The sequence below is a fragment of the Ensifer sp. BR816 genome (assembly GCF_000378985.1).
GTDB lineage: Bacteria > Pseudomonadota > Alphaproteobacteria > Rhizobiales > Rhizobiaceae > Sinorhizobium.
This window is the reverse complement of the sequence record NZ_KB905370.1, coordinates 4,162,777-4,214,698: the sequence shown is the minus strand read 5'-3', so window position 1 is coordinate 4,214,698 and position 51,922 is coordinate 4,162,777. Positions and strand designations below refer to the sequence as shown.

Genomic DNA, 51,922 nt, shown 5'->3' with positions numbered 1-51,922 from the left:
AACGTCTCCGCCGATGCCCGAAACAGCAGGTCATAGACAGCCTTCTTGTTCCAGTAGGCGATTTGGGCGATCTCGGCCGGCAGGGTGAAAACCACGTGGAAATACTCGACCGGCAGCAGGTCTTCGGCGCGGGCGGCCATCCAGTCCCGCGCGGCAGGCCCCTGGCACTTGGGGCAGTGTCGGTTTTTGCAGGAATTATAGGCGATGTGGCTGTGGCCGCATTTGGCACAGGCCGCCACATGCCCGCCGAGCGCCTCGGTTCGGCAGGCTTCGATGGCCGCCATGACCTTGAGCTGGGTGAGGCTGACATGCCCGGCATTGGCCCGCCGCCACGCCGGGCCATAGGCACGGAAGATGTCGCCGATCTCCAGTCTCGGCCGGATCACCGCACCGGCGCTACTCCAGTCCGCGTCGGAGCGTTTGGTCCTGCAGCGTCTGCAGGGTCTCGAACGGGCTGACGGTGTCGCGGATCGTCTTGGTGGCGACATGGGTATAGCGGGCGGTGGTCACCAACCTGGCATGGCCGAGAAGGACCTGGATGACCCTGACATCGGTGTTCGCTTCCAAGAGGTGGGTGGCAAAGCTGTGCCGCAGGCTGTGCAGCGTCGCGGGCTTGCCGATACCGGCCATGGTTTTGGCGGCGGTAAAGGCGCGATTGAGCTGCCGCGGCGAGATCGGGTTGATCTTCGGTTTGCCCGGGAACAGCCACCCCTGTGGTCGCGCCTCGCGCCAATAGTCGCGCAACAGCTTGAGCAGCCCGGGCGACAGCATCACCTTGCGGTCCTTCTGCCCCTTGCCCTGTTCGACATGGATCAGCATCCGGTCGCTGTCGATGTCGCTGATCTTCAGGTTGCAGACCTCGGAGGCGCGCAGTCCGGCGCCATAGGAGATGCTGAGTGCCGCCCGATACTTCAGGCCCGGCCCTGGAGCCGCCATCAGCAGGTCGGAGACCTCCTCGATGCTCAAGACCACGGGCAACGTCTGCGGCTGCCGACGGAACTGCATATGCCGCTTCATCTCCTCGCGGCCGCAGGTGGTGGCGAAAAAGAACCGCAGCGCCACGATGCGGGCGTTGAAGGTCGGCGGGGNGATGCCCGCATTGGTCATGTGCAGTTGGTAGGCGCGCAGGTCATCGGCTGTGGCGGTGTCCGGTGATCGCTTCAGAAACCCGGCGAAATCCTTGATGGCTCGGATATGCGCCTGCTGAGCTTTGTCGCCCATCCCACGGATGCGCATGTCTTCGATCATCCGCTCGCGCAGCGGGGTCGTCCTCTCCTCCGTCATGGCAACCTCCTGTCTGAAGATTGAGAACACCTCAATCGTCAGCCAGGACCGCACACCTGCAAATGCACGCCGTTCAGATCATTCCTGCACCCTCACCACGGGCGCCAGTGCCGCGCGAGCGGCTTCGTCCTAGGGCCGAAGAGCGCCGTTCGGGGTGGTTCTGCCGACCGGCTTGGTAGCGACAACAGCAAACATTGCACTTCGGATGCAGCACGGTATGTTGACGCAAGTCAACTAGGTGGGCACCGCGCATGCCGTTCTCGGCAACGAAAACCATGGTAATGGTACTTGCACTTGGGATCACGACGGTTAACGCGAATGATCGTGACTGCCACTCGGCGGTAAGTCGCATCAGGCAAGGAATTGTGGATTTCGAAAAGCTGACGGACGAGGAATCGACACTCAATGCCATCAGTCTTGAACGTCAACTTCGTTTAAACGTGGGAGAAAGCTTCGAGCCTCGATGCATCGAGTTTTTGAATGTGCTGAGCGACACCATAAACATCGAGAAAACGAAGAAGGGAATTCTTCTTTACAATTGGAGAGAAGGTCATCTCCGGTATGGATTTTCAGTATCTTCGTTTGGCCGCATCGAAGGCCTTTATGTCATGCTCAAGTAAATTCCAGCTTTGATTTGTGGAGGAGCGGACTGTCCCGCCTTTGCGTCTTCCAGAAATTCGCTTTTGTCGAATGATTACATAGGACCGAACGGCGCCTTAGCGCGAGCAGGTCGGGATGGCTGCAACAAGGTCGACCGTATCTAGGCTTCGGTGCCAACCGTTCGGTTTTCACCGTTCGCCGAGTATCCCCATCGTCGCGAAACGGCCGCCCTGGTAATCGCTGCCGGCGGCGGGTTCTTCTTCGCGCCGCTCGATCGTCTCGCGATAGGGTTCGCTGGTATCCTGCGGCTGCCAGCCGAGGAAATCGGCATGGGCGTTCGACCACCAGGCGTCGCGGTTCGCCGAGACGCCGTAAAGCACGAGATGGCCGATTGCCGGCGCGGCGATGAGTTTTGTGATAAGCGAGATGAAGTCGCCGGGGCTGAGCCAGGTGGAGAGCATGCGGCGGTCCTTCGGTTCGTCGAAGCAACTGCCGATCCTCAGGCACGCCGTCTCCAGGCCGAACTTGTCGAAATAGAGCCGCGCGAGGTCTTCGCCGAAACATTTGCTGACGCCGTAGAGGCTGTCGGGCCGTCGCGCCGCTGTGTCGTCGAGCCGTTCTTCGACCGGATGGAAGCCGATCACATGGTTGGAGCTCGCGAAGAGGATGCGCCGGACGCCGGCCTTCCGAGCCGCTTCATAAAGATTGTAGGTGCCGAGGAAGTTTGCCTGCAGCAGAGCGTCGAAATTCGCCTCGACCGAGATCGCGCCGAGATGCAGGATCATGTCGCAATCGCGGACCAGTTCGTCGACCGCCGTCCGGTCGGCGAGGTCGCATCGCATCACTTCCTCGCCGGGTCCGGCGGGGGAGAGGTCGGCGACATCCGAGAGGCGCAGGATCTCCGCGGGTCCTTTCAGCCGCTCGCGCACATAGCGTCCGAGGCCGCCGCCGGCGCCCGTTACCAGAAGTCGCTTGATCATCGGAACTACCTCAATGGATCTCGGGTTCGGGAAGCTTGTGGGGCGATTGCAGGAAGGTGAAGTCGCAGCCCTCCGGCGCCTGCTGGATGTGCTCGGCATGCATCTTCAGGTAGCCGCGCGAATAGTCGCGCGCCGGCGGATGCCATTCCGCCAGCCGGCGCTCGATCTCGGCCGCGTCGACCTCCAGCGTGATCGTCCGGTTGGCGACGTCGAGCGCGATCATGTCGCCGTTGCGGACGGCCGCCAGCGGCCCGCCGACATAGGATTCCGGCGCCACGTGCAGGATGCAGGCGCCATAGCTGGTGCCGCTCATCCGCGCGTCGGAAATCCTGACCATATCGCGCACGCCCTGTTTCAGGAGCTTCTTCGGGATCGGCAGCATTCCCCATTCGGGCATGCCCGGTCCGCCGACCGGACCGGCATTGCGCAGAATCATCACCGTCTCGGCGGTGACGTCGAGGTCCTCGTCGTTCACCGCCCGCATCATCTGATCGTAGTCGTCGAAGACGAGGGCGGGGCCGCGGTGCTTGAGCAGCGCCGGATCGGCGGCGGCCGGCTTCATCACGCAGCCGTCGGGCGCGAGGTTGCCCTTGAGGATCGCCGTGCCGCCGCGGCCGGCGACCGGGTTGTCGAGCGGGCGGATGACGTCGGGCAGGTGGACCTCGGCATGCACGATCGCCGCGCCGATCGTGCCGACGACGTTGCGCTCGTCGAGGTGGAGCAGCGGTGCCAGCCGTTTCCAGAGCGCCGGAAGCCCGCCGGCGTAGTAAAAATCCTCCATCAGGAAGGCGCCGGTGGGGCGGATGTTGCAGAGCACCGGCACCCGCTCCGACATGCGGTCGAAATCCTCGAGTGTCAGCTGGACGCCTGAGCGCCGCGCCATGGCGATCAGGTGGATCATCGCATTGGTCGAGCCGGCCATGGCCATGTGCACCGCCAGCGCATTCTCGAAGGCCTTGGCCGTCAGGATGTCGGAGGGTTTCAGGTCCTCGAAGACCATGTCGACGATGCGGGCGCCGGAAAGCGCCGCCATGCGCGAATGGCCGGCGTCGGCGGCGGGAATGGCGGAAGCGCCGGGAAGACACAGGCCGAGCGTATCGGCGAGCGCCGTCATGGTGGAGGCGGTTCCCATCGTCATGCAGGTGCCGTAGGAGCGGGCGATGCCGCGCTCCATCTCGTTCCATTGCAGCTCGGTGATCTGGCCGGCCTCCTTCTCCGCCCAGTATTTCCAGACATCCGAGCCGGAGCCGAGCGCCTGGCCGCGATAATTGCCGCGCAGCATCGGCCCGGCCGGCACGAAGATCGTCGGCAGGTCGACCTGGATCGCCCCCATGATCGTCGCCGGCGGGGTCTTGTCGCAGCCGGCGAGCAGCACGACGCCGTCGACCGGATGCGAGCGGATCAGTTCCTCCACTTCCATCGCCAGGAAGTTGCGGTAGAGCATCGTCGTCGGCTTCACATAGGTCTCGGCGAGCGACATGGCGGGCAGCTCGACCGGGAAGCCGCCGGCCTGCCAGACGCCGCGCTTGACCTCCTCGGCGCGGGTGCGCAGATGCGCGTGGCACGGGTTGATGTCGCTCCAGGTGTTGATAATCGCGATGACAGGCTTGCCGGCAATTTCCTGCTGGTCGTAGCCCATCTGGAAGAGGCGGGAGCGATGGCCGAAGGAGCGCAGGTCCTTGGCGCCGAACCAGCGGAAACTCCTAAGATCTTCTGGGTGCTTGCGTTTGGTCATCCGCGACCTCCTTTGACTTCCCGATCGGCTCGGCTAAATTAGGCCTGTTCAGAAAATTGACAGGCGAGACCAGGCTCTTGAACGACGTATCCTTGAAACTGAAACCGGCGCGGCGCGAGCGCCTTGCCGACGTGCTTTACGGGCAGATCCTCGAGCAGATCACCAGCGGGCAACTCGGCGAAGGCGCGAAACTGCCGTCCGAGGCCCATATCTGCCGTGACTTCCAGGTTTCCCGGCCGGTGGTGCGCGAGGCGCTGATGCGGCTGCAGGCGGATGGGCTGGTGGTCTCGCGCCAGGGGATCGGAACCTTCGTCAAGTCGCGCCCGTCCACCAAGCTCACCGATTTCGCCGCCTCGGCCGAGATTGCCAGCTATCTGAGGGCCTTCGAGCCGCGGCTGGCGCTCGAGACCGAATGCGCCGGGCTGGCCGCGATGCGGCGAACCAAGGCCCAGTTGAACCAGATCGGCGAAGCGCTTCAAGCGCTCGAAAGCGCCTTCCAGCGCGGCGAGAACGGATGGGAGGAGGATTTCGCCTTCCACCTCGCCGTCGCGGCCGCCGCGGGAAACGAACTTTTCCCGCGCCTTCTCCAGGATTTGCGCGACATCATGAGCGGTTCGATGCGCATGGCGTTGAGCCTGACGCAACAGGGTTCCGACGACCGGCGGCGCCGGGTCCTCGAAGAGCATCGCAAGATCTTCATGGCGATCTCCAGCCAGAACGCCGACCTGGCGCGCCTGCACATGCGCTATCACCTGACCGAATCCCGCGCCCGCGTCACCGGATCCTACGGCGACCTCTAGCGGATGTCCTGCGGGGGCCGTCGCGGACGGTCTTACCCCCTCTGGCCTGCCGGCCATCTCCCCCACAAGGGGGGAGAATACATGTGGCTGGCGCCTCGCTTCGCCCGATATGTCGCTGAAAGCGGAATGCTTCGATGGAAGCGCAGAGCGTGCCACACCCATTCTCCCCCCTTGCGGGGGAGATGGCCGGCAGGCCGGAGGGGGTTTTTGGCCGAGCTTCAAGACGGCCTTGGCGATAAGCCGGGACCCAAGGCGCGTCGTATGGGTAGGTTCGAACCCGACGCTCTCTCGCCGCATCGCGTGTCCCACCATGTCAGGCGCTCGCGGCGAGCGGCGTAACCGCCCTTTCGCTCCGGGCTTTCAGCTCGCGTGCCGCCTTGGCTATCGCGTCCAGCCGTTCGGCGCCGTCGAGATTGGTGAGGAAGTCGCCGATCGGCCCGGTCTCGCAAATTCCGGCGAGCCGCACCGCCTCGTGCAGGACGCGGATCGGCGAATGTGCATCGCGCAGATCCTCGAGCGGCAGGAAGCTTTCGCGAATGGCCGCGGCGTCGGCGAAACGGCCTTCGCGGCCGGCCTTCAGGATCGCGGTCGAGAGATGTGGAGCGACGCAGACCGAGCCGGAGGTGAAGGCCGTCAGGCCCATCTGCATGTGGTCGATTGCAGGGCGTTCGCCGATGCCGCTGACGATGCGCTCGCCGGAACCGACGGCGTCGAGGATTTCGGCGAGATAGGGATCGTCTTTCGGATCGGCACGGACGACCGCATATTTCACCGCCGAGATCGCGCCGTCGCGGAACAGGCGGGCGACGTCGGCTGCCTCCATGAAGCCGTCATTCTTGATATAGGCGATCAGCGGCCGGCCGCCGATGTCGGCAAGCTTGGCGAAGCCGGAGGCCAGGCCCGCCGGCGTTGCCGGAAAGGCGAGCGGCAGCACCATGGCGGTCGGGAAGGCGCGCTCCCGCAGAATGGCGGCCTGATCGGCCGCCTTGCCGAAATCGGCGCCGATGGACGGGATCATCCAGCCGTCGGCGGGCGCGATCTCCTCGAGCATGTCGAGCAGCCGGCCGAAGTCCATGACGCCGAAATTGTAGAGATTGGCGTTGCCGCCATAGAGATAGGTCGTCACCCCGCCCGCGTGCAGCCAGTCCACCTGTCGGCGATTTTCCGCCTTGCTCGGCGCCCCCTTGGCGTCGCGCGCCAGCGGCGGGACCGAGAGGACGGAGCCGCTGAGGTCGGCCGCGGTAACGGATGTCGTTTTCATGGAAATCTCCTTGGCAAGTTTCTTGTATTTTTATTTTACAAGTTGAGCCGAGGCAAGAGGGATGTTATGGAAAAACGAAATCGTCAAACCGCGAAGATTCTGCGCATTGTCGCTGAACTGCGAGATACCGCCTGTCAGATCCTGGTGTAAAACATGTCTTTCGACTTGACATTTGAATGCCTGCTCGACCTGCGCTGCGAGGTGGCGGAGAGCCCCGTCTACGACGAGTGCCGCAACTGCCTGTTCTTCGTCGATATCGGCCGCGGCGCGGTGCACCGCGCCGACCTTTCCGGGGCCGATCACGACCAATGGACGCTGGATGGCGGCGCCTGCAGCCTCGGCCTTGCCCAGTCCGGCCGGCTCGTCCTGGCGCAACGCGACCGCGTCGTGCTGTTCGACCCGGAGAGCGGTGCGATCGACCGGGAGATCGCCGCGATCGAGCTGGAGAGGGCGGACACGCGCCTGAACGACGGCAAGGTGGGACCGGACGGCGCCTTCTGGGTGGGCAGCATGCATGAGGTCGCGGCCGACCGGCGGCCGATCGCCTCGCTCTACCGGGTTGCGCCGGAGGGCAGGGTGGCGCGCAAGATCGAGGGCGTGATCTGTTCGAACGGGCTTGCCTGGAGCGCGGACGGCTCGATCATGTTCCACTCCGATTCGCGCGGACCGTGGATCGACCGCTGGCAGTTCGATCCGGCGACCGGCGAACTCGCCGGCCGCAGGCGACTGGTGGACCTCGATGAAGCCACCGGCCGCCCGGATGGCGCGGCGGCCGACGTCGACGGCACCTACTGGAGCGCCGGCGTTTCCGCTGGCGTCATCAATCGCTTTGCCCCTGATGGGCTACTGATCGCCGCGCATCCGTTCCCCGTGCCCGCGCCGACCATGCCCTGCTTTGCCGGGCCGGATCGAAAAACGCTCGTCGTCACGTCCCTGCGCCCGGCCGGTGCCGCCGAGGAGAGCCGGGCCGGCGGCATCTTCGCCGCCCGCAGCCCGGTGGCAGGAGCCGCCGTCCATCGTTTCGATGATCGGCGGCTCTGAGGCGCATTGACTCACGAGCGATCCTTGAGCGTACGCTGCAGGGCCTGCCGCACGAGACCGATCAGTTCGGAATGGATATCGGCGCGGGATCGTCCGTTGCCGTCGTCACAAATGGGATCGACTTCTCCCGACGACTTCAGCAGCTCGGCCCCACCCTCCTTGCATTCGGGCAGGAAGTCGAAATGATCGGCGCCAGCGATAGTGGCGTAGGATCCCTGCGGCGTCAGCGCCGCCAACCCGGAGGCAATCACCGCTGCGGGAATCGTGGCGCCGCTGCCGAGATTGATGAAATGCATCGGGATGGCGATCTCCTTCAGGCTCTGCGCTTGATAGGCTTGCGCGAGACCCGGGTCGATCAGAACGGCGGATCTTATGCGCCGGTCGAGGTTCGACTGTTCGAAGCGCACCCGGTCGATCTTGCGCAGGTCGACCTTGTCGACCTCGACCGCTTCGTCGTCGACATAGCCTTTGCCGCCCGTATACCAGGCGCAATCCCACTTTTTGTAGGCGTCGCAATAGCGGGCATAGGCTTCGAGATCGGCCCGAGCACCGGCGATCTCCATGGCGGCCGCGCCTCCGAGCGAGAAGCCGACGACGCCCACGCGGTCCTTGTCGATGCCGCTGCTCAAGAGCGGATCGGTCGCGAGCCCGTCGATCACCGCGGACAAATCCTGCGTGCGCTCCCATAATTTCGGCGTGTCGGCCGGGGTGGAGTTGCCGCCGGTCGTGCCGGGATGATTGGGGCCGGCAACGACAAATCCGGCCTTGGTCAGTTCCGCGGCGAGCCAGCTCATGCCCTGGATGCGGCCGCCCGAGCCATGCGACATCACCACCAACGGATGGTGCCCGCTCAGAACCGGTGCGTTTGCGAGCGCCGGCGCGCCCTTGAAGACCTGGTTGTCACCCACCAGCACGGGGTCGCCGCCAGGCCCGGCGGGATACCAGACGGTGACTTGAAGGCTTCGGCCGCGTTCCGGCGCGGCGACGCTTATTTCGCGCACACCGACTTCGGCTGCGTGGCAAGGTGCCGCGAATACGACGGCGATGGCAAAGGCGGCACGGACAGGAGAAGGGATCATGGAAATCTCACGAGGTTGAAGGGACCGGCAAATGATGGCGGGTGCCCCTCGTCATCGCGTCCTCGATCATGATTCAGGTCGTCCCGAATCGCGATTTGGGTCAACATCCGGCCGCTGATCGCCACTCAAGGGACAAAGCTTGATCTTCCTACCGCTGCCATTCGTCGTCGCATTGCTGCTCCTCATCCTCCTCGCCGTGGTGCTTCGCAGGGACGAGCCGCACGCGGGCCTTCGGCCGTTCCTTGCCTTGATCTGCCTATGCGCCGTGCAGTCGATCCTCGTCGGCTTGCGGTGGGGTTACGATCTGGCGGCAGTGCGATACGTGATGCCGGTGTTGGCAAGCTGTCTGCCGCCCCTAGTGCTGGCAAGTTTCCGCAGCCTGATCCACCGGGACGAGGTGGTGGCCGGCAATGCCCGTTGGCTTCACGCCACGCCGCCGCTTGGCATCATGGCGCTGTTGCTGCTGTCGCCGGGTTTGATCGACGGCGCCCTGATCGTGCTGTTTATCGGATACGCACTGGCGCTGGTGAACCTCGGCCGGCGGGGCCCCGACGCCCTGGACGAAGCGCGTCTCGACGACGCTCACGCGGCGCACCGCGCTCTCCTGATTGCCGCCGCCGCGCTTTGCGTCTCGGCCCTGTTCGATCTCGCGATCTTTCTCGACTTCCAATGGAGCACGGGGGCCTACGCCGCGCTCATCGCGAGCAACGCAAATCTTCTGGGGCTGCTCTTTCTGGGCCTGGCCGCAAATGTCGCGGCCCGGGCGCGGCCGCTGCCGGCGGGCGCGCCAAATATCGACGAGGCTGCATCGCTGGCGGCGAAAGATCGGGACGTTCTGGATCGCATCGAGCATTTGCTCGTCGAGCAGCAATTGGCGCTGGACGATAACCTGACCCTGTCGCGGCTGGCGCGGCGCGCGGGTTTGCCGGCGCGGCAGATATCCGCAGCGGTCAACCGTTTGGCGCGCAAGAACGTCTCGCAATACATCAACGATTTCCGGATTGCCGAGGCCTGCCGGATGCTGCGGGACACCGACATGTCGGTGACCGCGGCGATGCTGGAATCGGGCTTTCAGACGAAATCGAACTTCAACCGGGAATTCCGGCGGGTCACCTCGCTCAGCCCGGCGTCCTGGCGCGAGCGAAACCGACCGTCGCCGGCCTGACCCGCGCCAAGGCTCTAATGCAGGTGCCTCAGCTTGTCGGGGTTGCGCACCACATAGATCGCCGCGACCTTTCCGTCCTGGATCTCGAGCGCCGTCGTCTGAAGTTCGCCGTCGGCTTCCAGCGTGACGAAACCGGGCAGGCCGTTGACGAAGCCGGCTCGAACAAGCTGCGAGCCGTTCTTCTGGAACAGGTCCGCCAGATATTCGTGCACCTTCATCACGGCATCGAAGCCGAGAATCGGCTTCAGTGCCGCCGAACGCTTGCCGCCGCCGTCGGAATGGATGCTGACATCGGCCGCCAGCATGGCACCGAGCGCCTTCATGTCGCCGCTGCGCGATGCGGTGAAGAAGGCCTTGGCGATTTCGAGGCCGCGCTCCTTCTCGATCCGGAAGCGCGGGCGTGCCTCGCGGACATGGGTGCGCGCCCGGGCGGCGAGCTGGCGGCAGGCGGCCGGATCGCGCTTGATGGTCACGGCGACCTCCTCAAATGCCAGCCCGAAGACGTCATGCAGCAGGAAGGCGGCGCGCTCGAGCGGCGAGAGCCGTTCCAGCGCGAGCATCAGCGGCAGGGTGACGTCTTCCTCTTCCTCCTCCTCGACGACGGGATCGGGAAGCCAGGGGCCGACATAGGTCTCGCGCTGGCGCCGGGCCGATTTCAGCTGGTCGAGGCAGAGCCGCGTCACCGTCCGGCGCAGGAAGGCCTCGGGCACTTTCACTGCGGCGCGGTCGGCCCCCATCCAGCGGATGAAGGCCTCCTGCATGATATCCTCGGCGTCGGCAATGGAACCGAGCATGCGATAGGCGACGCGCATGAGCTTTGGACGCAGCGGATCGAAAATCGCCGCTGCTTCCTCGTGCCCGGCGCCCGCCATCAGGCGACCGCCTTGGCAGCGGCGGCGGCCGCCGCCGGATCCACCCACAGGCCGAAGCCAACGGCGAGGCGGTTCCAGCCGTTGATGACATTGATCATCAGCGTCAGCTTCACCTGCTCCTCCTCCGTGAAATGGGCGTTCAGGTCCTGATGGACACCTTCGTGCGTATGCCCTTCCGACAGCCGGGTCAGGGCCTCCGTCCAGCCGAGAGCGGCGCGTTCGCGATCGGTATAGCACGGTGCCTCGCGCCAGGCCGACAGCAGGTAGATGCGCTGCTCCGTCTCGCCCTTCGCCCGTGCCTCCACCGTATGCATGTTGATGCAGTTGGCGCAGGCATTGATCTGCGACGCGCGGATCTTGACGAGCTCGATGAGGCTCGGCTCGAGGCTCGAAGCGACGGCGATCGATGTGCTCATCCAGTTCTTCATGAGGGAAGGGGCTGCGGCGAAGGGATCAAGTTTGGCGGTCATGGTGGGTTCCTCTGGTTGGTTACGACACCATGACGAGGCAGGATCCTGCCGATGTGACATCCCTGCCAGAATTTTTTGATGCATGCTTCCTCTTCGCGACGCGGATACGGGGTGCCCGCCGCGCCCGGCGGCGGGCAGGGTGGCCTTCAAGCCGGAGGCCGGCTATTGCGACTTTGAAGGATCGTCCGCCGGATTGACATATTTGAGGCCCCACGGGCCATTGGTGGTGATCTGCACGACAGTCTCTTCGTCGAAGTAGGCGTAATGTGCCATCTCCGGCGGCAATGCGAAGAAGCTGCCTGCCGGGAGCGCCTTGGCAGCGCCCCGATCGGCCTTTTCGCCCATCCCCAGATTGATAGTCCCCGATATGACCGTGACCACCTCATCCGCAGGATGCGTGTGCGGTGCGACCACATACCCCGACGGCGCCTTGAGCCGAAGCGCAAACAGACCTTCCTTGCTGGGATCGCCGAACAGGACCGCCACTTCTGCTCCGGCAGGAAGCATTTTCGGGGCCGGGGCCCACTTGACATCATTGGGAACGATCAGCGTGTGCGCATCCCCTGCCAAGGCAACGGAAGCGATCCCGCAAAACCCGATCCAGCCGACTGCACAGATTGATGCAATTCTCATGATGAACCTCCCTCGATTGCCGGGGCCTCACCTCGGCGGCGTGCCGGGGAGCAGGCTCGCGAAAACGTTGAGAATACGTCTGCAGGCCGCATCTGAGCAAGCGCTCCCGGGTCCTATCCTCTGTTGCCGGACGACGCGTCTCTTTTCAGCGACTCCACAAAATGGATCACGTCGCCAACCGTGCCTTCATTCCAGATATCATTATGACCCGAGCCATCGTCGACCAGCATCTGCTTGGGTCCGGGAGCGATGCGGTATAACGCCTCGCCCGACGATAAGGGAATGCTGTCGTCGAGCCGGCCGTGGATGAACAGCTTTGGCTGTCTCACCTTCGCTATCTTGAGATCCGAGCGGAAGGAATCCTTGATTAGAAGGGCAACCGGGTAGAACGGATAACGCGTCTGCGCGACCGACAGAACCGACAGATATGCGGACACCAGGATCATGCCGGCGGCCGGCCGCTGCCCGGCCGTGTTCACGGCGATGCCGGTGCCCAGCGACCGGCCCAAAACGACAATTCCGCCTTTGGAGCGTTGTGAAAGCCAGTCGTAGGCCGCAAGGCCATCCTCCAGCAGCCCGTCTTCGCTTGGCGAGCCGGTCGATCCCGGATAGCCGCGATAGGAGATCGCCAACAATCCAATGCCGCGCACGGCCAACGCCTGTGCGAGAAAACCGTAACTGTCGGCGCGATCACCGTTTCCGAAGAAGAGCAGCACGCACGGCTTGTCGGATTCGCCCCGACTGTAGAGTGCATGAAGCGTCTCCCCGTCGGGCGTGTCGATGTAGACGTTCTCGCCCCATGCTGACGGCTCTGGAGCTGGGGTCGCGCTGGTGCCGGGATAAAGGAGGGTGCGCTGTGAAACGTAAATCAGGCCAACCAGCGACATGTAGCCGAAGGCAGCCGTCAGCGGCAAGGTCAGCAGGAGTCTCGTGGCGCTCATGGCAGCACGTCCCTTCGCAGCGAAAAGCTATTCTGTGGCACCCCTGAAGAAAAAGTCGAGGATTCGATTGCCTAACCGCTCTCAGCCTTAAAGCGCCGTGCGTCTTATCAGACGCACTAAGGACGCTGTAGCACTTTGAATTGCTGCATGTTTTTGTCCTCAAATCGGCTACGATTTAAGGAAACATGCAGTAGTCCGTAGCGTGCACTACCTGCTTCCGGCAGGGTTTCGCCGTCAGTCGCAAATTTCTTGCGGGTGAGAACTCGGTCCGTTCGGGTGAGAGGCTTTATTGCGCCGCGATGTCGTTCCTTGCCGAGAAGCCATCGTCCGCGCCCGCTTTGACAAGCCCTTCGCGGATGTGCTGCCTGTCGGATTCCTGGGCGTAGTGCAACGTGGAAAGGAAGGATTCAAGGCCGAAGTCGGGGGTGAGCGCCCTGACCTTCGTCATATGCGCTGAAGCCGCAATATCGTCGCCGAGCCAACCGTAACAGGCGGCGACGAAGGCGTGCTGGACATAATCCATCGTCGAAAGGTGCATGAACGACTCGATCGCCTCGCCATACTGACGCGCCGCGAAACGCGCCTTTCCGAGATGGCTCCAGAACCGTTCCGGATGATGGGGATTGAGCTGCATTGCCTTGCGGATCCACTCGGCCCCTTCTTCCGGCCGGCCGAGCCACGTCAAGAGCTCGCCCTGCTGGACGACCACCAGGTCGTAGTTGGGATTGAGCGAAAGGGCACGCTCCTGATGATAGCGGGCCGTCGTCAGTTCGTTGTTGTTCACGTTCACGGCGGCGAGGATGCGGTGCACATCGGCGTCATTGTCGTCAAGCGCGAGTGCCCGTTCAAGTTCTGCGACGATTTCGGCCCAGGTCGCGTCCTTGTCCTCGCACCAGCCGTGCACCCAGGCTTGCCCGAGAATGCAGGCCCGCCAGGCATGGGCATGTGCGTAGCCGGGGTCGAGCTCGAGGGCCCTGTCTATCAGGGCCCGGGCCTGCTCATTGTCGGCGACCGTGCCGCGGTGATGCAGCACCTTGGCTGTGAGCACGCATTCGTAGGCGGCCATGTTCGCCGGTTTCGTGCGGGCCAGCTGGTCGCGCTGGGCCGCCTCGAGGCGCCCCGGCAAAGTGGCTGCTATCGCCGCCGTCACCTCGTCCTGGATGGCGAAAATATCGTCCAGTTTTCGGTCGTATTTGTCGGCCCAGACATGGGTATCGTTGATCGCGTCGATGAGCTGGACCGTCACTCGCACCCTGTCGCCGATCTTGCGGACGCTGCCTTCCACCAGATATCGAGCCCCAAGCTTCTCTGCCACATCACGCACGTTCATGGGCTGATTCTTGTAGACGAAGCTGGAATTGCGGGAGATGACGAAGAGCTCGTGGCGGCGCGACAGCTCCGTGATGATGTCCTCGGTCAAGCCGTCGGCAAAGAACTCCTGCTCGGGATCCCCGCTCATGTTGTCGAACGGCAGCACCACGATCGAGGGCTTGGAAACGGCGCGCTTCTCGTCCTTCTCTTCCGAAAGGGAGGGCAGGGCGGAGCCTTCGAGCCCGATCCGAAAAAGCTGCACGGGGCGGCTGATGTTCTTCAGCTTCTTCTCGCCAAGGTCCTCGATCGGGACTTCGAGGCGATCGGCAATCTGCGTGGCCACCGCGGCGGTGACGCAGATGCCGCCCACATCTGCCAGTTGTTCGATCCGGGCGGCGATATTGACGCCGTCACCGAAGATGTCGTCATCGTCGAAGATGATATCGCCGAGATTGATGCCGATCCTGAATTCGATCCGCCGATCCTGGGGCACGTCCGAATTGCGCCGCTTCATGCGCTGCTGGATTTCCACGGCGCATCGCACGGCGTCGGTGACGCTCTGGAATTCCACCAGCATGCCGTCGCCCGTCGTCTTGATGATCCGGCCTTCGTTCTTCGCTATGGCGGGATCGATCAATTCTATACGGTGCGTCCTGAGGCGGGCGATGGTGCCTGCTTCGTCGGCTTCCATCAGCCGACTGTAGCCGACCATATCGGCCGCCAGGATTGCGGCTAGTCTCTGCTTCATCAAGATGCCACCGGACTGACAGATCAGCGGTCGGGGCGATTCTAACGCAGCCCGGCGCAATCGCCTATCTTAAATTAGCGGATTCTTTTGAACAGGGCTGATTGTGATATGTGCCGACTCCATCGCCGGTCGTCCAAACCGACGTGACGGCTGGCGGATGAAATAGAGCGAAGGGGTTGGCGCCGCGCTCCACCTTCTGCCGACGTGCTCGTCGCGATCCGCGTGCGTTCGCACTGTTTGTTGTCAACACAGCGCGTGGTACCGTGATGGTGGCGTAGGAGGGTGAAGCTATGGCCTACTCATATCGCTGCATGGATTATCCCGGAATGGAAGCCTGTCCGGCCTCGTTTACGGCCGAAACCGAAGCGGAGCTCTGGAAACACATCGAACTCCACGGCGTGGCTGCTCATCAGGAGGAGCCTGACAAGTGGTCATCGGAAGATCGGCAGCAGATCAAAAACCTAATTCGCGAGACGTAGTCCGCCAGACGCGCCGTTGCGTCCCTTTGGAAGGGTCGTCCATGGGAATATACAGCGATGTCATCCTGCCGAAGCTGTGCGATCTTTCCATGCGCAACGAGCGCCTGCATCCCTATCGCGAGCGTGTGATCGGCGCGGCGGAGGGTCGGGTCCTGGAGATCGGTAGCGGCTCGGGCCTGAATTTGCCGTTTTACCGTCCGGTCGTTCGGGAGGTTCTGGCGCTGGAGCCCGACCCAGCCCTGCTCACCATGGCCCGTCGCGTCCCGTATTCCGGACCGACGGTCAATTTCATCGAAGCGTCTGCGGAAGCTATTCCGCTTGACGACAAGAGCGTCGACACAGTTGTGACGACCTGGACGTTGTGCACGATCCCCGGAGCCGCGACGGCGCTGGCGGAAATGCGCCGGGTGCTGCGGCCCCAGGGCAAGCTACTGTTCGTCGAGCATGGGCTCTCGCCCGACCGGGGCGTGCGCTGGTGGCAGGACAGCCTCACGCCAGTCTGGCGGCGGATCAGCGGCGGCTGTCACCTCAACCGACCGATCAGGTCCATGATAGAGGGCGGAGGTTTTCGGATCGACCGGATCGAGACGGGCTACATGCGGGGGCCGAAGCCGATGACGTTCATGTACGAAGGCAGCGCAAGACCGATCTAACGCCCGTTTGACCGCGCCTACCGCCGCCTAAGTCGGGCAAGACAGTTTCAGGTGGGGACGGTCGTGGCGTCACGCTGAGGTGGCAAGCTCCAACAGTCGCCGCTGACGGTAGGCCAGCGAGGCAAGTACCAAGGCGGCAACTGCGAGCCACGGCAGCAGCGCCAGATTGAGCATCTGCCAGCCAAGTCTCTGGAGCAATGCGCCTGCCCCGAACGAACAAGCCAGTCCGACCGCGAAGATTGTCATGTCGTTGATCGCCTGGGCGCGCCCCTTCTCGGCGGGCGTATAGGTCGTCGTCAGCAGCGTCGTGCCGCCGATGTAGAGGAAGTTCCATCCGACCCCGAGGAGAACGAGCGCGGCGGCGAAAGACCCGAACCCTGTCCCGGTAAGAGTCATCAGCACATGGCCCGTCAGGATCACGACGCCGAGGAACATGATCGGAAGAACGCCGAAGCGAGCGATCAGCGAACCCGTGAAGAAGGACGGCAGGAACATGCCGAGCACATGAAGCTGGATGACCGTCGCAGCGGTCGAAAGATCGTGATGGTGGTGAACCATGGCGATCGGCGTTGCCGTCATCGCCAGGATCATGACACCGTAGCCCGTTGCCGCGCCGAACAGGGCCACGAGGTAGGCGGGCTGCGCCACGATCGCTTTCCAATGGCGCCCTTCGGCGAGGGAAGTCGCGGCAGTGGCAGCTGGAATCCTGAGGCCGAACAGGATGCCACCGGCGAGCAGTGATACGAGCGAGAGCAGCAGGAACGATCCGAGAAATTCCGGCTGCAGCAGCGGGCCACCAAAGCGCCCGATCATCGGCCCTGCGAACGCCGCGACGATACCGCCCCCGAGCACGAGAGAAATCGCGCGCGGCCGGAACCCTTCGTCCGCTACCTCGCTGGCGGCAAAGCGGTAGAATTGCGCGAAGGCCTGATAGGCTCCGACGAGCATCGTCCCGAGGGACAGCAACAGAAGATCAGCAATCCAGACGCCGAACGCGGCGGTCATTCCCCCGACGACGCCGAGCAGCGCCCCGAGGATGAAGCCGGGACGTCGTCCGACTTTTGCCATCCACATCGAGGCTGGGAACGTCGCAACGGCTGTCCCCAGAAACATGGCGGCGATCGGCATGGTGGCGAGCGCGGGCGACGGCGCGATCTTGCTTCCCGCCAGGCCGCCGACGGTCATCACCATGACGGATACCGTCTGGAACAGCGCCTGGGCGCTGGCGAGCAAAAACACCTGACGATGCAATCCACGACTGGACATCGCACGAACCTCGACTTTACAGAACCAATCATTCAAGATATAAATTGAATGATTAACTATTTTGGATTGCTCTGCGATGTCAAGCCTAAAGGTTCAGATTTACGAGCAGCTAGCCGAACTGGCGAAGATGCTGGGGAGCGCCCATCGTCTCGAACTGATAGAGTATGTGTCGCAGGGCGAGCGGTCGGTGGAACGGTTGGCGGAGCTGACGGGGCTGACGGTCGCCAACACCTCCCAGCATCTGCAACTGCTGCGCCGCGGCGGCTATGTGCGCGCCCGCCGCGACGGCAAGCGCGTCCTGTATCGTCTCGGCGAGGGACCGATCCTCGAGCTCCTCGCTGCGCTGCACTGTTATGCGGAGCGCAACAGCGCCGAGATCCGCGAGATCGTCGGCGACTATTTCGGCAAGCTCGATCACCTGGAACCCGTGACCCGCGAAGAACTGCTCGGTCGCCTGGACGATGGAGATGTGACGATCCTTGATGTCCGTCCCGAGGACGAGTTCAGCCTTGGGCACGTCCCCGGAGCCTTGAACGTTCCACTCGGCGAACTCGAACAGCACCTGTCGGAGCTGCCGAGGAATCACGAGATCGTCGCCTACTGCCGGGGGCCGTACTGCATTCTCTCCTTCGAGGCCGTCGCAGCCCTTCGCGCGAGAGGATATCGCGTTCGTCGGCTGCAGGATGGCTTCCCGGAATGGAAGGCGGCGGGATACGCGATCGAGGCCTCCTGATGACGCACATTCGCGCGAAGTCTCCCCTGCTACCACCTACCGGCGTGTGACTGATGGCCAGGGAGAGTGCAGCGGAGTCTCCATCCAACATCCGACTCGGCCTTCACGAAAACTGGCCCCAGTTCGCGCTGCTCGTTCTGATCAACGCCTTCGTCGGCGGCATGGTCGGGATTGAACGTACCGTCGTCCCGCTGATCGGCTCGGAAGAATTCCACATCACCTCGACGACGCTCGTCGTCTCCTTCGTCGTCAGCTTCGGCGTCGTGAAGGCGTTGGCCAACCTGGTCTCCGGTCAGATGGCGGACCTATGGGGGCGCAAGCGCGTCCTTGTCCTCGGCTGGCTCGTCGGCCTGCCGGTCCCGTTCATGATCATCTGGGCACCGAACTGGGGATGGATCATCGCGGCCAACGCACTGCTCGGCGTGAACCAGGGGCTCGCCTGGTCGATGACGGTCATCATGAAGGTCGATCTCGTCGGACCGAAGTCGCGCGGGCTCGCCGTCGGGGTGAACGAGTTCGCGGGCTATATCTCCGTCGGCCTGACCGCCTTCCTCACTGGTTACCTTGCTTCGGAGCATGGCTTGCGACCGACGCCGATCTATCTGGGCATTGGCTACGGGTTGCTGGGAGCCGCGCTTTCGATCCTGCTCGTGCGCGACACGCGCGATCACGTCCGGCTCGAAGCTTCCGCGCGCGCCGAGCAAACGCCGTCAATCGGCTTCCGCGAAGTCTTCGCCCTGGCGTCCTTCAAGGACCGCAATCTGTTCGCGGCCTCCCAGGCGGGGCTGGTCAACAATCTCAATGACGGCATGTGCTGGGGCATATTTCCACTGTATTTCGCCTCATTCGGCCTCGGGCTCGAACGCATAGGCATCCTTAAGGCTATCTATCCGACGACCTGGGGCATCCTGCAAATCGCGACGGGCCCCTTGAGCGATCGCTGGGGGCGCAAAGGCCTGATCGTCGCAGGCATGTGGGTTCAGGCCGCTGGACTGTTCCTGACTGCAGTGACGAGGCGATTCGAGTGTTGGCTTGTCGCCAGCCTACTGATCGGGATCGGCACGGCCATGGTCTATCCGAGCCTGATCGCCGCAGTTTCGGATGCCGCGCACCCGACCTGGCGGGCTCGCGCCCTTAGCGTCTATCGTTTCTGGCGCGACCTCGGCTACGCGATCGGGGCGCTTTCCGCGGGCCTGATCGCGGATCGGTTCGGCCTTGACTGGGCGATCGCATCGGTCGCCTTCCTCACCTTTGCCTCCGGCGTGGTTGTCGCGGTCACGATGCAGAAGACCTCACCTTCCGCCTGAACAATGTGGGGCCTTGCTGGTTCGTTACATCGCCCTCCCGTCCAGGCCGAAGACGTGACAGCGGCCGGGATCGAAATAGACCGAGAGATTGGAGCCGCGCTCCACCTTCTGCTGGCCCTCGAGCGCGATGGTCAGTTGCTGGCTGTCGGGGGTGATGCCGTAGAGCATCGTCTCGCCGCCGAGATTCTCGACGAGCTCGACATTGACGGCCGCAAGCGCGATGCCGCTGTCGCGGGCGGAAAGGTGCTCGGGGCGAATGCCGAAGGTGACCTCTTGGCCCTGCGCCGCGCCGTTGAGGCGGCGCGGCAGGCGGATCGTGCCGCCGCAGACCTCGATTGTCGTTTCGTTTTCCGTGACGCCGCCGATCCGCGCCTTCAGGAAGTTCATCTTCGGGCTGCCGATGAAGCCGGCGACGAAGCGGTTGACCGGGTTGTTGTAGAGATCGAGCGGCGCGCCGACCTGCTCGATGCGGCCGGAGTTCAGCACGACGATCTTGTCGGCCATGGTCATCGCCTCGACCTGGTCGTGGGTCACATAGATCATCGTGTTGCCGAGGTCGCGGTGAAGCCGCGAGATCTCGACGCGCATCTGGACGCGCAGCTCGGCGTCGAGGTTGGAGAGCGGTTCGTCGAACAGGAAGATGCGCGGCTCCCGGACGATCGCCCGGCCGATCGCGACGCGCTGGCGCTGGCCGCCGGAAAGCGCCTTCGGCTTGCGGTCGAGCAGCTTTTCGATCTGCAGGATCTCGGCGGCGCGGCGCACCTTCGGCTCGATCTCCGCCTTTCGGTAGCCCGCCGTTTCGAGGCCGAAGGCGAGGTTCTTGTAGACCGACATATGCGGGTAGAGCGCATAGGACTGGAACACCATGGCGATGCCGCGTCGGGCGGGCGCCACCTCGTTCATCCGGTCATTGTCGAGCATCAGCGTGCCGCCGGTAATCTCCTCGAGCCCGGCGATCATCCGAAGCAAGGTGGACTTGCCGCAGCCGGACGGACCGACGAAGACGGCGAACTCGCCGGGATCGATGGTGAGGTCGATGCCGTGGATCACGTCGAGCGCGCCATAGCGCTTCTCGACCTTCTGCAGAACGACGCTGGTTGCCATTTTGAATTCCTCCTGCGGCCTTGGCCGACTATCTCGTATTGGCGCGCCAATCGGCGTATTTCGGACTGTCCGGTCCGATCGGCAGCGATATCTCCCGCCCGCTATCCGCCGACTGATAGATCGCCGTCACCAGTTCCAGCGCCCGCCGGGCGTCCTTCGTCGTGACCGGCAACGGCGCTCCCCCGGCCAAATGCGCGTGGAAATGCGCCATCTGGGTGGTGAAGCGCGGCGACACCGGCTGCCAATCGCCGATGACCTCGTCGATCTGAGCCTGCACCGCCTCGTTGGCGGCGATGATCTTCCAGGGATCCTTGCCGGGCGTATAGGGTTCATGGCTGCTTTCGAAGGTGACGTTCTCGAAATGCAGCCTGAGCCGGCTGATCTGCTCCTGCGAGCCGAGCGTGCAGGAGAGCGACACGAAGGCGCCGTTCTTCATCAGCAGGCTTGCCGAGGCGCAATCCTCGACCTCGATGTCGTTGACGCGCGTCGCGACGCGGCCGAACACCTTTGCCACCGGACCAAGGAGATGCAGCAGCATGTCGTGGAGATGCAGCGCATGGGTGACCAGCACGCCGCCGAGTTCGGTCGCCCATTTGCCGCGCCAGGGGACGGAATAGTATTCGGGCTTCCGCAGCCAGAAGGTCTCGACCGAACCGACATAGGGCTTGCCGGCAATGCCTGCCTCGATGATGCGCTTCGCCTTCTCGATGCCGTCGCCATAGCGATACTGGAAGATCGGCATCAGCACGCCCCGGGCGCGCTTTTCCGCTTCGATGATCTTGTCGACGCCGGCGAGCGAGCCGGTCAGCGGCTTCTCGCAGATCACGTGCTTGCCGGCGGCAAGCGCCGCCACCACCTGTTCCAGGTGAATGCCCGGCGGGGTGCAGATGTCGATGATGTCGATCGTCTCGTCGGCGAGCACGTCCTCGAAGGCGGTCGTGCGGCCCTCGATGCCGAACTCGTCGCCGAATTCGTTGAGGCGCTCGACGTTGAGGTCGCAGATGGTCTTGACCCGGAATTTGTCCGGATGCGGCAGGTAGCCCTCGATCATGTGCAACCGTCCGATGCCGCAGCCAATGATGGCGACTGTCTTTACGCTCATGTCAGTTCTTTTCCCGGTTCTGTTCGGCGATCGCCTGGGCGGAAAGTGCAAGCTCCATGGCCTTGAAGCAGCGCTCCTGCGTCATGGCGGTTTCGGTCCTGTCGCGGATGTCGGCTACGAGCTGGTGGCCGAAGGGCAGCTCGATGCCGGAGCAGTCGATGTGCTCGACGCCGTTTCGATCGGCGAGGAAGAGGTGGTTGCCGCCTTCGCGGCCGGCGAGGTCGACGGTCTTGCGGACCTCGATCGTTCCGGTCGTGCCGACGATGAACAGCCTGCCGTCGCCCCAGGTCGACATGCCGTCGGGGGTCAGCCAGTTCACATGGATCATGCCGGTGGCCTTGCCGGTCGAGAGGTGGATATTGCCGGTATCCTGCAGCTCGGGCCTGTCGGGAACGCTGCGGTTGTCGACGCTCGCGGAAAGGATGCTCGCGTCGTTCGTGCCGGTGAAGAACAGGAATTGCTCGCACTGATGCGAGGCGATGTCGGTGAGGATGCCGCCGTATTCCGGCCGGCGGAAGAACCAGTCCGGACGGGTCTCGCGGCGCAGCCGGTGCGGTCCGAGGCCGACGAGATGCACGACATCGCCGATCGCGCCGGCGGCGACGAGCTCGCCGGCCTTGACCGTCGCCGGGCTTTCGAAATGCTCCGAATAGAGGATCGAGTAGATCCGTCCGGTCTCCGCCTGGACCCGCCGCACTTTGGCGAGCTGGTCGAGGCTTGTCATGCCCGGTTTGTCGGTGAGCACGTCCTTGCCGTGCTGCATGGCGCGGATCGCCAGTTCCGCCCGCTCGGCCGAGACCGCCGCCGTGGTGACGAGGCCGATGCTGTCATCCTCGAGGATCTCGTCGAGCGTCGCGAAGCGCGGCACATCCTTGTAGACACCGGCAAATTCTGCCGCCAACTCGTTGTCCGGCTCGTGGAAGCCAACGAGGTGGGCGCCAGCGCGAACCAGGCAATTCACCTGGCCGTAGATATGGTTGTGGTTGAGGCCGACGGCGGCGAAACGCAATTCGGTCATGTTGGTCTTTGAACTCCGTCGGTCAGCGTTTCATGCCGGTGGTGGCAATGCCTTCGATCAGCAGGCGCTGGAAGAACAGGAAGAAGAAGAACACCGGCACGAGCGACAGCGTCGACATGGCGAAGAGGCCGCCCCAGTCGGAGGTGCTGCTCGAGTCGACGAAGGTTCTCAGGCCCAGCTGGATCGTGTAGGTGTTCATGTCATTGAGGTAGATCAGCGGCCCGAAGAAATCGTCCCAGGTCCAGATGAAGGAGAAGATCGCGGCGGTCGCCAGCACGGGCAGCGACAGCGGCAGCATGATCTTCCAGTAGATGCGCCAGGGGCCGCAGCCGTCCATCATCGCCGCCTCGTCGAGCTCGCGCGGAATGCCGCGGAAGAACTGCACCATCAGGAAGATGAAGAAGGCGTCGCTTGCCAAAAACTTCGGCACGACCAGCGGCAGGATGGTGTTGACCCAGCCGAGATCGAGGAAGAGGACATATTGCGGGATCAGCGTCACGTGATAGGGGATCATCATCGTTCCGAGCATCATCGCGAACCAGAAATTGCGGCCCGCAAAGCGAAGCCGCGCGAAGGCATAGGCCGCGAGCGAACAGGCGATGACATTGCCGACGACCGTCAGAACGGCGATCACCACCGAATTCCAGGTGAACCGTCCGAAGCTGACGTCGAGCCCGAACCAGCCGCGCACATAGGAGGCAAAATCCACCGACGAGGGCCAGAGCGTCGTCGATGAGAAGATCTCGTCCTCCGGCCGGACCGATGCCGAGACCATCCAGAGCAGCGGATAGAGCATCGCGAAGGAGGCGGCGATCAGCGCGGCATGGATCAGAACGGAGCCGAGCGGGCTGCGGCGATTGACCGTCGACGGGGGCGGTGCGGTGATCGAGCTCATGGTCGCGTCAGTCATCGTAGTGCACCCAGTAGCGAGAGGTGAGGAACGAGAAGGCCGTGAACAGGCCGATGATCAGCACGAGGATCCAGGCGAGCGCCGAGGCATAGCCCATGCGGAAGTTCCCGAAGGCTTCCTGGTAGAGATAGAGCGTGTAGAACAGCGTCGAGTTGATCGGCCCGCCGGTGCCACCGGAGATGATGAAGGCGGGCGTGAAGGCCTTGAAGGCCTCGATCGTCTGCACCACCGCATTGAAGAAGATGACCGGGGTGAGCAGCGGCAAAGTGATCTTGTAGAACTGCCGGAACTTCGATGCCCCGTCGAGGCTTGCCGCCTCGTACATGTCGGTCGGGATCTGCCGCAGGCCGGCGAGGAAGATGATCATCGGCGAGCCGAACTGCCAGACGCTCAGGACGACAAGCGTCCAGATCGAATAGTCCGGATGCGAAATCCAGCTCGGGCCTTCGATGCCGAACTGTGCGAGCAGGCTGTTGATCAGCCCGTCGCCGGCAAAGAGCTGCCGCCAGAGCACGGCGATCGCCACGCTGCCGCCGAGCAGCGAAGGCAGGTAGAAGATGGCGCGATAGGCGGTGAGGCCCTTGACGCCGCGATCGAGAAGGATGGCGACGAACAGCGCGAAGGCCAGCTTGAACGGGACCGACAGCGCCACATAGAGAAAGGTTACCTTCAGCGAGGCGGCGAACTTCGGGTCGGCCGTGGCGATGCGGACGTAGTTGGCCGTCCCGACCCACTCCGGGGAGCGGATCAGGTCGAAGCTGGTGAAGGAGAGATAGAGCGAGGCAACGGCAGGCCCGAGCGTCAGCCCGAAGAAGCCGACGAGCCACGGCAACAGGAACATGTAGCCGGCGCCATGGTTGGTCCAGAGGGCGGCGAAGCGGCCCTGTGCGGCGGGGCGCGCCTTGGCGCCCCTGCCGACAGCTATGGCGGAATCCTGCACGGCAGCCATACCCCTTACCCTCGCGACAGGATCTGCGTGACCTCGTTCACCAGCGTCTCGCCGCCCTGCTTCACATCGAGCTGGCCGAAGCCCACCTGTTCGGCGACGGTGCGGAGCGCCAGCTCGGCCTCGCCGGCACCCGACGGCGGCGGCGGCGGCAGCGGACCGGCGAGCGGACCAAGACCGGAGACGTAGTCCAGTGCGGCGCGGCCGAGCTCGTCGAGCGTCGGTGCCAGGCCCTCGCGGACTGCCTTCGATTCCGGCACGCCGCGCTCGACGCCGAGGACTTCGGCGGCCTTGGGGTTGGTGACGAAGAAGTTGACATATTTGGCGCCGAGCTCCGGGTCCTTGGTCTGGGCCGAGACGGAGAAGAACATCGACGGCTTGCGGTAGTGGCCGCCCTTGGCGTCCTTGCCGACCAGCGGGTGGTTCCTGAGCGCCAGCTTGTCCTTGTTGATGCCCTGATAGGCGACCAGCTGGTTGGAGTGGGCGTAGGACGTTGCCGACTTTCCGAGTGACAACGGGCTCGTCTCGGGATTGAACTGGTCGAGCGCCTGGATATCCGGCGGCACGCAGGCCTTCGCCTCGCGCATCGCCGCCCACATGGCGAACCAATCGGCGGCGTCGTTCGCGTCATAGCCGATCTTGCCGTCGGCGGTGAACAGCGCCTTGCCGCGCTGGCGAAGCCAATTCTCGAGCAGCGGTTCGACGCCGCTGCCGTCCGATAGGCCGAAAAAGCCCTTGCGCTTGCCGGCCTTGGTGATCTCGGCGCCGATCTTTGCCATATCCTCCCAGGTGGTCGACGGGGTCGGCAGGTCGATGCCGGCTTCCTCGAAGGCGACCGTGTTGACCAGCATCGTTGCCGAATTGGCGCCGAGGCTGATGCCGTAGAGCTTGCCGTCGACGCTGCCGCCCTCGATCTGCACCTTGTCGAAATCCTCGACCTTCAGCACCGAGCCGAGATAATCGTTGAGGGGTGCCAGCGCACCGCGCCGTGCATATTCGACGATATAGCGGTAGTCCATCTGGATGATGTCCGGCGCGTTGCGGCCGGCGACCTGGGTCGCAAGGCGCGGCCAGTAATCGCTCCAGCCGAGGAATTCGCCGTTGATCGCGACCCCGGGGTTTTCCGCTTGAAAGAGCTGGTTGACCTTGTTGGTGCGGTCAGCGCGGGCCTGCGAGCCCCACCAGAGCATTCTGATCCGCGCTTCCTGGGAAAGCGCGCTCGACGCCAGCATGGAATATGAAAGAAGTGCCGCGCCTCCGGCGAGCACGTTGCGTCTGGTCATGCGCATTGTCATCTGTTCCTCCTCCCTCCGGAACGCCTCCACAGCGTCCCGTTCCCTGGTTTCGTAACGCCGTCCTCTTGCAACAAATAACTAATTGGTTACAAACTATGGACAAGCGATGAGCCTGTCAAGCAGTTGTGTGCGAAGGTGTCATTATCTTGTAAGATTTTTTTACAATGTTGCATCGATTGCCGCGACTGGCAAGAGGTGCCGGAGGTGCGGGAATGGATAGGGCTCATATGGACGTGAAGCGCAGGCGGGTGGCCAAGGGCGGGCAGGCGGAACGGGCCGGAAGCCGCGATCCGGAGCGCACGCGTGCCTCGATCCTTGCGGCCGCGACCGCCGAGTTCGCCGAAAACGGTATCGGCGGCGCGCGGGTCGACGCGATCGCCGAACGGGCCGGCACCAACAAGCGGATGCTGTATCACTATTTCGGCGACAAGGAGCAGCTCTACCTCGCCGTTCTGGAAGAGGCTTACATCGACATTCGAACGGCGGAAAAATCGTTGAATCTCAGCGATTTGTCGCCCGAGCAGGGAGTGGCGGAACTCGCCATGTTCACCTGGAAATACTTCCTCGAACACCCGGAATTCCTGAGCCTGCTCGGCACCGAAAACCTGCATCGGGCCCGTTGGCTGCGCCAGTCGACACGACTCAAGGAGTTGCATTCACATTTCATCGACAAGCTTGCCGACCTGCTCGATCGCGGCAAGGCGAAGGGCCTGTTCCGCGTCGATGCCGACCCCTTGAACGTCTATTTGACAATCGCGGCGCTCGGCTATTTCTACCTCTCCAACCAGCACACACTGACGACGATCTTCGGCCGGGAACTCGCCGACGAGGCCAATCTCGAGGCCTGGAAGCGCCATATCGTCCAGGTGACCTTGGCCTCCATTCGCCGCTGAATCTGCTGACATGTCGTTTTTAATGTTGACAAGTTGGATTTCTATCTGCCACAAAGTAACCGTTTAGTTACTGGCTGGGAGGGCTGATCCACTCCCGCGAGGCCTGTCAGGGAGGAAACCGCATGGCACGTTTGGGGATAATTCTGCACGGCGTCACCGGCCGGATGGGCTACAACCAGCACCTGGTGCGCTCGATACTGGCCATTCGCGATCAGGGCGGCATCGCGCTCAAGTCCGGCGAAAGGCTGGAGATCGACCCGATCATCGTCGGGCGCAACCGCGACAAGATGGAGCAACTGGCGAAGCGCCACAACATCACCCGCTGGTCGACCGACCTCGACGCGGCGCTATCGGATCCGAACGACCAGATCTTCTTCGATGCCGGCACGACGCTGATGCGTGCCGAGTTGATCGGCAGGGCGCTCGATGCCGGCAAGCACGTCTATTGCGAGAAGCCGATCTCCGATGATCTGAAAGTCGCCGTCAAGCTTGCGCGAAAGGCGCGCGCTTCCGGCCTGAAGCACGGCGTGGTGCAGGACAAGCTGTTCCTGCCCGGCCTGCGCAAGCTGGCGCTGCTCAAGGATTCCGGCTTCTTCGGCAAGATCCTCTCGGTGCGCGGCGAGTTCGGCTACTGGGTGTTCGAGGGCGACTGGGGCGTGCCGGCCCAGCGGCCGTCGTGGAACTACCGCAAGAACGATGGCGGCGGCATCATCCTCGATATGCTCTGCCACTGGCGCTATGTGCTCGACAACCTCTTCGGCGAGGTCAGGGCGGTCTCCTGCCTCGGTGCCACCCACATTCCGAGCCGTGTCGACGAAGCGGGCCGCACCTATGACTGCGATACGGACGATGCGGCCTATGCCACTTTCGAACTCGAGGGCGGCGTGATCGCGCAGATCAATTCCTCCTGGGCGGTCCGGGTGCGCCGCGACGATCTCGTCACCTTCCAGGTCGACGGGACGCACGGCTCGGCCGTCGCCGGGCTGACGAAATGCTGGACCCAGCACCGCGTCAACACGCCGAAGCCGGTCTGGAACCCCGACCAGCCGCAGACGATCGATTTCTACAAGACCTGGGACGAGGTGCCGGATACGCAGGTCTTCGACAACGGCTTCAAGGCGCAGTGGGAAATGTTCCTGCGCCATGTCGCCGAGGATGCGCCCTGGCCCTACGGGCTCGAGGCAGGCGCCAAGGGCGTGCAGCTCGCCGAGCTGGGCCTGAAATCCTGGGAAGAGCGCCGCTGGCTCGACGTTCCGGCCCTGGAGTTCTGAGCCATGGCAAGCATCGATCTTCCGCTCGAAGGCAGGCTCGTTTCGTATGCGTTGAAGGGCCGCCCGGTCCCATTCAGGAAGCGCGACGCGGCGGCCTTCCCGCGCGTCGCCTTCGCGGCGGCGCATGTCGTCGCCGATCCGCTCGCCGACAACGATCCGTGGCTCAATCCGGCAATCGATTGGGAGCGGACGCTCGCCTTCCGCCATCGCGTCTGGGACCTCGGCCTCGGGGTTGCCGAAGCGATGGACACGGCGCAGCGCGGCATGGGGCTTGGCTGGCCGGAGGCCCGTGAACTCATCCGCCGGGCGCTTGCCGAAGCGCGCGGCCGCCCGGGTGTTCTGATCGCCTGCGGCGCCGGCACCGACCATCTTGCTCCAGGCCCGGAGGTGACGATCGACGACATCCTCGAGGCCTATGAGAGCCAGATCGAGACGATCGAAGCCGAAGGCGGACGGATCATCCTGATGGCGAGCCGGGCGCTTGCCGCGGCCGCCGGAAGCCCTGACGACTATGTCCGCGTCTATGACCGGATTCTCTCCCAGGTGAAGCAGCCGGTGATCATCCATTGGCTCGGCGAGATGTTCGACCCGGCGCTCGAGGGCTATTGGGGCAATTCCGACCACATGGCGGCGATGAAGACCTGCCTCAAGGTCATCGAGGCGCATGCGGATAAGGTCGACGGCATCAAGATCTCGCTGCTTTCCAAGGAGAAGGAAATCGTCATGCGCCGGCAATTGCCGAACGGCGTGCGCATGTATACCGGCGACGACTTCAACTATGCCGAACTGATCGCCGGCGACGAACAGGGGCATTCGGACGCGCTGCTCGGGATTTTCGACGCGATCGCGCCGGTGGCCTCGGCGGCGCTGGAGGCGCTCGGCCACGGGCGGAATGGCGAATTCTTCGACCTGCTCGAGCCGACCGTGCCGCTGTCGCGGCATATCTTCAAGGCGCCAACGCGCTTCTACAAGACCGGCGTCGTCTTCCTCGCCTATCTCAACGGGTTGCAGGATCATTTCGCGATGATCGGCGGCCAGCAGAGCGCTCGCTCTCTGACTCATCTCTCCGAACTGTTCCGGCTGGCGGACAAGGCCGGCGCTCTCGCCGATCCGGAACTCGCCCTCTCGCGCATGAAGCGAGTGCTCGCCGTTCACGGCATCGACTGAGGCGGCCATGAGCGAAGCTCCCCGCATCAGGCTCGTCGAGGCGAAATTCTTCGAGCGGCCCGTCGATTTCCGTTTCCCCTTCCGCTTCGGTGCGGCGCGCGTCGAGCGCGCGCCGCAGGCCTTCGTCCGGGTGCGGATCGAGGATGAGCGCGGCCGTTCGGCCACCGGCTGGTCGGCCGAAATGATGATGCCGAAATGGTTCGACAAGGACCCGGCGCTTTCGCCGGATGACAACGTCGGTCAATTGCGCGCCTCTTTGCATCTCGCCACCGAAGGGCTCGGTGCCCTGGCGGCGAACACGCCCTTCGGCCTGCATGCCGCCGCCGAGGCGGATCATCATTGGGCGGCGGCAAGGCATGGCCTGCCCGGCCTTGTCGCCTCCTACGGACTGGCGCTCGTCGACCGCGCCGTCATCGATGCCGTTTGCCGCTTGAAGAGCGCAAGCGCGGCGGAGGCGGTCACCGGCAATCTGCTCGGGATCACCGATGCAACTGCGCCCGATCTCGCCGGCTTCGATCTCACCCGCTTCCTTTCAAAGCTGGCCGCTGAGCCTAAGCTTGCCATCCGCCACACGATCGGACTTGCGGATGCCTTGGTCGCGTCCGAGCTGGAGCCCGGGCAGCGTCTCGAAGACGGGCTGCCGCAGGCGCTGGACGAGGTGATCGCCGCCTATGGCCACCGCTCTTTCAAGATCAAGGTTTCCGGGCGTCCTGCCGAAGATGCCGGGCGTCTCGTCGCGATCGCCGCGGTGCTCGATCGCATTGGCGAAACCTATCGGGTGACGCTCGACGGCAACGAGCAGTTCGAAAGCGGTGCGGTCGTCGCCGACCTTCTCGACCGGATCGAGAAGGAGCCGCGCCTGCAAAGATTACGGGCCTCCGTGCTGTTCTTCGAGCAGCCGATCGCGCGCGCCGAGGCGCTGTCGAAATCGGTGACGGCGATCGCCGAGCGCCTGCCGCTCGAGATCGACGAATCCGACGGCGAGATCAATTCCTTCCTGTCGGCACGCGAGCTTGGCTATGCGGGCATCTCGTCGAAATCCTGCAAGGGGTTCTACCGGTCGCTGATCAACCGCGCCCGCATCGAAAAATGGAACGGTGAGGCCGGAAATGCCCGCTATTTCATGTCCGCCGAGGACCTGACGACGCAGGCCGGCATTGGCCTCCAGCAGGACCTCGTGCTGGCGGCGCTCATTGGCGCCGGGCATGTCGAGCGCAACGGCCACCACTATGTCGACGGCATGGCCGGGGCGCCGATGCCGGAGCAGGCCGCCTATCTCGCTGCCCATAGCGATCTCTACGACAATGCCGCCGGACGTGCGCGTCTCGCCATCCGGAACGGCGAAATCAGCTTTGCATCCGTCATGCGGGCGACTGGGCTCGGCTCCGCGGTCGAGCCGGACTGGGCGGCGATGGCGGTGGGTTCGTGAGAAGGGGGAGGAGAACACATGCAGGTCGAGGGTCTTTCCATCAATCTGGCGACGATCCGCGAACAGTGCGGCTTCGCCGAAGCCGTGGATCTCTGCCTGAAGCACGGGATCACGGCGATCGCGCCCTGGCGCGACCAGGTGGCGGCGATCGGTCTCGAAGAGGCAGCGCGGATCGTACGGGCGAACGGACTGACGCTCACCGGTTTGTGCCGCGGCGGCTTCTTTCCGGCGGCGGACGCGCCGGGCCGAGAGAAGGCCATCGACGACAACAGGCGCGCGATCGACGAGGCCGCCGCACTTGGCGCCGACTGCCTGGTGCTCGTCGTCGGCGGCTTGCCCGGCGCATCGCGCAACATTGATGCCGCGCGCCGGATGGTCGAGGAGGGGATCGCTGCTGTTCTGCCGCATGCGCGCGCCGCGGGCGTGCCGCTGGCGATCGAGCCGCTCCATCCGATGTACGCGGCCGACCGGGCCTGCGTGAACACGCTCGGTCAGGCGCTCGATATCTGCGATGCGCTGGGCGCGGGCGTCGGTGTCGCGATCGACGTCTACCATGTCTGGTGGGATCCAGATCTCGCCAAGCAGATCGCCCGGGCGGGCCGGATGAAGGCGATTCTCGCGCATCACATCTGCGACTGGCTGGTGCCGACGAAGGACATGCTGACCGATCGCGGCATGATGGGCGACGGCGTTATCGACCTCAAGGGCATCCGCGGCATGATCGAGGCGGCGGGCTTTTTCGGAGCCCAGGAGGTCGAGATCTTCTCGGCCGAGAACTGGTGGAAACGGCCGGCCGAGGAGGTGATCGCCACCTGCGTCAAGCGGTTTCGAAGCTGCTGCTGAGAGAGGCCGACGCGGAAATAATTGTTACAAGTCGGGGTCCGTTTCCCACCGTATCCGGTTGACTTTCGCATGAATCGGTCGCTAACATGTATTCTAAATTTACATGTTGTGCTTCTTGCCGCCGATCGCGCGGCGCCACTCCAGACAGGATTGCGTGAGAGATGATGGATGACAAACGTCGCTTTGCGCTGGTCGGCACCGGCAACCGCGGCACCACCATGTGGGGCAAGGACCTTCTCGCCGGTTGGCGCGGCTTCGTCGATCTCGTCGCCATAACCGATACCAACGCGTTGCGTGCCGAGCGCGCCCGCACGATGATCGCCAGCAATGCGCCGATCTATGGCGACGTCGATACGATGCTGACCGAGACGCGGCCCGACCTGGTGATCGTCTGCACCCCAGACGACACCCATGACGATATCGTCGTCAAGGCGCTCGAATCCGGCGCCGACGTCATCACCGAGAAGCCAATGGCGACGACGGTCGAGAAGATCCGCCGCATTCTCGATGCGGAGAAACGCACCGGGCGGCGGGTGGACGTGTCCTTCAACTACCGCTTCGCGCCGACGGCGGCGCGCATCAAGGAACTCATCAACGCCGGAGAGATCGGCCGCGTCACCTCGGTCGACTTCCACTGGTATCTCGACACCCGCCACGGGGCCGACTACTTCCGCCGCTGGCACGCCTATACGGACCGCTCCGGCAGCCTCTTCGTCCACAAGGCGACGCATCATTTCGATCTTCTGAACTGGTATCTCGACAGCGAGCCGGACACGGTCAGCGCCTTTGCCGAGCTGCAGATGTACGGCCGCAAGGGACCGTTCCGCGGCCCACGCTGCAAGCTCTGTCCGCACAAGGGAAGCTGCGACTTCTATCTGGATATCGGCGCCGATCCCTTCCTCGACGCGCTTTACGAGCAGCCGTCGGAGATCGACGGCTATTTTCGCGACGGCTGCGTCTTCCGCGAGGATATCGACATTCCGGACACGATGGTCGCCAACATTCGCTACCGCAACGATGTCCATGTTTCCTATTCGCTGAACACCTTCCAGCCGATCGAGGGCCACCACATCGCCTTCAACGGAACGAAGGGCCGGATCGAGCTTCGCCAATACGAGGACCAGCCCTGGGAGACGCCGCCGGAGGACGTCATTTTGCTCGTTCGCAACTTTCCGAAGGGGCAGCCGGCAGTCGAGCGCATCAAGGTTCCGCATTCTTCCGGCGGGCATTACGGCGGCGACGATCGGATGCGCAACATGATCTTCAAGCCCGGCATCACCGACCCGCTCGGACAGCGGGCCGGTGCACGGGCAGGCGCCCTGTCGGTTCTCTGCGGTATCGCCGCGCTCAAAAGCGCGCAGAGCGGCAAGGTGGTGCGGCTTGCGGACCTGATGCCGGATCTTTTCGAGGAACCGTCAATGCCGCGGCTTGCGGCGCACTCCTCCGCCTCCGGCGGTCGCCGATAATGTACGGCCCGCGCCTTGCCGCTTCGTTTAGGCATTACAAAAGCGTAACTTCGGTCTGAGATCGGAGTACGCTATCAATCGGCTCGCACCATGATCCGTTGAACGGAGCGCTCCGATGCCGATGAGACGACGAACCATTATTCTGGGCGGCGGCGCGCTGCTGGCTGGGGCGGGTGCCCTCTTCGTGACCCGCACCGGCAACAGCAGCGGCGGCGCGCCCATATCACGCCGCAGTTTCGCCTGGAAGGCATCCGACTTCCGCTCGGGCGGCACGGCGGGGATTCCTACCGACCTGCCGGAGCCGATCTTTCGCGCCGAGCCGCAATGCATCGCCACGCTCGCCCAGACGCTCGGTCCCTGCCACACGAGCGACGTGCCGATCCGCAGCGACGTGACCGACGGCGTGGCGGGGCTGCCGACCCGCATCGGGCTGCGCATTGTCGAGGCCGAGACCTGCAAGCCGATCGAGGGGGCGGATGTCGAGATCTGGCATGCGGACGCGCGTGGCGTCTATTCCGGCGAGGCGGCGGCGATGTGCAATGCGGACGATGCCGCGGCCAGGGGCAGCAGCTTCCTGCGCGGCCGGCAGATCAGCGATGCCAATGGCGTCGTCAGCTTCCTCACCGTCTATCCCGGCTGGTACCCGGGCCGGGCCGTCCATATCCATTTGCGCATTCTTCTCGGCGAGCGCGAACTGCTGGTCGGCCAGCTTCTCTTCGACGATGCGTTGAGCGATCTCGTCTACCAGGGGCACCCGGACTATTCCGCTCGGCCCATGCGCGCCACCATGAACGGCGGCGATACGGTGTTTTCCGCGAGCGATGCGGCGCATTTCATCTTCGATTTCGAAAAGCTCGACATTGGCGCGCTGCAGGCGAGCTACACGGTCGGGGTTGCGGCGTAGGCGCCCCGGCGACGAAAGGTCCCGCCCCTTTGCGAGCGAATGGCCATGGCAAGCGCGGCGAGATCGGGCAATGGAAAGGCTTTACAGCGCCGTGCGTCCTTTAGGACGCACAAAGGTCGCTGTAAGACTTGAATCTACGCATCGAGCTTTCCGAAAATCGGGTCCGATTTTCGGGCCGATGCGCTAGATCCTTGCTTTATGCATGTCCTTGTCCCAAAACCGCTCCACACTTTTGGGCGACATGCATCAGAGAAGGACCGGACGCATGAACAACCCCGTCGATATCGTCATCTATCACAATCCGGCCTGCGGCACGTCTCGCAACACGCTGGCGATGATCCGCAACGCCGGCATCGAGCCGCAGGTCATCGAGTATGTAAAGTCGCCGCCGAGCCGCGCCGAACTCGAGGAACTGATCGCGCGCATGGCCATTTCGCCGCGCGAACTGCTGCGGGAGAAGGGGACGCCATTCGCCGAGCTCGGCCTTTCGGACCCGAGCCTGACCGACGATCAGTTGCTCGACGCGATGCTTGCGCATCCGATCCTGATCAACCGACCGATCGTTGCCTCGCCGCTCGGCGTGAGGTTGTGCCGCCCGTCGGAAACGGTTCTGGATATCCTGCCCGAGGGGCAGAAGGGCGCGTTCACGAAAGAGGACGGCGAAGTCGTCGTCGATGCGAGCGGCCGCCGCGTCTAGAACGGGATGAGGAAATTTCGGGTCGATTCGCCCCAAAATCATCGTGATCTCGCGAAAAAGCGCATGACAATCGTTGGCCGACGCGCCTCTTGCGGCCGTGGCCGCCGGTTTTCCGCCGGATCGCTCGAGTTGTAAGTATTTTCTGTACGGCGACTTAAAGCCTCGCGGATAGCTTGCTCCCCATCAGGTCGAAAGGGGAGTTCGGGCCGTGAAAGCGCAAGGGAAGATTTCGCCAGGATCATTCGGCAGCCGCGGGAAGGTGGCGCGTTGCGCGCTTGCCGTGCTCCTGGCCGCGACGCTCGCGGGCTGCTCGGCCACCGCCGACCGGAGCGTCAAGACCGCGTCGCCGACCAAACAGGTCGGCTATGCGGTGCCGGGCAAGAAGCCCGCCAGGAACAAGCAGATCGCCGTCACCCAGCGGGCGGTCAAGCTGGTTCGGACCAGCTATCTCGGCCGCGCCCCCTATATCTGCACGCCGAGCGGGTTTGGACGAACGTCCAGTTGCTTCCTGCGATAGGGGCGGAGTTGCGCGCCAGAGCCGGGGCTCATCTGCGGAGCCGGATTGTGCATCGGCCTGGGGAATGCGCAACTCCTAACTGCATGTCTATCTTGGCCGATTTACATGCAGTATTTCAAAGGCGTTACAGCGATCCGTGTGCGTCTGAACGACGCGCGGCGCCGTATGACGAGCATCACTCGCCGATCTTGCTCTGGATCCTGACGAGCCGATCGCTCACATAATTGCCGCGCCGCAGCTTGGCGAATTCGTCGTCCGCCCGCGCCCGCCGATGCTTGAACACATACCACTCGCCATCCGGCTCGCGCTTCTGGTAGATGACCTTGCCGCGCTTCACATGGCTGAAGCAGGTGGTCGCCGGGGCCGAGCCGTCCTTGGCGTGCCAGTCGGCCCTGAAGCAGAGCTTTCCCGGCTCAGCGATGAACCACCGGCCGACGCCATAGGAGGGCTTGCCGTTTTCCTTCGACCAGGCGGTGAAGCGGCGCTCCCGAACGGAAAAATAGCCGGCGCCTTCCTTCCAGATCCAGGACTTCTGACCGTAGAGCGCGTGGATTTCGCCGGCGCTCAGCGGGGCGGCCTTCGCGGTGCCCGGACGTGCGGCTGCGGTCGATGCAACGGCCGCGATGCCGCCGGCGAGGGCGACCGTGACAAGCAAGAGGCGGAATGGCGACATTTTATGCTTTCCTTCTAAAATAAATTTTCAATCAATGGGTCGGTTTCTGCACGACGCGCCAGTCGGGCCGGCCGTAGCCGTCGGGCCAGTCATAGATTTCGCGATCGTTGAAGTAGACGACGGCAGTGAGTGCCGGGAACTCGGCGTGCCGTTTCGCCACGCTTTCGGCCCAGCTGCGCACATAGGCGGCATCGCCCTCATAGCCGAGTTCGGCGACCATGATCGGCTTGCCGTAGGTCTTGACGCGCTCGTAGCCCGGTGTCAGCCGCTCGACAAAGGTCTGGTCGCGGCCGGCCTTGTCCCGATCGTATCGCTGATAGCCGAAGACCGACAGGCCGATGACATCGACGACGTCGTCACCGGGATAGAAGGCCTCCAGCCCTTCGTTGCCTTTCGGCGACCACATGAACTTCGCGGTTTTCAGATGCTTGCGGCAGACCTTCACCATCCGGCGAAAGGCGGCGGCGAAATCCTTGCCCTGCCAGTGCGCCCAGGAGAACTGGTTGTCCGTCTCGTCCATTTCCTGGCCCCAGCGGATCAGGACCGGGCTTTTGAGCGTCGCTGCGGTCGAGCAGACCGCGGCCATGTTCTGGTCGCGCTCGCCGCCGAGGATGCTTTTAAGCAGCCCTTGCGACGACAGGCGCCATTCGGGCGACCAGGACCATGGCTCGATCGTGATCATCAGCGAGCGTCCGCGGGCATGGGCATATTCGTCAGCGATGTTCAGCGTGGTGAGATCGACGTCTTCCCAGGGCAGGAAAAGGTGCTCGATCCTGGAGGCCGACGGTGTCGCGAAGTCGCCATGCGGATCATAGGCTCCGAAGTCGATCGAGTCCTCGGTCAGGATCGGCCGCTTCTGTACTGGCGGGACCGAACCTCCTCCGAGGCTGCCCGGCATGCTCGCCGCCAGGACGGCGCCTGAGATCATGAGGCTGGCAACCGCGGCGGCAACTGTTTTCGATGTCCTGTTCATCCTGTCTCTCCAGGTGCGACCGTGTGGATCGCCGGGCCACGCCTTTGCGATTTGGTTCGGCTTGCCCCGATTTCGAGCGGGGTTCGATTGCGGAACGCGTCTCTTCATCGCCTTGCCTCCGCCTGCTGCTCGTTAATCGGAAGAATGACCCAGCGCGGCCGGAAAACGGTCTTGCGCGATGTCATGCCACCGGCGCCCGCCACCGAGTAGCGTTCCTCGAAGAGGCGCAAATGGTCCGACCCAAAGGAGAGCGCCTCGAGGCTGTCCCTGCCGTGTTCGGCGGTTGCGATCCCAGGCAGAGCGATGAGCGTCAGAAGGCCGGCCGCCATCGCCGGGCGATAGAAGCGCGGTGCCGCGACAATCCTGTTTTCCCGTCCGTGGCGCGCCACGATGACGATCGAGAGCAGGCAATAGATCGCGGCGTTGACGATCGCGAAGAGGTAGAAGCCCTTGGCCTCGCCGACATCGTTGATGCACAGGGCGGGAAGGACGGCCGCAAGTGCGAGGCCGGCATAGGGGGCGAGGACGCGCAAGGGCAGCGGGTCCACGTCCGACGTGCCCTTGGGCGTGACGCGGAAGTCCACGAAGGATCCGGTGAGCCAGTCGCGGATGGCGGCAAGCGTCCCGGCCAGCGCCCAGGGCCAGCGGGCAAAGAGGAACAGCATGCACTCCCAGCTGAGGATCCTCGCGTCGCAGGGCCGGAACGTTCCGGTCGCCCGCCAGCGATAGGCCATCAGCAACAGGACGATCGAAAGCGGTGCGAAATGCGCCAGGAAATCGGGATAGGTAACCGCGACGAGGCTTTCGCCACGGGCGAGCGCCAGGATCGGCATCGCGAACATCAGCGCCATGAAGAACGCAAATAGCGGGTACCAGAGCTGCGAGAACAGGAACTGGAAGCGGAGACGGAGCGGCAGCCGGCCGACGAGGCGCGGGGTGTACTCAAGCAGCAGCATGACGAGGCTGCGCGACCACTGGAATTCCTGGGTGACCAGGTCGGCGAATGTGCGCGGCCCGTCGCCATGGGCGATCGCCTCGAGCGCATGCACGCCGCGCCAGCCAGCCGCATTCATCATCAGCGTCGTCGAATGGTCTTCCGCAAGCTCGGGGCCGAGGCCGCCGATCTGCCTGAGGGCGGTCGTGCGGACGGCGTAGTGCGAGCCGATGCAGAGCGGCGCTAGGCCGCCATTGTAGCCGGCCTGCAGCGCGCCGTGCATGCTCGCCTCCGCATGGAGCCGCCCGCGGGCCGACCAGCTCTCCGCGGCGTTCCTGTCGCATAGGCTCGGCGCCGAGACGTAGCCCACCTTCGGGTCGGCGAAGGGGCGCAGCATCTGGAAGAGATAGCCGGGTTCCGGGACGTGGTCGGCGTCGAGCTGGGCGACGAAATCATAGCGGTCGTAGCCGTAGTGATCATAGAAGAAAGCGAGATTGCCTTCCTTGCAACGGGTGCGGCGCGGCCAGGTGGTGCGATGATAGTCGGCGCGGCCCTTGCGGCTCGAAACGAAGACACCATGTCTCTCGCACCAGCCGAGGGTTTCCGGGGAGGGGTCCTCGTCGGCGAGCCAGGTGTCGTGCGGCACCTCCTGGGCGAGCATCGCCGTGAGCGTCTCGGCCACGACCGCAAAGGGCTCGGATGGCGCCTTGGTGACGACCATCGCGATGCGGCTTTCGGTCGGAAGCCGCAACGGACCATTCGGCTTGCGGGCGCGATAGAACACGGCGATGAAATAGCCGGGCAGCAGGGTGATCCAGGCGAGGACCGCCGTCACCGTGAGGCTGCCGAACAGATCCGCGTGGTGGCGGGGCTCCAGCCACCAGGCCCAGAAATAGACGAGCGCGGCGAGCCAGGCGGTGGCCCCGACAAGATATTCGATCCGGCGGTAACCGGTCAGCACCGGCACGAGCAGCGGTTCATCGGCGGCGCTGGCGAGGCTTTTGCCGTTCCTGGTCGGGCATGAGGTCACGGGCGCGCCTCCAGTCCGAAGAAGGGGGCAGCCGTGCGCACGATGGTCTTGAGGTCGGAGTATCGGGGCGAGAACCCCAGCACCTCGCGGGCAAGTTTCGCGTCGGCATAGAGGGCCGGTGGGTCGCCGGCGCGACGGGGGCGGATCGCCACCGGGACATCCCGGCCGGTGACCTCGCCGATCGCACTCAGGACCTCCCGGACCGAAAAGCCGCGGCCGGACCCGAGGTTGAGCGCAAGGTTCCGGCCACCGCCGGCAAGATGCCGATAGGCGAGCACATGCGCCTGCGCGAGGTCTGCGACGTGAATGTAGTCGCGCACGCAGGTCCCGTCGGCGGTGTCGTAATCGTCGCCGAAGACCTCGAGCTTGCCGATCTGGCCGGCCGCCGCCATGAGCGCGCGCGGAATGAGATGCGTCTCCGGCTCGTGCCATTCGCCGAGGTCGCCTTCCGGGTCGGCTCCGCAGGCGTTGAAATAGCGCAGCGCCACGTAGGAGAGCCCGAAGGCGCCGGCGTAGTCGGCGAGCATATGTTCGGCGATCAGCTTCGTTCGGCCATAGGGATTGATCGGTTGCTGCGGCGTCGCCTCGTCGATCGGCAGGATGGCTGGCACGCCATAGGTGGCGCAGCTCGACGAGAAGATCACTCTTCCAAGCCCCGTGCGCCGGCAGGCGTCGAGCAGCGACAAGGTCCCGCAGACATTGTTGTGGTAATATTTCGCCGGGTCGGCGACGGATTCGCCGACATAGGCCGATGCGGCAAAGTGGATCACGGCCTCCGGCGCATGGCGCTCGATGATCTCGATCAGGTGGGTCGAATCAAGGATGTCTCCCTCGATGAACGGCCCCCAGCGCACCGACGAGCGGTTGCCGGTCGTCAGATTGTCATAGGTGATGGGCTCGAAACCCTGTAAGCGCAGTAGCTTCGCGGTATGGCTGCCGATATAGCCGGCGCCGCCGGTGACCAGGATGCGTGGCGTGTCCATCAGGCGACCTCCATAAGTTCGCTGTCGGGCCGAGTTAGCAGCGCGTCGAAATGGCCGATCGTCTGCGCAAGGCCAGCCGAAAGATCGACGCTGGGGCGCCAACCGAGCTCCCGTTCGGCAAGTGAGATATCGGGGCGGCGCTGACGCGGGTCGTCGACCGGCAGGGGTCTGTGAACGATCTGCGATCGCGAGCCGGTGAGCTCGATTACCTGTTCGGCGAGTTCGCCGATCGTGAATTCCGCGGGATTGCCGAGATTGATCGGTCCGGTTACCGATGCCGGCGAGGCCATCACGCGGATGAAGCCGTCGATCAGATCATCGACGAAACAGAAGGAGCGGGTCTGCGAACCGTCGCCATAGATCGTGATGTCTTCGCCCTTGAGCGCCTGGACGATGAAGTTCGAGACGACCCGGCCGTCGTCCGGGCGCATCCGCGGACCATAGGTGTTGAAGATGCGCACCACCTTGATCTCGACATGGCGGGCCCTGTTGAAATCGAAGAACAGGGTTTCCGCGCAGCGCTTGCCTTCGTCGTAGCAGGCACGCGGGCCGAACGGATTGACGTTGCCCCTGTAGGTCTCCACCTGCGGGTGGACCTGCGGATCGCCGTAGATCTCCGACGTCGAGGCCTGGAAGATGCGGGCACCGTGGCGTGCCGCGAGCTCGAGCATGTTGAGGGCGCCGAGCACGCAGGTCTTCGTCGTATGGACGGGATCGGCCTGGTAGTGCGGCGGTGATGCCGGGCAGGCAAGGTTGTAGATTTCGTCGACGTCGAGATCGATCGGCTCCACGACGTCGTGGGCGATGAGGCTGAAGCCGTCGAAGCGCGCCAGATGCTCGACATTCTGGTGCAACCCGGTCGAGAAATTATCGGCGCAGATGACCTGGTGTCCTGCCTCGAGAAGCACCTCGCAAAGATGTGACCCCAGGAAACCTGCGCCGCCAGTTACCAGAATCCGTTTCTGAACTTCCGGTCTCTGCAATGCCTTATCTTCATCAAATAACTTGTCTAAATCTCCGCTGAGTACTTTTCTCAAGTTTGGCATCAATGTCCCCAAATAAACTTGAAATCATCAAAATAAATAGTATCTCAGGCGGCATTATAATTAGGTTAATAAAATTATATACACTCGAGATATGGTCAATGCCGTTACGAAATACTTGGCGTTGACTATGGATATATAATTACAATCGTCCGGCCGGGATGTCATTATCGTGCGATCCCGATAATTATCGCGCCGTGCATTTCTACTAAAAATGGAGTAGAACTAGGCTCTGCTAAGTGCTGGGTGGACTCTGCACGACGCCATACACCGATGCGGCTGTGTCAGTAGCCACGCTCAGAACGTGTAATCGCCTGAATTCGAGGGCGGGAGAATCTGTATGCGTGATCGCCCTACAGGGCCCCAGTCGGAAGAGGATCAGGCCGGGGCGCCGGCACTGCAGCCGCAGCCGGAACGCCGCCGCTGGCCGCGGGAGCCCGCAAGCCAAGGACCCTCGCGCTCAGTCGCGCCGCCGGCACTGACCCCCATGCATTTCTCGACACGGGAGCTTCGACCGGCAGAACAGTTTCAGGCCTGGCGGGCGCACATGGCGCCTCTGGTCGAGGTCCGGTTGGCTGACGGCATTCCGGTGGAGGGCGGATTTGTCGCCGACCAGACCGCCTGGCATTTCGGCAATCTGCTCATCGTTCAACAGCAGGCGCCGGGCCACAGCTACCTGCGCCCTCAGGCGATGCTGCGCGCCAGCCCGATCGATCACTGGTATGTGGAACTGCTGCGCAGCGGCATGACCTGGACGGAAGTCGACCGCCGCGTCACGGAAAACAGTCCCGGCAGGCTGGCGTTCCGTTCGCTCGGCTATCCCTTCCGCGGCCGGGCGACGGCAGCGGACGCCGTTCTGCTCTTCATGCCCTACGAGCTATTCGCCGACGATGCCGCCGTGCTCGGCGAAACCAACAATCTGGTATTGTCGGGCAACCTCGCCGACCTTTTGATCAACTACATCAACGGTATCGAGCCGCGCCTTGACCGCCTGACGGCGGAGGAGATACCGCGGATCGTCCACACGGTGCACGACATGGTCGTCGCTTGCGTCGCCTCATCGGCAAGACCGGATGGCGCCGGGGCGCAGACGAACAAGGGGATGATGGAGCGGGCGCACCGATACATTCATCTCAACCTGCATTCGCCCGGACTGACGCCGGATGCCATCGGCCGAGCGATCGGCGTCTCGCGCACCCGGCTTTACCAACTGTTCGAAGCGAGCGGCGGTGTTCTCAACTACATCCGCAGGCGCCGGCTGCAGCAGGCGCATGCGGCGCTCAGCGATCCGGCCGACAGCCGGCCGATCGCCGAGATCGCCGAGGCGGCCGGGTTCGACGTCGCCGCCAATTTTACCCGCGCCTTCAGCCACGAATACGGCGCGAGCCCCCGGGAAATCAGAAAGGCGGCGGCAGTGGAGCAGCGCCCGGTCGCGCCGGTTGCCCCGGCCGGGCGGCATCGCGGGTCGACGATCGGAGACTGGCTCAAGGCGCTTGGCAGCTGATCGTGCGTCTTTTCAGACGCGCAAAGGGCGCCGTAGCACGTTGCACCTCCGCCTCTTGCTTTCCGAAAAATGATGCGCGAGAGGTGATTCCACCTGACTGCAAAATGCTCTAGCCGAGCCGGAGATCAACGCCCGGATGCAGCTTCTTGAGGTTCGGCAGCGACTTGGATTGCCAGGGAAATTCCGCACTGCCGCGCACGGTGAACTGGACGTTCGGCCGCTTGCGCGCCTCGATGGTCAGCTTGGCGAGCAGGTTGATGCCGGACGAATTGAGAAACTCCAGGCTGGTGACGTCGACGGTAACGCGGTCCGGTTCGGCTTCGAGAATGCCCATCACCAAGGAATATATCGGCGCATAGGCCTCCGTACTTGGCAACCGCATGGTGCCATCGAAGTAGATGTCCTTGCCCTCCGACCAAACGCGATACTCTTCTTCCTTTATTTCCATATTCTTCGTTGCCCATCAATTCGAGGGATCGGGGACTGTAATGGACGCATAGGTCTCGAGCGGGATCCTGCTCTCCTGTTCGCCGGATCCGAAAACCCAAGCGAAATGAGCGCCATAATCGCTCATCAGTGTCAGAAGGCCAAGTCCCGAGCCGCTGGAGCTCGCACCCGATGCATTCTCTTCGATCCGTTTTATCAGGAGATCGCCCGGGTCCCCCGTGGTGATCTCGGACAGCAGATGCTGGAAGCGCTGCGCCGTTTCCTTGTCGACAAAGTTGGATACCTTTGCCCGGAAGGCATTGGACGCGACCGAGGCTTCGACGGTGATCTCGCCCGCGGCTCGGAACTTCACCGCATTCTCGATGAGCTCGTTGGTCAGATAGCCGACATTGTGCCGCACCTCCTTGTAGAGGTTGCGGGATGTCCGATAGCGCAGGGCGACGAACTCGGCGACGAAATCAGAGGTCATCGCGCAGTGCTTCCAGCTCAGGTCGAGCGGGCCTTCGAACAGGCGAAGCATGGTCACGTTTTCGCCCGTACCGATGGCGAGGTCTGCCATTCCATATAAGGTCGTCATCGCTTACCTGTGTCTCATCACTACGACTGTTATATCATCGTGGATCTTCTGTGTGCCGATATGCGCCATCAGATCCTCGATAATTCCCGCTTTGACATCCTCGGCGCTGCGGCCGAGACGGCGGCGAGCGCTTTCGCAAAGCCGCTCGATCCCGAAAAGCTCGCCGTCCGGGCTCTCCGCCTCGGTCACACCATCGGTGTGGAGAATGACCATGTCGCCCACGGCAAAGGCGATCTCCTGCGTCGCCACGAAGGCCGAGATGTCGGGCTCCAGGCCGATCGGCAGACCGAGGTCGAGCGTATCGATCCGCTCGACGCTGCCGGCGCCCCGCACGACGATCAGTTCCTCGTGCTGGCCCGACAGCATCAGGCTCTTGCCGTCATAGTCCAGAAAGGCGAGGGAGAGATGCTTGTTGGCATTGGTCCTGACGATGTTCTTGTAGAGGGCGCGGTTTACCCGGTTGAGGAACTGCGACGGGTCCATGTCACCGGCTTCCTGCAACGCCCGCGCCACCGATTGCACCATCAGCATCAGCACGCCGCTTTCCAGGCCGTGACCGGTGACGTCGCCGATGCCGATCTTCAGCCGTTCTCCGTCCCTCAGCACGTCATAATAGTCACCGCCCACCTCGTCGGCGGGCCGCATGTAGGCGGCAATCTCCAGGTCGGAAATTTCCTCGAGTTCACCCGCCTTCGGCAAGACCATCAACTGGATGCGGCGGGCAACGTCGAGCTCGGCGCTCAAGCGTACGTTCTCGCTGCGCAATTGCTCGTTCAGCGCCGAGATCTGCAGGTTCGCCTCTTCGATCTCCTTCGTCCGATCCTCGACGAGTTGTTCGAGATTTTCGGTGTGGAAGCTGATCTCCTCGGCCATGCGGTTGAAGGCGGCACCGGCTTCGCCGACCTCGTCACGCGTCGGGATATCGACCCGGACGGAATAGTCCTTGGCCTGAATGCGCGTTGCGGCACCGGCGAGCGCGCTGATGCCGCCGGTAATGCGCTTCGATATGGCGAACACCGCCGAGGTGACGAAGAGAAGCGACACGAGCAGCGCCAGGACCTGGTAGATCAGGATCCTGTTGGTCGCCTCGGTGATGCCGGCTTGTGCCGCAACGAGCGAGGCGTAGATCTCGCGCTCCGGGACGACGATGCCAAGCAACATGGATTCGCGGCGAACCGGTCCTGAAACCCAGAGATTCGTTGGCTGCAGCTGTTTCAGGACGACGAGATAGGGCACCTTCTCGCCGTTCTCGTCGAGCAGGACATGCTGCAACAGCCCGTCCTGATCCAAGGGCAGCTTGGCAATCGCCTGTTGCGCACTGTTGCGCAGCGACCGGTCGAGGCCCGTCACGCCCTGGCCGCTGGTGTCGCTCGACGACTGAAGGCCGATGACCTTTTCGCCGACCGGGTTGATCGCCACCACATTGCCGTCCGACATGGTGAGGAAGCCGAAGCCATTGTCGGCGACACGGACGTTCTCGACGATTTCGGCCAGTTGGTCGAGCGTGATATCGGTGCCGGCGGCACCCGCCACGCGCTTGCGGTCGTAGGACCACAAGGGCTGGAAGAAGCTGACGATCAGCTTGCCGGTGATCGCATCCGTATAGGACGCCGTCTGGGTGATGTCGTTGTTCACCGGACGCGATGCGGGATTGCTGGCCCATTGTTCCCACGATTCGTAGAGGCCGGGGAAGAAGAATGGCCAGAAATCCGCCTGGTTATGGCCCGGATAGAGCCGGTCGAAGGTCTGTGCCTGGTCCGTATAGGGAGCCGTCCTGAAGATCGGCCGCTCCTTCGGGCCGATATAGTACATCTGCAGCTTCGACTGGCCGTTGGCGAGCAGGCTGGGCGCGACCAGGTCGAGGACTGCGCTGTTCTCGATGTCCGTCTGGACCTCGGGCAAGGGGACGTGGTTGGCGTCGAGCAGATACCCCCAGACGCTCACGACCGACAGGGGACCAGGTAGGTTCTGCGCCCATCCGCCTTTCTCGTCGTAGGTGACGGTTACGGTGCCGGGGGCGCCGCGTGCCATCGCTTCGCCGATCTGCGACTTTCTGACGGGACGATCGATCTGCGCCTGCAGCACGCCCGCAAGCGTGCCGACATCGGAGTGAACCTGGTTGAGAAGCAGGTTGACGCGAGCGGCCGTCGTTTCCGCATAGGATCGAATATAGTCCTGGTTCGCCTTTTCCAGGCCTTGGCCGACCTCGGTCGTGGCATCCCGGGACAGGCGCTGCACGTTGAAGAGTGCAAGTCCGCCGGTCACCAGCAGGTCGAAAAGCACGGCGCCGCCGACCACCAGGATGAACTTGGCGCGGAACGAACGCAAACCGAAGCGGATGATCTTTTGCTCGAAAGGTTTCATAGCGGCTTGCGTCCGGACGCGGCCCAGATCGGCCAGCCAGCGTAGCCCTTGGGGTGGAGGGCCGCGAAGATATGGTCGCGGAAGCCCTGACGGAAGCGCTCGATGAACTCCGGCGGATCGCCACGCTTCACGGCCATCTCGCCGGCATAGACATTCTCCCAGGCGGTAATGACGTCGGCGAAATCCTGCGGATCACCGTCGTGATTGGTGACCATGAAGGATTCGACGAGGATGTCGTCGAATCCGGCATCGGCGAGATAGCGGCGGCTTTTCGGGCCGAGCTCCACGTCCATTTCGAAATGGCTGAACAGCCTGGCAACCTCGTCATAGGTCCATTGAATGCTCTGCGCCCGAGGTTCGCCGAGGCAGTGCGAATTCTTCTCGTTCGTTATGTACACGCGTCCGCCCGGCTTGCAGATCCGGTACAGCTCCTTCAGCAAGAGGTCCCGCTGGTTGAAGATCTGCAACGAATGGCGACAGGTCACGAGGTCGAACTGGTTGTCCTCGAGCAGCATCTCGGATGCGTCGCCATAGGTGTATTCGATATCCGAAATACCGAAATTCGCCGCGACGTCGCGCGCATAGGCAAGGCTCGCCTTCGAATGATCGAGCGCCACGATGCGGGCCGGCTGGAACTCCTTGCGCACCAGCACGGCGAAGTCGCCGATGCCGCAGCAGATGTCGGCCATGACTATCCCCGGGCGCATGCCGTGACGCGGCAGGATCGTGCGCTCGTGGCGCCACGTCATCTTGGTTTGCGTGCGCAGGATCGGAATGAAACTCGTGTCCTCGACGAAGCTCTGGCCGGGATAGAATTTCGAATCGTAAACCTCGACCGTGATCTGCGGTTCGATCTTGCCAAGATGCCGGAACATCCGTTCGGTCCAGCCGACGACGCTCGACGTGACGACGACGAAGCGGATGTCCGAGCGCGTGCGGCAGGCGTCCAGAACCACGCGGGAAAAGGCATGGAAGGCTGTATTGTTCATTTGCGCCAGGCGCTTCACATTGATGTAGAGGACGCCGCGGGCCTCTTCGATTGCGCTCCGGAACGCCGAAATGCTCGGAGCGATCTCGTCGACGGAGCGCGGCCGGATCACGCCCGCCAGGGAGAACTCCTGGCTGTTGGCATCGAAGTCTGCCTGGAACGGCGTTGAAAGGATTGCCGTACTCAACTCACAATTCCTTCAAGGGGGAGATCCACGACGATCGTTACCGATCGCGGCTTATCCTCTTCCAGACGAATGCTGGCGTCGAAGTTGATCGCCAGGTCGAGGAGTATGACCTCGCGGCTTGGTGCGAGATCGGTGGAAATAGCATCCAGATAACGGGCGTATGCGTCGTTCCTGTGGGTTCTCGCGACCGCCTCCTGGAAGAACTGGCGGTGGCCGGGCGGGCACGGAAAGGAGAGTTTCACACGCTCGTTCGGGCCTTGCCGATAGACGGCGCAGCCAATGCGGCCCTCCGGCGAGCCGCCGCGAAACGATACCTCCAGGAGCTCGTTGAGTGCGGAGGAGAAAAAGTTCGAGTGCCGCACCGGATCCGTCCGATTGTGACTGATCATCCGCGCCACGTAGGTCGACAGCTGATCGCAATGGTGCCAATCTGACAGGAAGGTTCCCATCTCCATCTCGAACTGGAGCAGCGGCTCGAACTTCGTTTCCACCGGCTGTCTTTGGGCTGCGTTCATGCTGCTTTCTCCGACTGCATGAGCGAATCCTGATTCGCTCACTTCCATGACTATATCGGACAGGCCCCGTTCGCCAGAATACTCCAGGTTGCGATGAGCGCGTCAGGCCCCCAGAGCCCCCGCCAGCGGCGCGGCCGCGGACTTGCGCAGGAACTCGCCGATCGCTGTCGCGGGGAGCGGGAAACCCAGGAAATAGCCCTGCAGCCTGTCGCAGCCCTCCTTCTGCAGCCAGGCAGCCTGTCCTTCCGTCTCGACGCCCTCGGCGGTGACGTCCATTCCAAGACCGTGCGAGAGGGCGATTATCGACCGTACGATCGTCTGGCTTTTGTCGTCGTGCTCAAGATCCTTGATGAAGTACTGGTCGATCTTGATCGTATCGAACGGGAAGTTCTTGAGGTAGCTCAGTGAGGAATAGTAGGTGCCGAAATCATCGAGGGAAATCTGGACACCAAGCAGGTTCAAGGTGTTGAGCGTATCGAGATTGTTGATGGTGCGCTCCAGCAGCACCGACTCTGTGATTTCCAGTTCGAGCCGGTCGGCGCGGATTCCAGTCACATCGAGGATCTGCGCGACGCGATCCGTGAGGCCATCGTGCAGGAACTCCGCCGGCGAGAGATTGACCGCCACGGTGAAATGGGACGGCCAGCTCATGGCGGCCCGGCAGGCCTGCTCCAGCATCCACTGGCCGATCTCGCTCATCAGGCCGTCCGCCTCGGCCATGGGGATGAATACGCTCGGCGGAATGATGCCGACCAGCGGATGGCGCCACCGCAACAGCGCTTCGAAGCCGACGACCGAGGCGCGCGGCTTGACGAAGGGTTGGTATTCGATGAAGAACTGCCCCTCCTGAAGCGCGGTGCGCAGACTGCGACGCAGCATTTCGCGCTGCTCGAGCACGATCAGCATCGAGCGGGTGAAAATCCTCGCCCGGCCGCGGCCATCCTTCTTCGCCGCGTAAAGTGCGATGTCGGCGGCTTTCATCAATTGCTCGATTTCGTTCCCGTCTGCCGGGGCGATGGCGATGCCGACGCTCGCGCCGACGAACAGGCTGATGCCGTCGACGGTAAACGGCTGCTTGAAAGCGTTGACGATCGCCTCGGCGAGGCGCTCCGCCTCCCTTGGCTGGTCGAACCTCCACTGGATGACGGCGAACTCGTCGCCGGCCAGCCGATAGGCGCGCTCGCGCTCTCCGAGGACGCCCTTGATCCGTTCCGCCGCCATCTTGAGCACGACGTCGCCGGCGCCGTGGCCGAGCGTGTCGTTTATCGGCTTGAAGTCGTCGAGATCGATCTGCATGAGCGCAAGCTTGGCGCCGCTCGGCACCGGCAAAGCTGCCCGCAACTGATCGCTGAACTGCCGTCGGTTCGGCAGTCCGGTCAACACGTCATGGGTCGCCTGGTGAAGCAGCAGCGCACGATCGCTCTCGCTCTGCGTGGAAGTCTCGCGACAGGTGGAGTCACTTTCCGCCTCCGCGACCCCGATGCCGCGCTCGACGCGAAAGACAACCAGGGTGCGTTGGACGCGCCCTCTAGCGTCGGTGATCTCGATGCTGCGCGGAATGCCGCTCGCCACGACGAAATCGACCGCCGCCTTGGGCCGTGGCGCCAGCAGTTCGGGATAGACGTGCCACAGGGTGGCCTCGACCAGGGAGTCGACCGCATAGGCCTTCCTCAGTTTCGGCGAGCAATCGACGAGGTGGAAGCTTTCGTCGTAAAAGGAGACGAGCTCGTCGGTATGGGCGAGAAAGTCGCTCTCGGCGGGAGATGAGGCAGACTTCGTCGCATCCGCATCAGGCATGCTGGCCTCCGTTGCCTTTCGATTTACGCTCACTAGAATGGCGCCGATCTGATAGCCGGCGAAGGTATTGCTTCAACCCAACTCAATGTTATCGCTCTTTTCAACCCTGCCTCCAGAAACTATCGCGGCCATTTTCCTGGTCAATGCCGTGCGATCGATGAGCAACCGTTTTCTGAAGGCGCCGCCGTCCGCGGCATAGCTCGAAAAAACGCTCGGTTTTGCCGGGTCATACAACGGCTTTTTTTGTGTTGCCACTACCAAAACCTGCAATTTTAGGGGTTGTTCAACGCCAGATGCCGATAAATGCTGAGAGGTGGCAACGGGGTTGAATCGTGCCGGTGTGTCTACGCCGAGGTCGGTGGAAACTGGTCGGTGCCGGCATTGGGAAACATCGTCTGGATCTGCGCCGAACTGCCAAGCAAGTGATTAGGGACGACTCAAGTGATCCTGAACCATCGTATCACGCGAATCTCGGTCGGCATTCTGCTCCTGGCCCTTGCAATTGCCGTCCTGCTACCCGGATTGACCGGCTATACCAGCCTGGATGGAACCGTCAATGCGCGCTTTGCGATTATCAACGCGCCGATCGACGGCGAGATTTCGAAGCCGCCGCCGAGGATCGGCACGCCTGTCGTGGAAGGCGAAACGCTGGCGATCATTCAGAACGAGCGGGTGAACCGCGCCGCTCTTGCGTCGCTTCGCGCTGAGCACGGCACTGCGGTCGATCGCGTTACCGCGCTGCAACGGGAGCGCGACGAACTCGTGCTGCTGCGTGACCAGCTTGCCCAGCGGCTGGGCGTCTTCCAGAGCGCGACCATTGCCAGCCTCGAGCGGCAGTTGCAGATCCTCCAGAAGCGTGTTGAGGTCTCGCGCGCCCAGGACGTCGTGGCGAAAGTCGAATTCGACCGTCGGCAGGAACTGGAGTCGAAGGGGATTTTCACGCGCAAGATGGTGGAGGCCGCGGAGGCCGCCGGCGCGGCGACAAGCGGCGAGGTCGAAATCAGCAATCTGACGGTCGACCTGTTGCAGCAGCGGCTCGATGCCGTGCGTCAGGGCATTTTCGTCATGGGCGACGGTCAGAACGATGTGCCCTATTCCCGCCAGCGCCAGGACGATGTGGTCGTCCGCATCAACGATCTCAACACCCGCATTGTCGAGAACAAGACGCGAGCAAGCCAGAGCGAACAGCAGATGATCGAGGAGGAGAGGCGCGTCCGCAGCCTCGAATCGGCAACGCTTCCTTCGCCCTTTAGCGGCGTCGTTTGGAGCAGGAATATTGTCAGCGGTTCAAACGTCATCCTGAACAATGAGATGTTGCGCATTCTCGATTGCCGCGAACTGTTCGTCGATATTCTCGTTCCCGAGGTCGACTACGACGAGATCTATCCGGGCCGCGAAGCGGAGGTCCGGCTTTTCGGTCGCGGCGAGGTCTTCAAGGGCCAGGTCCAGGCGGTCAAGGGCAGTTCCGCGGTCGTCGAGAAGGACTCGCTTGCCGCCAACGAGCCGGTGACCGAGGAGCGCAATGCCCGAATCCGCGTTGCGCTGACGCCATCGGCGCTCAACACCGACTTCGCCAATTTCTGTCAGGTGGGACGAACGGCGCAGGTCCGATTCTCGCAACGCAATATCCGTCTGACGCGGTGGTTTGAAAGCCTGTGGTTCAATCTCTTCTAGCCCTGGCGCCGACCCTCTTGGTCATCGCCTTCTTCCTGCTCGGGCCATCTAATTGGTCGCGCCGCGCGAGTTGGGCGCGGGCGATCACCTGCGCCTTCGTGGCGGTCGTGGCGCTACGCTACATGGTGTGGCGCCTGAGCGAGACGGTGCTTCCCTATCCGAATGACGGCGCCAATTTCTATTGGGTCTGGTTCGTGTTCATCGTCGAGCTCCTCGCCTTTTCCGAGGTCGTGCTGTTCCTCATCCTGATGAGCCGCTACATCGACCGGAGCGCCGAGGCGGACCAGCTCGCACGGGCCTTCTTCGTGCGGCAGGACAGCGAACTGCCGAGCGTCGACGTTTTCATCCCGACCTACAACGAACCCCTGGACGTGCTGGAACGAACGATCGTCGGCGCCTTGGCGCTCGATTATCCGAAGGACAAGCTCACGGTCTATGTGCTCGACGACGGCCGGCGCGACTGGCTCAAGACCTTCTGCGAAGGGCGGGGCGCGATCCATGTGACGCGAAGCGACAACGCCCATGCCAAAGCCGGCAACATGAACAATGGCTTGCGGGTGAGCTCCGGCGACTTCGTTGCCGTCTTCGACGCAGATTTCGTGCCCTATCGCAGCTTCCTCAGGCGGACCTTGCCGTTCTTCCAGGACGAGACCATCGGCATCGTGCAGACGCCGCAGCACTTCTTCAATGTCGATCCGGTGCAATCCAATCTCGGTCTCGAGAATATCTGGCCGGACGAACAGCGCCTGTTCTTCGACGAGATCGCGCCGAGCCGCGACGGCTGGGATGTGAGTTTCTGCTGCGGCTCCTGCTCGATCGCGCGCCGTGCGGCGGTCGACACGATCGGGGGCTTCCCGACCGAGTCGATCACCGAAGACCTGCTGACGACGCTGTCGATGCTCAACAAGGGCTACAAGACCCGCTATCTGAACGAACGGCTGTCGATGGGCCTGGCGGCCGAGAACCTGACGGGATATTTCGTTCAGCGCGAACGCTGGTGCCAGGGCGGAATCCAGACGCTCTACCTGCATAACGGTCCCTTGCGCGGGCCGGGTCTCTCCGTCTTCCAGCGGATCATGTTCCTGCCGATGTCCTGGCTGGTGCAATATTTGGTCCGCTTTGCCGTTCTCCTTGTACCCATCGTCTATCTCTGGTTCGGCGCCCTGCCGCTCTACTTCACCGATGTCGCCGACTACGTTGCGCACCAGGTCCCGCTGCTGACCGCTTACTTCCTGCTGATGCTCTGGTTGGCGCCGACCCGTTACCTGCCCCTGGTCTCCACCGCCGTTGGCACCTTCGCGACCTTTCGTATG

General features: G+C 63.3%; 49 protein-coding genes (1 of these 49 cut by a window edge). 20 read left to right on the top strand and 29 right to left on the bottom strand.

Annotation, left to right across the window (positions count from 1 at the left end):
• A partial coding sequence (locus tag RHIBR816_RS34430; RefSeq protein ID WP_034815373.1) for a transposase zinc-binding domain-containing protein occupies positions 1–386 on the bottom strand: 386 nt, incomplete at its 3' end.
• A gap of 10 nt (positions 387–396) precedes the next feature.
• Positions 397–1,284 (bottom strand): site-specific integrase, encoded by an 888-nt coding sequence (locus RHIBR816_RS0120225; RefSeq protein WP_026186916.1) that lies wholly within the window; start codon positions 1,282–1,284, stop codon positions 397–399.
• Between the two features lie 251 nt (positions 1,285–1,535).
• Here RHIBR816_RS0120225 and RHIBR816_RS0120220 point away from each other — a divergent pair, with 251 nt between their 5' ends.
• Positions 1,536–1,904, top strand: a complete 369-nt coding sequence (locus RHIBR816_RS0120220) for a hypothetical protein (RefSeq protein WP_157628215.1) — start codon at positions 1,536–1,538, stop codon at positions 1,902–1,904.
• 168 nt (positions 1,905–2,072) lie between these two features.
• Here RHIBR816_RS0120220 and RHIBR816_RS0120215 read toward each other — a convergent pair whose 3' ends face one another.
• Together RHIBR816_RS0120215 and araD are read right to left on the bottom strand one after the other, a co-directional pair.
• Positions 2,073–2,864, bottom strand: a complete 792-nt coding sequence (locus RHIBR816_RS0120215; RefSeq protein ID WP_018238413.1) for an NAD(P)-dependent oxidoreductase — start codon at positions 2,862–2,864, stop codon at positions 2,073–2,075.
• 10 nt (positions 2,865–2,874) lie between these two features.
• Positions 2,875–4,599: an L-arabinonate dehydratase gene (gene araD, locus RHIBR816_RS0120210; RefSeq protein ID WP_018238412.1), complete on the bottom strand. Its 1,725-nt coding sequence runs from the start codon at positions 4,597–4,599 to the stop codon at positions 2,875–2,877.
• Between the two features lie 77 nt (positions 4,600–4,676).
• Between araD and RHIBR816_RS0120205 the strand changes: the two genes are divergently transcribed.
• Positions 4,677–5,399, top strand: a complete 723-nt coding sequence (locus RHIBR816_RS0120205; protein ID WP_018238411.1) for a FadR/GntR family transcriptional regulator — start codon at positions 4,677–4,679, stop codon at positions 5,397–5,399.
• A gap of 313 nt (positions 5,400–5,712) precedes the next feature.
• Here RHIBR816_RS0120205 and RHIBR816_RS0120200 read toward each other — a convergent pair whose 3' ends face one another.
• Complete coding sequence (locus tag RHIBR816_RS0120200) at positions 5,713–6,660, bottom strand: dihydrodipicolinate synthase family protein (RefSeq protein WP_018238410.1); 948 nt, start codon at positions 6,658–6,660, stop codon at positions 5,713–5,715.
• 153 nt (positions 6,661–6,813) lie between these two features.
• Between RHIBR816_RS0120200 and RHIBR816_RS0120195 the strand changes: the two genes are divergently transcribed.
• A complete protein-coding gene (locus RHIBR816_RS0120195; protein WP_018238409.1) occupies positions 6,814–7,701 on the top strand; it encodes an SMP-30/gluconolactonase/LRE family protein in 888 nt (295 codons plus the stop codon).
• Between the two features lie 11 nt (positions 7,702–7,712).
• Here the strand turns inward: RHIBR816_RS0120195 and RHIBR816_RS0120190 are convergent, their stop codons facing one another.
• Complete coding sequence (locus tag RHIBR816_RS0120190) at positions 7,713–8,780, bottom strand: alpha/beta fold hydrolase (RefSeq protein ID WP_018238408.1); 1,068 nt, start codon at positions 8,778–8,780, stop codon at positions 7,713–7,715.
• A 172-nt stretch (positions 8,781–8,952) separates the two neighbouring features.
• Here RHIBR816_RS0120190 and RHIBR816_RS0120185 point away from each other — a divergent pair, with 172 nt between their 5' ends.
• On the top strand, positions 8,953–9,945 hold the full coding sequence (locus RHIBR816_RS0120185) for an AraC family transcriptional regulator (RefSeq protein ID WP_245262629.1): 993 nt from the start codon (positions 8,953–8,955) through the stop codon (positions 9,943–9,945).
• 14 nt (positions 9,946–9,959) lie between these two features.
• On the opposite strand, the gene RHIBR816_RS0120180 is transcribed toward RHIBR816_RS0120185, so the two are convergent.
• From RHIBR816_RS0120180 to RHIBR816_RS0120160, 5 genes are all read right to left on the bottom strand, one after another.
• Positions 9,960–10,817, bottom strand: a complete 858-nt coding sequence (locus tag RHIBR816_RS0120180; RefSeq protein ID WP_018238406.1) for a sigma-70 family RNA polymerase sigma factor — start codon at positions 10,815–10,817, stop codon at positions 9,960–9,962.
• Positions 10,817–11,287 carry a carboxymuconolactone decarboxylase family protein gene (locus RHIBR816_RS0120175; RefSeq protein WP_018238405.1) on the bottom strand — a complete coding sequence of 157 codons (471 nt, stop codon included), beginning with the start codon at positions 11,285–11,287 and terminating at the stop codon, positions 10,817–10,819. The genes RHIBR816_RS0120180 and RHIBR816_RS0120175 overlap by 1 nt, the downstream gene beginning before the upstream one ends.
• Before the next feature lie 162 nt (positions 11,288–11,449).
• Entirely contained in the window at positions 11,450–11,920 is a 471-nt protein-coding gene (locus tag RHIBR816_RS0120170; RefSeq protein ID WP_018238404.1) for a cupin domain-containing protein, read from the bottom strand.
• 113 nt (positions 11,921–12,033) lie between these two features.
• Positions 12,034–12,861: an alpha/beta hydrolase gene (locus RHIBR816_RS0120165; protein WP_018238403.1), complete on the bottom strand. Its 828-nt coding sequence runs from the start codon at positions 12,859–12,861 to the stop codon at positions 12,034–12,036.
• A 286-nt stretch (positions 12,862–13,147) separates the two neighbouring features.
• Positions 13,148–14,920 (bottom strand): adenylate/guanylate cyclase domain-containing protein, encoded by a 1,773-nt coding sequence (locus tag RHIBR816_RS0120160; RefSeq protein ID WP_026187232.1) that lies wholly within the window; start codon positions 14,918–14,920, stop codon positions 13,148–13,150.
• Between the two features lie 290 nt (positions 14,921–15,210).
• On the opposite strand from RHIBR816_RS0120160, the gene RHIBR816_RS0120155 reads away from it, so the two are divergent.
• Together RHIBR816_RS0120155 and RHIBR816_RS0120150 are read left to right on the top strand one after the other, a co-directional pair.
• Complete coding sequence (locus RHIBR816_RS0120155; RefSeq protein WP_018238401.1) at positions 15,211–15,399, top strand: DUF1059 domain-containing protein; 189 nt, start codon at positions 15,211–15,213, stop codon at positions 15,397–15,399.
• Between the two features lie 41 nt (positions 15,400–15,440).
• The gene (locus tag RHIBR816_RS0120150) at positions 15,441–16,052 is read left to right on the top strand and encodes a class I SAM-dependent methyltransferase (protein ID WP_018238400.1); all 612 of its coding nucleotides are present in this window, start codon (positions 15,441–15,443) and stop codon (positions 16,050–16,052) included.
• A 69-nt stretch (positions 16,053–16,121) separates the two neighbouring features.
• Here RHIBR816_RS0120150 and RHIBR816_RS0120145 read toward each other — a convergent pair whose 3' ends face one another.
• Positions 16,122–17,318 carry an MFS transporter gene (locus RHIBR816_RS0120145; RefSeq protein ID WP_026187231.1) on the bottom strand — a complete coding sequence of 399 codons (1,197 nt, stop codon included), beginning with the start codon at positions 17,316–17,318 and terminating at the stop codon, positions 16,122–16,124.
• Positions 17,319–17,394: 76 nt separating this feature from the next.
• On the opposite strand from RHIBR816_RS0120145, the gene RHIBR816_RS0120140 reads away from it, so the two are divergent.
• Together RHIBR816_RS0120140 and RHIBR816_RS0120135 are read left to right on the top strand one after the other, a co-directional pair.
• Positions 17,395–18,051 carry a metalloregulator ArsR/SmtB family transcription factor gene (locus tag RHIBR816_RS0120140; protein WP_018238398.1) on the top strand — a complete coding sequence of 219 codons (657 nt, stop codon included), beginning with the start codon at positions 17,395–17,397 and terminating at the stop codon, positions 18,049–18,051.
• 53 nt (positions 18,052–18,104) lie between these two features.
• Complete coding sequence (locus tag RHIBR816_RS0120135) at positions 18,105–19,358, top strand: MFS transporter (RefSeq protein ID WP_018238397.1); 1,254 nt, start codon at positions 18,105–18,107, stop codon at positions 19,356–19,358.
• A gap of 24 nt (positions 19,359–19,382) precedes the next feature.
• On the opposite strand, the gene RHIBR816_RS0120130 is transcribed toward RHIBR816_RS0120135, so the two are convergent.
• Genes RHIBR816_RS0120130 through RHIBR816_RS0120105 form a run of 6 tightly spaced genes read right to left on the bottom strand, consistent with a single transcriptional unit; the run spans position 19,383 to position 25,733 of the window.
• Positions 19,383–20,462: an ABC transporter ATP-binding protein gene (locus tag RHIBR816_RS0120130; protein WP_018238396.1), complete on the bottom strand. Its 1,080-nt coding sequence runs from the start codon at positions 20,460–20,462 to the stop codon at positions 19,383–19,385.
• A 28-nt stretch (positions 20,463–20,490) separates the two neighbouring features.
• On the bottom strand, positions 20,491–21,564 hold the full coding sequence (locus RHIBR816_RS0120125) for a Gfo/Idh/MocA family protein (protein WP_018238395.1): 1,074 nt from the start codon (positions 21,562–21,564) through the stop codon (positions 20,491–20,493).
• 1 nt (position 21,565) lies between these two features.
• On the bottom strand, positions 21,566–22,582 hold the full coding sequence (locus tag RHIBR816_RS0120120) for a Gfo/Idh/MocA family protein (protein ID WP_018238394.1): 1,017 nt from the start codon (positions 22,580–22,582) through the stop codon (positions 21,566–21,568).
• A gap of 22 nt (positions 22,583–22,604) precedes the next feature.
• On the bottom strand, positions 22,605–23,492 hold the full coding sequence (locus RHIBR816_RS0120115) for a carbohydrate ABC transporter permease (RefSeq protein ID WP_026187230.1): 888 nt from the start codon (positions 23,490–23,492) through the stop codon (positions 22,605–22,607).
• The gene (locus RHIBR816_RS0120110; RefSeq protein ID WP_018238392.1) at positions 23,485–24,441 is read right to left on the bottom strand and encodes a carbohydrate ABC transporter permease; all 957 of its coding nucleotides are present in this window, start codon (positions 24,439–24,441) and stop codon (positions 23,485–23,487) included. The genes RHIBR816_RS0120115 and RHIBR816_RS0120110 overlap by 8 nt, the downstream gene beginning before the upstream one ends.
• A gap of 5 nt (positions 24,442–24,446) precedes the next feature.
• Positions 24,447–25,733: an ABC transporter substrate-binding protein gene (locus RHIBR816_RS0120105; RefSeq protein WP_018238391.1), complete on the bottom strand. Its 1,287-nt coding sequence runs from the start codon at positions 25,731–25,733 to the stop codon at positions 24,447–24,449.
• Positions 25,734–25,960: 227 nt separating this feature from the next.
• Here RHIBR816_RS0120105 and RHIBR816_RS0120100 point away from each other — a divergent pair, with 227 nt between their 5' ends.
• The 9 genes from RHIBR816_RS0120100 to RHIBR816_RS0120060 all read left to right on the top strand — a co-directional run bounded on the left by RHIBR816_RS0120100 (position 25,961) and on the right by RHIBR816_RS0120060 (position 34,920).
• Positions 25,961–26,626 (top strand): TetR/AcrR family transcriptional regulator, encoded by a 666-nt coding sequence (locus RHIBR816_RS0120100; RefSeq protein ID WP_018238390.1) that lies wholly within the window; start codon positions 25,961–25,963, stop codon positions 26,624–26,626.
• A gap of 122 nt (positions 26,627–26,748) precedes the next feature.
• Positions 26,749–27,897 carry a Gfo/Idh/MocA family protein gene (locus tag RHIBR816_RS0120095; RefSeq protein WP_018238389.1) on the top strand — a complete coding sequence of 383 codons (1,149 nt, stop codon included), beginning with the start codon at positions 26,749–26,751 and terminating at the stop codon, positions 27,895–27,897.
• 3 nt (positions 27,898–27,900) lie between these two features.
• The gene (locus RHIBR816_RS0120090) at positions 27,901–29,064 is read left to right on the top strand and encodes a dihydrodipicolinate synthase family protein (RefSeq protein WP_018238388.1); all 1,164 of its coding nucleotides are present in this window, start codon (positions 27,901–27,903) and stop codon (positions 29,062–29,064) included.
• A 7-nt stretch (positions 29,065–29,071) separates the two neighbouring features.
• Positions 29,072–30,493 (top strand): enolase C-terminal domain-like protein, encoded by a 1,422-nt coding sequence (locus RHIBR816_RS0120085; protein WP_018238387.1) that lies wholly within the window; start codon positions 29,072–29,074, stop codon positions 30,491–30,493.
• Positions 30,494–30,511: 18 nt separating this feature from the next.
• The gene (locus tag RHIBR816_RS0120080) at positions 30,512–31,336 is read left to right on the top strand and encodes a sugar phosphate isomerase/epimerase (RefSeq protein WP_018238386.1); all 825 of its coding nucleotides are present in this window, start codon (positions 30,512–30,514) and stop codon (positions 31,334–31,336) included.
• A 161-nt stretch (positions 31,337–31,497) separates the two neighbouring features.
• Positions 31,498–32,802: a Gfo/Idh/MocA family protein gene (locus RHIBR816_RS0120075; protein WP_026187228.1), complete on the top strand. Its 1,305-nt coding sequence runs from the start codon at positions 31,498–31,500 to the stop codon at positions 32,800–32,802.
• Positions 32,803–32,917: 115 nt separating this feature from the next.
• Positions 32,918–33,706 (top strand): intradiol ring-cleavage dioxygenase, encoded by a 789-nt coding sequence (locus tag RHIBR816_RS0120070; RefSeq protein ID WP_018238384.1) that lies wholly within the window; start codon positions 32,918–32,920, stop codon positions 33,704–33,706.
• 265 nt (positions 33,707–33,971) lie between these two features.
• On the top strand, positions 33,972–34,403 hold the full coding sequence (arsC, locus tag RHIBR816_RS0120065; RefSeq protein WP_018238383.1) for an arsenate reductase (glutaredoxin): 432 nt from the start codon (positions 33,972–33,974) through the stop codon (positions 34,401–34,403).
• 208 nt (positions 34,404–34,611) lie between these two features.
• Positions 34,612–34,920 (top strand): hypothetical protein, encoded by a 309-nt coding sequence (locus RHIBR816_RS0120060; protein ID WP_018238382.1) that lies wholly within the window; start codon positions 34,612–34,614, stop codon positions 34,918–34,920.
• 175 nt (positions 34,921–35,095) lie between these two features.
• Here the strand turns inward: RHIBR816_RS0120060 and RHIBR816_RS0120055 are convergent, their stop codons facing one another.
• The 5 genes from RHIBR816_RS0120055 to RHIBR816_RS0120035 form a co-directional block, all read right to left on the bottom strand.
• Entirely contained in the window at positions 35,096–35,593 is a 498-nt protein-coding gene (locus tag RHIBR816_RS0120055; protein ID WP_018238381.1) for a DUF995 domain-containing protein, read from the bottom strand.
• A gap of 31 nt (positions 35,594–35,624) precedes the next feature.
• On the bottom strand, positions 35,625–36,566 hold the full coding sequence (locus RHIBR816_RS0120050) for a glycoside hydrolase family 26 protein (RefSeq protein ID WP_018238380.1): 942 nt from the start codon (positions 36,564–36,566) through the stop codon (positions 35,625–35,627).
• Between the two features lie 104 nt (positions 36,567–36,670).
• Positions 36,671–38,530, bottom strand: coding sequence for a glycosyltransferase family 2 protein (locus RHIBR816_RS0120045; protein WP_018238379.1), 1,860 nt, complete (start codon positions 38,528–38,530; stop codon positions 36,671–36,673).
• Positions 38,527–39,513: a UDP-glucose 4-epimerase GalE gene (galE, locus tag RHIBR816_RS0120040; RefSeq protein ID WP_018238378.1), complete on the bottom strand. Its 987-nt coding sequence runs from the start codon at positions 39,511–39,513 to the stop codon at positions 38,527–38,529. Before galE ends, RHIBR816_RS0120045 begins: the two co-directional genes overlap by 4 nt.
• Positions 39,513–40,559 carry a UDP-glucuronic acid decarboxylase family protein gene (locus RHIBR816_RS0120035; protein WP_026187226.1) on the bottom strand — a complete coding sequence of 349 codons (1,047 nt, stop codon included), beginning with the start codon at positions 40,557–40,559 and terminating at the stop codon, positions 39,513–39,515. Before RHIBR816_RS0120035 ends, galE begins: the two co-directional genes overlap by 1 nt.
• 337 nt (positions 40,560–40,896) lie before the next feature.
• Here RHIBR816_RS0120035 and RHIBR816_RS0120030 point away from each other — a divergent pair, with 337 nt between their 5' ends.
• Complete coding sequence (locus RHIBR816_RS0120030) at positions 40,897–42,060, top strand: AraC family transcriptional regulator (RefSeq protein ID WP_026187225.1); 1,164 nt, start codon at positions 40,897–40,899, stop codon at positions 42,058–42,060.
• Between the two features lie 109 nt (positions 42,061–42,169).
• On the opposite strand, the gene RHIBR816_RS0120025 is transcribed toward RHIBR816_RS0120030, so the two are convergent.
• From RHIBR816_RS0120025 to RHIBR816_RS0120000, 6 genes are all read right to left on the bottom strand, one after another.
• Positions 42,170–42,508 (bottom strand): hypothetical protein, encoded by a 339-nt coding sequence (locus RHIBR816_RS0120025; protein WP_018238375.1) that lies wholly within the window; start codon positions 42,506–42,508, stop codon positions 42,170–42,172.
• A gap of 15 nt (positions 42,509–42,523) precedes the next feature.
• The gene (locus tag RHIBR816_RS0120020; RefSeq protein WP_026187224.1) at positions 42,524–43,084 is read right to left on the bottom strand and encodes an ATP-binding protein; all 561 of its coding nucleotides are present in this window, start codon (positions 43,082–43,084) and stop codon (positions 42,524–42,526) included.
• Between the two features lie 3 nt (positions 43,085–43,087).
• The gene (locus tag RHIBR816_RS0120015; protein WP_018238373.1) at positions 43,088–45,448 is read right to left on the bottom strand and encodes a SpoIIE family protein phosphatase; all 2,361 of its coding nucleotides are present in this window, start codon (positions 45,446–45,448) and stop codon (positions 43,088–43,090) included.
• Positions 45,445–46,623 carry a class I SAM-dependent methyltransferase gene (locus RHIBR816_RS0120010; RefSeq protein WP_018238372.1) on the bottom strand — a complete coding sequence of 393 codons (1,179 nt, stop codon included), beginning with the start codon at positions 46,621–46,623 and terminating at the stop codon, positions 45,445–45,447. Before RHIBR816_RS0120010 ends, RHIBR816_RS0120015 begins: the two co-directional genes overlap by 4 nt.
• Positions 46,620–47,138: a hypothetical protein gene (locus RHIBR816_RS0120005; RefSeq protein WP_018238371.1), complete on the bottom strand. Its 519-nt coding sequence runs from the start codon at positions 47,136–47,138 to the stop codon at positions 46,620–46,622. The genes RHIBR816_RS0120010 and RHIBR816_RS0120005 overlap by 4 nt, the downstream gene beginning before the upstream one ends.
• A 102-nt stretch (positions 47,139–47,240) precedes the next feature.
• Complete coding sequence (locus RHIBR816_RS0120000; RefSeq protein ID WP_018238370.1) at positions 47,241–48,935, bottom strand: bifunctional diguanylate cyclase/phosphodiesterase; 1,695 nt, start codon at positions 48,933–48,935, stop codon at positions 47,241–47,243.
• 441 nt (positions 48,936–49,376) lie between these two features.
• Here RHIBR816_RS0120000 and RHIBR816_RS0119995 point away from each other — a divergent pair, with 441 nt between their 5' ends.
• Positions 49,377–50,609, top strand: coding sequence for an HlyD family secretion protein (locus tag RHIBR816_RS0119995; RefSeq protein ID WP_018238369.1), 1,233 nt, complete (start codon positions 49,377–49,379; stop codon positions 50,607–50,609).
• On the top strand, positions 50,591–51,922 hold the 5' portion of the coding sequence (locus tag RHIBR816_RS0119990; protein WP_026187223.1) for a glycosyltransferase. It continues 663 nt past the right edge of the window; the window shows 1,332 of its 1,995 coding nt (coding positions 1–1,332); it begins with the start codon at positions 50,591–50,593; its stop codon lies off the right edge, out of view. The genes RHIBR816_RS0119995 and RHIBR816_RS0119990 overlap by 19 nt, the downstream gene beginning before the upstream one ends.

Excerpts from the sequence above, each read along its gene's own strand:
- RHIBR816_RS0120025 (WP_018238375.1), bottom strand. The coding sequence starts at position 42,508 with ATGGAAATAAAGGAAGAAGAGTATCGCGTTTGGTCGGAGGGCAAGGAC.
- RHIBR816_RS0120120 (WP_018238394.1), bottom strand. The coding sequence starts at position 22,582 with ATGACCGAATTGCGTTTCGCCGCCGTCGGCCTCAACCACAACCATATC.
- RHIBR816_RS0120070 (WP_018238384.1), top strand. The coding sequence starts at position 32,918 with ATGCCGATGAGACGACGAACCATTATTCTGGGCGGCGGCGCGCTGCTG.
- RHIBR816_RS0120095 (WP_018238389.1), top strand. The coding sequence starts at position 26,749 with ATGGCACGTTTGGGGATAATTCTGCACGGCGTCACCGGCCGGATGGGC.
- RHIBR816_RS0120190 (WP_018238408.1), bottom strand. The coding sequence starts at position 8,780 with ATGATCCCTTCTCCTGTCCGTGCCGCCTTTGCCATCGCCGTCGTATTC.
- RHIBR816_RS0120050 (WP_018238380.1), bottom strand. The coding sequence starts at position 36,566 with ATGAACAGGACATCGAAAACAGTTGCCGCCGCGGTTGCCAGCCTCATG.
- RHIBR816_RS0120100 (WP_018238390.1), top strand. The coding sequence starts at position 25,961 with ATGGACGTGAAGCGCAGGCGGGTGGCCAAGGGCGGGCAGGCGGAACGG.
- RHIBR816_RS0120135 (WP_018238397.1), top strand. The coding sequence starts at position 18,105 with ATGGCCAGGGAGAGTGCAGCGGAGTCTCCATCCAACATCCGACTCGGC.
- RHIBR816_RS0120130 (WP_018238396.1), bottom strand. The coding sequence starts at position 20,462 with ATGGCAACCAGCGTCGTTCTGCAGAAGGTCGAGAAGCGCTATGGCGCG.
- RHIBR816_RS0120020 (WP_026187224.1), bottom strand. The coding sequence starts at position 43,084 with ATGACGACCTTATATGGAATGGCAGACCTCGCCATCGGTACGGGCGAA.
- galE (WP_018238378.1), bottom strand. The coding sequence starts at position 39,513 with ATGGACACGCCACGCATCCTGGTCACCGGCGGCGCCGGCTATATCGGC.
- RHIBR816_RS0120125 (WP_018238395.1), bottom strand. The coding sequence starts at position 21,564 with ATGAGCGTAAAGACAGTCGCCATCATTGGCTGCGGCATCGGACGGTTG.
- RHIBR816_RS0120000 (WP_018238370.1), bottom strand. The coding sequence starts at position 48,935 with ATGCCTGATGCGGATGCGACGAAGTCTGCCTCATCTCCCGCCGAGAGC.
- RHIBR816_RS0120005 (WP_018238371.1), bottom strand. The coding sequence starts at position 47,138 with ATGAACGCAGCCCAAAGACAGCCGGTGGAAACGAAGTTCGAGCCGCTG.
- RHIBR816_RS0120035 (WP_026187226.1), bottom strand. The coding sequence starts at position 40,559 with ATGCCAAACTTGAGAAAAGTACTCAGCGGAGATTTAGACAAGTTATTT.
- RHIBR816_RS0120145 (WP_026187231.1), bottom strand. The coding sequence starts at position 17,318 with ATGTCCAGTCGTGGATTGCATCGTCAGGTGTTTTTGCTCGCCAGCGCC.
- RHIBR816_RS0120155 (WP_018238401.1), top strand. The coding sequence starts at position 15,211 with ATGGCCTACTCATATCGCTGCATGGATTATCCCGGAATGGAAGCCTGT.
- RHIBR816_RS0120110 (WP_018238392.1), bottom strand. The coding sequence starts at position 24,441 with ATGGCTGCCGTGCAGGATTCCGCCATAGCTGTCGGCAGGGGCGCCAAG.
- RHIBR816_RS0120170 (WP_018238404.1), bottom strand. The coding sequence starts at position 11,920 with ATGAGAATTGCATCAATCTGTGCAGTCGGCTGGATCGGGTTTTGCGGG.
- RHIBR816_RS0120030 (WP_026187225.1), top strand. The coding sequence starts at position 40,897 with ATGCGTGATCGCCCTACAGGGCCCCAGTCGGAAGAGGATCAGGCCGGG.
- RHIBR816_RS0120015 (WP_018238373.1), bottom strand. The coding sequence starts at position 45,448 with ATGAAACCTTTCGAGCAAAAGATCATCCGCTTCGGTTTGCGTTCGTTC.
- RHIBR816_RS0120200 (WP_018238410.1), bottom strand. The coding sequence starts at position 6,660 with ATGAAAACGACATCCGTTACCGCGGCCGACCTCAGCGGCTCCGTCCTC.
- RHIBR816_RS0120160 (WP_026187232.1), bottom strand. The coding sequence starts at position 14,920 with ATGAAGCAGAGACTAGCCGCAATCCTGGCGGCCGATATGGTCGGCTAC.
- RHIBR816_RS0120115 (WP_026187230.1), bottom strand. The coding sequence starts at position 23,492 with ATGACTGACGCGACCATGAGCTCGATCACCGCACCGCCCCCGTCGACG.
- RHIBR816_RS0120140 (WP_018238398.1), top strand. The coding sequence starts at position 17,395 with ATGTCAAGCCTAAAGGTTCAGATTTACGAGCAGCTAGCCGAACTGGCG.
- arsC (WP_018238383.1), top strand. The coding sequence starts at position 33,972 with ATGAACAACCCCGTCGATATCGTCATCTATCACAATCCGGCCTGCGGC.
- RHIBR816_RS0120165 (WP_018238403.1), bottom strand. The coding sequence starts at position 12,861 with ATGAGCGCCACGAGACTCCTGCTGACCTTGCCGCTGACGGCTGCCTTC.
- araD (WP_018238412.1), bottom strand. The coding sequence starts at position 4,599 with ATGACCAAACGCAAGCACCCAGAAGATCTTAGGAGTTTCCGCTGGTTC.
- RHIBR816_RS0120090 (WP_018238388.1), top strand. The coding sequence starts at position 27,901 with ATGGCAAGCATCGATCTTCCGCTCGAAGGCAGGCTCGTTTCGTATGCG.
- RHIBR816_RS0120085 (WP_018238387.1), top strand. The coding sequence starts at position 29,072 with ATGAGCGAAGCTCCCCGCATCAGGCTCGTCGAGGCGAAATTCTTCGAG.
- RHIBR816_RS0120080 (WP_018238386.1), top strand. The coding sequence starts at position 30,512 with ATGCAGGTCGAGGGTCTTTCCATCAATCTGGCGACGATCCGCGAACAG.
- RHIBR816_RS0120180 (WP_018238406.1), bottom strand. The coding sequence starts at position 10,817 with ATGGCGGGCGCCGGGCACGAGGAAGCAGCGGCGATTTTCGATCCGCTG.
- RHIBR816_RS0120195 (WP_018238409.1), top strand. The coding sequence starts at position 6,814 with ATGTCTTTCGACTTGACATTTGAATGCCTGCTCGACCTGCGCTGCGAG.
- RHIBR816_RS0120055 (WP_018238381.1), bottom strand. The coding sequence starts at position 35,593 with ATGTCGCCATTCCGCCTCTTGCTTGTCACGGTCGCCCTCGCCGGCGGC.
- RHIBR816_RS0120175 (WP_018238405.1), bottom strand. The coding sequence starts at position 11,287 with ATGACCGCCAAACTTGATCCCTTCGCCGCAGCCCCTTCCCTCATGAAG.
- RHIBR816_RS0120220 (WP_157628215.1), top strand. The coding sequence starts at position 1,536 with ATGCCGTTCTCGGCAACGAAAACCATGGTAATGGTACTTGCACTTGGG.
- RHIBR816_RS0120215 (WP_018238413.1), bottom strand. The coding sequence starts at position 2,864 with ATGATCAAGCGACTTCTGGTAACGGGCGCCGGCGGCGGCCTCGGACGC.
- RHIBR816_RS0120075 (WP_026187228.1), top strand. The coding sequence starts at position 31,498 with ATGATGGATGACAAACGTCGCTTTGCGCTGGTCGGCACCGGCAACCGC.
- RHIBR816_RS0120105 (WP_018238391.1), bottom strand. The coding sequence starts at position 25,733 with ATGACAATGCGCATGACCAGACGCAACGTGCTCGCCGGAGGCGCGGCA.
- RHIBR816_RS0120150 (WP_018238400.1), top strand. The coding sequence starts at position 15,441 with ATGGGAATATACAGCGATGTCATCCTGCCGAAGCTGTGCGATCTTTCC.